General features: G+C 62.5%; 43 protein-coding genes, 1 tRNA gene and 1 CRISPR repeat array (2 of these 45 only partly in view). Of the genes, 26 read left to right on the forward strand and 18 right to left on the reverse strand.

What is annotated here, in order from left to right; translation table 11 throughout:
* On the forward strand, positions 1-321 hold the 3' portion of the coding sequence (locus C1720_RS06540; RefSeq protein ID WP_102283643.1) for a hypothetical protein. The gene continues 132 nt to the left of window position 1, outside the view; only the last 321 of its 453 coding nucleotides appear in the window; its start codon lies off the left edge, out of view; its stop codon occupies positions 319-321.
* 79 nt (positions 322-400) lie between these two features.
* On the opposite strand, the gene C1720_RS06545 is transcribed toward C1720_RS06540, so the two are convergent.
* Both C1720_RS06545 and C1720_RS06550 read right to left on the reverse strand, forming a co-directional pair.
* Positions 401-1,408: a hypothetical protein gene (locus tag C1720_RS06545; protein ID WP_199170966.1), complete on the reverse strand. Its 1,008-nt coding sequence runs from the start codon at positions 1,406-1,408 to the stop codon at positions 401-403.
* Between the two features lie 540 nt (positions 1,409-1,948).
* Positions 1,949-3,136, reverse strand: coding sequence for a Y-family DNA polymerase (locus tag C1720_RS06550; protein WP_233200022.1), 1,188 nt, complete (start codon positions 3,134-3,136; stop codon positions 1,949-1,951).
* A 271-nt stretch (positions 3,137-3,407) separates the two neighbouring features.
* On the opposite strand from C1720_RS06550, the gene hrcA reads away from it, so the two are divergent.
* Both hrcA and C1720_RS06560 read left to right on the forward strand, forming a co-directional pair.
* The gene (hrcA, locus tag C1720_RS06555; RefSeq protein ID WP_102284547.1) at positions 3,408-4,466 is read left to right on the forward strand and encodes a heat-inducible transcriptional repressor HrcA; all 1,059 of its coding nucleotides are present in this window, start codon (positions 3,408-3,410) and stop codon (positions 4,464-4,466) included.
* 42 nt (positions 4,467-4,508) lie between these two features.
* Positions 4,509-4,585 (forward strand) — tRNA-Ile (locus C1720_RS06560).
* A 172-nt stretch (positions 4,586-4,757) separates the two neighbouring features.
* Here the strand turns inward: C1720_RS06560 and cobA are convergent.
* Positions 4,758-5,597, reverse strand: a complete 840-nt coding sequence (gene cobA, locus C1720_RS06565) for a uroporphyrinogen-III C-methyltransferase (protein ID WP_102283646.1) — start codon at positions 5,595-5,597, stop codon at positions 4,758-4,760.
* Positions 5,598-5,714: 117 nt separating this feature from the next.
* Between cobA and C1720_RS06570 the strand changes: the two genes are divergently transcribed.
* The 4 genes from C1720_RS06570 (at position 5,715) to C1720_RS06585 (ending at position 12,521) form a co-directional block, all read left to right on the forward strand.
* Positions 5,715-6,086 carry a DUF2946 domain-containing protein gene (locus tag C1720_RS06570; RefSeq protein ID WP_233199828.1) on the forward strand — a complete coding sequence of 124 codons (372 nt, stop codon included), beginning with the start codon at positions 5,715-5,717 and terminating at the stop codon, positions 6,084-6,086.
* A 168-nt stretch (positions 6,087-6,254) separates the two neighbouring features.
* Entirely contained in the window at positions 6,255-8,477 is a 2,223-nt protein-coding gene (locus C1720_RS06575) for a TonB-dependent receptor (protein WP_233199830.1), read from the forward strand.
* Between the two features lie 183 nt (positions 8,478-8,660).
* Complete coding sequence (locus tag C1720_RS06580) at positions 8,661-10,868, forward strand: TonB-dependent receptor (protein WP_102283647.1); 2,208 nt, start codon at positions 8,661-8,663, stop codon at positions 10,866-10,868.
* A gap of 21 nt (positions 10,869-10,889) precedes the next feature.
* The gene (locus tag C1720_RS06585) at positions 10,890-12,521 is read left to right on the forward strand and encodes a PepSY domain-containing protein (RefSeq protein WP_102283648.1); all 1,632 of its coding nucleotides are present in this window, start codon (positions 10,890-10,892) and stop codon (positions 12,519-12,521) included.
* Positions 12,522-12,717: 196 nt separating this feature from the next.
* On the opposite strand, the gene C1720_RS06590 is transcribed toward C1720_RS06585, so the two are convergent.
* A complete protein-coding gene (locus C1720_RS06590; RefSeq protein ID WP_199170967.1) occupies positions 12,718-13,926 on the reverse strand; it encodes an MFS transporter in 1,209 nt (402 codons plus the stop codon).
* Between the two features lie 279 nt (positions 13,927-14,205).
* Between C1720_RS06590 and fabD the strand changes: the two genes are divergently transcribed.
* The 6 genes from fabD to htpG all read left to right on the forward strand — a co-directional run bounded on the left by fabD (position 14,206) and on the right by htpG (position 20,645).
* Positions 14,206-15,147: an ACP S-malonyltransferase gene (gene fabD / locus C1720_RS06595; protein WP_102283650.1), complete on the forward strand. Its 942-nt coding sequence runs from the start codon at positions 14,206-14,208 to the stop codon at positions 15,145-15,147.
* 68 nt (positions 15,148-15,215) lie between these two features.
* Positions 15,216-15,959: a 3-oxoacyl-ACP reductase FabG gene (fabG, locus tag C1720_RS06600; RefSeq protein WP_102283651.1), complete on the forward strand. Its 744-nt coding sequence runs from the start codon at positions 15,216-15,218 to the stop codon at positions 15,957-15,959.
* Positions 15,960-16,047: 88 nt separating this feature from the next.
* On the forward strand, positions 16,048-16,287 hold the full coding sequence (gene acpP, locus C1720_RS06605; protein ID WP_050715054.1) for an acyl carrier protein: 240 nt from the start codon (positions 16,048-16,050) through the stop codon (positions 16,285-16,287).
* 154 nt (positions 16,288-16,441) lie between these two features.
* Positions 16,442-17,692, forward strand: coding sequence for a beta-ketoacyl-ACP synthase II (gene fabF / locus C1720_RS06610; RefSeq protein WP_102283652.1), 1,251 nt, complete (start codon positions 16,442-16,444; stop codon positions 17,690-17,692).
* Positions 17,693-17,837: 145 nt separating this feature from the next.
* Entirely contained in the window at positions 17,838-18,221 is a 384-nt protein-coding gene (pspE, locus tag C1720_RS06615; RefSeq protein ID WP_050716424.1) for a thiosulfate sulfurtransferase PspE, read from the forward strand.
* Between the two features lie 414 nt (positions 18,222-18,635).
* Positions 18,636-20,645 carry a molecular chaperone HtpG gene (gene htpG, locus C1720_RS06620; protein WP_102283653.1) on the forward strand — a complete coding sequence of 670 codons (2,010 nt, stop codon included), beginning with the start codon at positions 18,636-18,638 and terminating at the stop codon, positions 20,643-20,645.
* Positions 20,646-21,170: 525 nt separating this feature from the next.
* On the opposite strand, the gene C1720_RS06625 is transcribed toward htpG, so the two are convergent.
* Complete coding sequence (locus tag C1720_RS06625) at positions 21,171-23,516, reverse strand: penicillin-binding protein 1A (protein WP_102283654.1); 2,346 nt, start codon at positions 23,514-23,516, stop codon at positions 21,171-21,173.
* A gap of 362 nt (positions 23,517-23,878) precedes the next feature.
* Here C1720_RS06625 and C1720_RS06630 point away from each other — a divergent pair, with 362 nt between their 5' ends.
* From C1720_RS06630 to aroB, 8 genes are all read left to right on the forward strand, one after another.
* Positions 23,879-24,958 carry a pilus assembly protein PilM gene (locus C1720_RS06630; protein WP_102284549.1) on the forward strand — a complete coding sequence of 360 codons (1,080 nt, stop codon included), beginning with the start codon at positions 23,879-23,881 and terminating at the stop codon, positions 24,956-24,958.
* Entirely contained in the window at positions 24,955-25,542 is a 588-nt protein-coding gene (locus C1720_RS06635; RefSeq protein WP_102283655.1) for a PilN domain-containing protein, read from the forward strand. The genes C1720_RS06630 and C1720_RS06635 overlap by 4 nt, the downstream gene beginning before the upstream one ends.
* Before the next feature lie 13 nt (positions 25,543-25,555).
* Positions 25,556-26,236: a type IV pilus inner membrane component PilO gene (locus C1720_RS06640; protein WP_233199832.1), complete on the forward strand. Its 681-nt coding sequence runs from the start codon at positions 25,556-25,558 to the stop codon at positions 26,234-26,236.
* Positions 26,233-26,781: a pilus assembly protein PilP gene (locus tag C1720_RS06645; RefSeq protein WP_102283657.1), complete on the forward strand. Its 549-nt coding sequence runs from the start codon at positions 26,233-26,235 to the stop codon at positions 26,779-26,781. Before C1720_RS06640 ends, C1720_RS06645 begins: the two co-directional genes overlap by 4 nt.
* Entirely contained in the window at positions 26,778-28,928 is a 2,151-nt protein-coding gene (locus tag C1720_RS06650; protein ID WP_102283658.1) for a type IV pilus secretin PilQ, read from the forward strand. The genes C1720_RS06645 and C1720_RS06650 overlap by 4 nt, the downstream gene beginning before the upstream one ends.
* Before the next feature lie 20 nt (positions 28,929-28,948).
* Positions 28,949-31,039: an Ig-like domain-containing protein gene (locus C1720_RS12910; RefSeq protein WP_146006899.1), complete on the forward strand. Its 2,091-nt coding sequence runs from the start codon at positions 28,949-28,951 to the stop codon at positions 31,037-31,039.
* Positions 31,036-31,578, forward strand: coding sequence for a shikimate kinase (locus C1720_RS06655; RefSeq protein ID WP_369406062.1), 543 nt, complete (start codon positions 31,036-31,038; stop codon positions 31,576-31,578). Before C1720_RS12910 ends, C1720_RS06655 begins: the two co-directional genes overlap by 4 nt.
* A gap of 195 nt (positions 31,579-31,773) precedes the next feature.
* Positions 31,774-32,889, forward strand: coding sequence for a 3-dehydroquinate synthase (aroB, locus tag C1720_RS06660; RefSeq protein ID WP_102283660.1), 1,116 nt, complete (start codon positions 31,774-31,776; stop codon positions 32,887-32,889).
* A 386-nt stretch (positions 32,890-33,275) separates the two neighbouring features.
* Here aroB and C1720_RS06665 read toward each other — a convergent pair whose 3' ends face one another.
* The 5 genes from C1720_RS06665 to C1720_RS06685 form a co-directional block, all read right to left on the reverse strand.
* Positions 33,276-33,503, reverse strand: coding sequence for a hypothetical protein (locus C1720_RS06665; RefSeq protein WP_102283661.1), 228 nt, complete (start codon positions 33,501-33,503; stop codon positions 33,276-33,278).
* A gap of 429 nt (positions 33,504-33,932) precedes the next feature.
* The gene (locus C1720_RS06670; protein ID WP_102283662.1) at positions 33,933-35,126 is read right to left on the reverse strand and encodes a phosphoglycerate kinase; all 1,194 of its coding nucleotides are present in this window, start codon (positions 35,124-35,126) and stop codon (positions 33,933-33,935) included.
* A gap of 124 nt (positions 35,127-35,250) precedes the next feature.
* Positions 35,251-35,808, reverse strand: a complete 558-nt coding sequence (locus C1720_RS06675) for a nitroreductase family protein (RefSeq protein ID WP_102283663.1) — start codon at positions 35,806-35,808, stop codon at positions 35,251-35,253.
* Between the two features lie 277 nt (positions 35,809-36,085).
* Entirely contained in the window at positions 36,086-37,195 is a 1,110-nt protein-coding gene (mnmA, locus tag C1720_RS06680) for a tRNA 2-thiouridine(34) synthase MnmA (RefSeq protein WP_102283664.1), read from the reverse strand.
* A 32-nt stretch (positions 37,196-37,227) separates the two neighbouring features.
* Complete coding sequence (locus C1720_RS06685) at positions 37,228-37,740, reverse strand: NUDIX hydrolase (protein WP_102283665.1); 513 nt, start codon at positions 37,738-37,740, stop codon at positions 37,228-37,230.
* 34 nt (positions 37,741-37,774) lie between these two features.
* Here C1720_RS06685 and C1720_RS06690 point away from each other — a divergent pair, with 34 nt between their 5' ends.
* Positions 37,775-38,299, forward strand: a complete 525-nt coding sequence (locus C1720_RS06690; protein ID WP_102283666.1) for a phenylacetic acid degradation protein — start codon at positions 37,775-37,777, stop codon at positions 38,297-38,299.
* A 485-nt stretch (positions 38,300-38,784) separates the two neighbouring features.
* The gene (locus tag C1720_RS06700; RefSeq protein WP_102283668.1) at positions 38,785-39,012 is read left to right on the forward strand and encodes a hypothetical protein; all 228 of its coding nucleotides are present in this window, start codon (positions 38,785-38,787) and stop codon (positions 39,010-39,012) included.
* 482 nt (positions 39,013-39,494) lie between these two features.
* Here the strand turns inward: C1720_RS06700 and C1720_RS06705 are convergent, their stop codons facing one another.
* The 3 genes from C1720_RS06705 to C1720_RS06715 all read right to left on the reverse strand — a co-directional run bounded on the left by C1720_RS06705 (position 39,495) and on the right by C1720_RS06715 (position 44,218).
* Positions 39,495-42,008 (reverse strand): UvrD-helicase domain-containing protein, encoded by a 2,514-nt coding sequence (locus tag C1720_RS06705; protein WP_102283669.1) that lies wholly within the window; start codon positions 42,006-42,008, stop codon positions 39,495-39,497.
* Positions 42,009-42,480: 472 nt separating this feature from the next.
* On the reverse strand, positions 42,481-43,365 hold the full coding sequence (locus C1720_RS14500) for an SPOR domain-containing protein (protein WP_102283670.1): 885 nt from the start codon (positions 43,363-43,365) through the stop codon (positions 42,481-42,483).
* Between the two features lie 4 nt (positions 43,366-43,369).
* The gene (locus C1720_RS06715; protein ID WP_102284550.1) at positions 43,370-44,218 is read right to left on the reverse strand and encodes a biotin--[acetyl-CoA-carboxylase] ligase; all 849 of its coding nucleotides are present in this window, start codon (positions 44,216-44,218) and stop codon (positions 43,370-43,372) included.
* 149 nt (positions 44,219-44,367) lie between these two features.
* Between C1720_RS06715 and C1720_RS06720 the strand changes: the two genes are divergently transcribed.
* Positions 44,368-47,298 carry a DNA topoisomerase III gene (locus tag C1720_RS06720; RefSeq protein ID WP_102283671.1) on the forward strand — a complete coding sequence of 977 codons (2,931 nt, stop codon included), beginning with the start codon at positions 44,368-44,370 and terminating at the stop codon, positions 47,296-47,298.
* A gap of 287 nt (positions 47,299-47,585) precedes the next feature.
* Entirely contained in the window at positions 47,586-48,329 is a 744-nt protein-coding gene (locus tag C1720_RS06725; protein WP_102283672.1) for a uracil-DNA glycosylase, read from the forward strand.
* A 249-nt stretch (positions 48,330-48,578) separates the two neighbouring features.
* Here C1720_RS06725 and C1720_RS13670 read toward each other — a convergent pair whose 3' ends face one another.
* Both C1720_RS13670 and folP read right to left on the reverse strand, forming a co-directional pair.
* The gene (locus C1720_RS13670; RefSeq protein WP_158241655.1) at positions 48,579-48,722 is read right to left on the reverse strand and encodes a hypothetical protein; all 144 of its coding nucleotides are present in this window, start codon (positions 48,720-48,722) and stop codon (positions 48,579-48,581) included.
* 125 nt (positions 48,723-48,847) lie between these two features.
* Positions 48,848-49,711, reverse strand: coding sequence for a dihydropteroate synthase (gene folP, locus C1720_RS06735; protein WP_102283674.1), 864 nt, complete (start codon positions 49,709-49,711; stop codon positions 48,848-48,850).
* A gap of 561 nt (positions 49,712-50,272) precedes the next feature.
* Here folP and C1720_RS06740 point away from each other — a divergent pair.
* Positions 50,273-51,115 (forward strand): ChaN family lipoprotein, encoded by an 843-nt coding sequence (locus tag C1720_RS06740; RefSeq protein ID WP_102283675.1) that lies wholly within the window; start codon positions 50,273-50,275, stop codon positions 51,113-51,115.
* Positions 51,116-51,149: 34 nt separating this feature from the next.
* Positions 51,150-53,168: a CRISPR direct-repeat array (repeat unit 36 nt; unit sequence GTTCCGGATAGAGCGCATTTCCCAGTGATCTAAAAT).
* Positions 53,169-53,240: 72 nt separating this feature from the next.
* Here the strand turns inward: C1720_RS06740 and cas2 are convergent.
* The 3 genes in view from cas2 to cas9 are tightly spaced (at most 19 nt apart) and all read right to left on the reverse strand, a layout consistent with a single transcriptional unit that may run on beyond the window.
* Positions 53,241-53,567 (reverse strand): CRISPR-associated endonuclease Cas2, encoded by a 327-nt coding sequence (cas2, locus tag C1720_RS06745; protein ID WP_199170968.1) that lies wholly within the window; start codon positions 53,565-53,567, stop codon positions 53,241-53,243.
* A 10-nt stretch (positions 53,568-53,577) separates the two neighbouring features.
* Positions 53,578-54,507 carry a type II CRISPR-associated endonuclease Cas1 gene (gene cas1 / locus C1720_RS06750; protein WP_102283677.1) on the reverse strand — a complete coding sequence of 310 codons (930 nt, stop codon included), beginning with the start codon at positions 54,505-54,507 and terminating at the stop codon, positions 53,578-53,580.
* 19 nt (positions 54,508-54,526) lie between these two features.
* A protein-coding gene (cas9, locus tag C1720_RS06755; RefSeq protein WP_102283678.1) for a type II CRISPR RNA-guided endonuclease Cas9 crosses the window boundary here: on the reverse strand, positions 54,527-57,671 show its 3' portion. It continues 26 nt past the right edge of the window; 3,145 of the gene's 3,171 nt are visible here — the last part of the coding sequence; its start codon lies off the right edge, out of view; it ends in the stop codon at positions 54,527-54,529.

Consider the following 57,671-nt stretch of genomic DNA (forward strand, 5'->3'; position numbering starts at 1 on the left):
ATGTTCTTGCGCGGCGGGCGGATCGGGTTGGTCAGGCTTCAGCAGTTGTTGCAGGCGGCGGATGTCGATTTGCCCGTCGCTGATGATTTCAGGCGCGGCTTGCCGCAGCAGCGCCGTGAGGGTGCGGGCGCGCTCTTTCAGCGCATCGGCGCTGAAGCCCGGCGCGGCGCATGCGTCAGGCTGTTGGCTGTTGGCTGTTGGCTGTTGGCTGTTGGCTGTTGGCTGTTGGCTGTTGGCTGTTGGCTGTTGGCTGTTGGCTGTTGGCTGTTGGCTGTTGGCTGTTGGCTGTTGGCTGTTGGCTGTTGGCTGTTCATATTATAACTCATAACTCGTTGATTTAAAAGGAAAAATTCTATTTCGGCGCATGGCGGAACCGATTTTGCAACAAATTTTGACGCGCTCAGGCCAGCAGCGTCAGGCTCTGGTCGGCGCTGACGAGCACGCGGCCCGCTTGTGCGTCCATGCACAGGGGCGTGCCGTGCAGGCGCAGGCGCTGCGCGGGCTGGAGCAGGTTGGTCAGCCATAGCGAGCCGGGGGCGTCGCCGGCTTCGGTCAGGGCCAGCACGCTGGCGCGGGCGGCGGCGGCCAGCGCCAGGCAGCGCTCGTCCGCAAAGCGCAGTTCCTGCCAGGGCACGCCGCCGTCCAGCCCGCCTTCTTTTACATAGAACGCCTGCCGCTGGAATGACGCCGCCGCCACCACGCACGCGCCGCCCGCCAGGGCGATGAAGGCGGGTATGAGCATGTCGGTGCCGGGCAGCGCGGCAATTTCCAGGCTGCGCAGGCGGCTGCATGCGCTGCCGCTGAGCAGCGCCAGCGCGCGGCCCTGTCCGCCTCCCTTGCCACGTTCCGCACGTTCCGCACGCGCCACGCCTGCCACGCAGATGCCGCCCGCGCTGCCGTAGGCGACGCAGGGCCACATGCCTTCGGGCAGCGGGGCTTCGTCCAGCAGCTGGCCGCTGGCCAGGTCCACTTCGGCCAGGCAGCCGGGCTGGCCTGTATGCCCTGCATGGCTGCCGCCCTGCGCCGCCGCTTGCGGCTTGAGCAGCAGCACGGCGCGGCCCGTGGCGGGGTCCACGTCCATGCTGCGGATGGCCATGCCGCCCATGCCCAGCGAGTGCGCCAGCGCCAGGCCGTTTTCGGCGTCCCAAACGTCGAGCCGCGCGCCGGCTTCGCCCGCCGCGCACAGCCAGCGGCCATGCCAGCGCAGGGCGGCCGGGTGCGTGTCGGCCTGCGCCGAGGAGGGAACGGCCTGCGCGGTGACGTTTTCCAGATCCACCACGTGCAGCCCGCCGCCGCCGGGCGAGGCCAGTGCGGCATGGGCGCAGTGCGCGTCTACCGCCACGGCGGTGGCGGCGAAAGGCAGGGGAATGTGCACAACGGGGTTCATCGGCGGGCGATTTTCGGGCATGGAATCTGGCGTGCAGCGGGCGCAAGGCAGCCGCAAGAGGGGCGCGGCGCAGGGCGGGCGGGCCGCGCGCTGCTGCCGAAAAAAGAGCGGCCTGCGCCCGCTGCGCCTGGGTTTGCGGGTGGTTGCCGGCGCACGAGCGGCCTGTTCCAGCGGCCTTTGGCGGAAGGCAGGCAGGCGGCCAGCGGCCAAGCCGTCTGCCGCCAAGGCGCTGCGGGGCCGGGGCGATGCCGTGGCCTTTGATGGCCGTTCTTCAGAATCTGTCCAACGCCTGCAATGCCTGTCTATGGGCATGGGCGCCCAAGCGCGGCCTCGGGCGGCCTGCCGGGCGCGTGGCGCTGGTCACGCTGGCTTGGGCGGCAGGCAGGAGATGGATGTGGAGAGCGCCTCAATTCAGCTCCTCTATCCATAGCATGATGTCCTAGTGGAAAGGGCGCAAAACGGTTTTTTACGCCCTTGAATTAGCTCCTTTTTTTGATGCCCTTTGGCCAAGTGCAGAGGCGTTGCGGGCTTGAGCGCCTGTTCGCAGGCGACAGAGCTTGTTCAGAAAAGCCAGCCGGTTTCGGCTGGCGCGGCGGCCGGGGCGCTGGCGGGCGCGCCCGCCTTGCGCAGCGTGCCCACGCGCACGCCCAGCAGGCGCAGGCGCGCCGTGAGGTCCACGCGCTTGAGGCATTGGCCGGCCACCTGGCGGATGCGGCGGGCGTCTTGCGTGTAGCTTTCCACGGTGGTGTCGCGCGTGGCGGTTTTGAAGTTGGCGTAGCGCAGTTTGATGCCGATGGTGCGGCCTTCGTAGCCTTTGCGGGCCAGGTCGCTGGCGACTTGCTCGCACAGGCGGGTGAAGATGGCGCCCAGCTCGGCGCGGTCGGCCACGGCGTGCAAATCGCGCTCGAAGGTGGTTTCGCGGCTCATGCTGACGGGTTCGCTGTGGGTGGTGACGGGGCGGTCGTCACGCCCCCAGGCGGCGTCGTGCAGCCAGGCGCCGTGGGTGGGGCCGAAATGGCGCATCAGCCACAGGCGCTCGCGCGCGGCCAGCTCGCCAATGGTGCGGATGCCCAGCGCTTGCAGGCGCGCATCGAGCTTGGGGCCGATGCCGTTGATCTTGCGGCACGGCAGCGGCCAGATGAGCGGCTGCAAGTCGGCTTCGCGCACGATGCTGATGCCGTTGGGCTTGTTGAATTCGCTGGCCATTTTGGCCAGCAGTTTGTTGGGGGCCACGCCAATGGAGCAAGTCAGGCCCGTGGCCTCGAAGATGCTTTTTTGCAGCAGCCGCGCGAGCACGCGCCCGCCTTCGCGCTGGCCGCCGGGCACGTGGGTGAAGTCGATGAACACTTCGTCGATGCCCCGGTCTTGCATGACGGGGGCGATTTCAAGGATGACGGCCTTGAAGGCGCGCGAGCAGCGGCGGTATTCGTCAAAGTCCGCCGGCAGCAAAAGGGCTTGCGGGCACAGGCGCGCGGCTTTCATCAGGCCCATGGCCGATCCCACGCCGAACTGCCGCGCCGCGTAGCTGGCGGTGGTGATGACGCCCCGGCCCGCGTAGCTGGCCAGGCGGGGAAAGAAGTCCACGGGCACGGCGGCCATGTCAGCGCCCGTCCAGCGCCTTTCGGGGTAGCGCGCATTCAGCTCTTGCAGCATGCGCGCTTCGTTGCGCCGCCCGCCGCCGATGACCACGGGCAGGCCCTTGAGCTGCGGGTAGCGCAGCCATTCGACGCTGGCATAAAAGGCGTCCATGTCCAGATGGGCGATGCGGCGCGGCAGGGCCTCGCCCGCCGGGGCGGCGTCAAAAGCGGCGTCAAAAGCGGCATCAGGGAGCGCGGAGGGCATGACTTTCAGAGACTGTTCATGTTCTGGCCGTGAGGGCTGAAAGTGCGCAAACGGAATGAGCTGCAAGGCGCAGATGGGCCTCGTGGTCCATCAAGAATTTGCAGCGCCGCAGAGCGCCCGATTCCGCGCTTTTCGCGCCCACGGGCAGATTGTGAACAGCTTCCTAAAATCGCCGCCCATGCTTGACGACCGCTCCCGTGTGCTGCTGAAGGCGCTGATTGAGCGCTACATCGCCGAGGGGCAGCCCGTTGGCTCGCGCACGCTTTCGCGCGCGGCGGGGCTGGATTTGTCGCCCGCCACCATTCGCAACGTGATGAGCGATCTGGAAGCGCTGGGCCTGATTGCCAGCCCGCACACCTCCGCCGGGCGCGTGCCCACGGCGCGCGGCTACCGGCTGTTTGTGGACACCATGCTCACCGCGCGCCCCGCCAAGGCCGCGCCCGATGACGCGCCCGCCGAGCGGCTTGCCGAATGGCCGGCTGAATGCCCCACGGAGCTGCCCGCCGGCCAGCCCCGGCAGGTGATTGCCAGCGCCGCGCAGCTGCTCTCCAGCCTGTCGCAATTCGTGGGCGTGGTGCAGGCGCCCAGGCGTTCATCCGTTTTCCGCCACATCGAATTCGTGCGCCTTTCCGAGCGGCGCGTGCTGCTCATCATCGTCACGCCCGATGGCGACGTGCAAAACCGCGTGCTCTTTACCGAAGCCGGGCACACGCAGGCCCAACTGGCCGAAGCGGCCAACTACCTGAACGCGCATTACGGCGGCATGGCTATCGAGCAAGTGCGCGAGCGCCTTCAGCAGGAAGTGGAAACGCTGCGCGGCGAAGTCGCCCAGCTCATGCATGCCGCCGTGCAGGCTGGCAGCGAAGCCATGCACCAGGCGCAAGGCGATGTGGTGATTGCCGGCGAGCGCAACCTGCTGGCCGTCAGCGACTTTTCCAGCGACATGAACCAGCTGCGCCGCGCGTTCGATCTGTTCGAGCAGAAAACCCAGCTCATGCGCCTGCTGGACACCTCCAGCCGCGCCGCCGGCGTGCGCATCTTCATCGGCGGCGAAAGCCAGACCGTGCCGGTGGAAGACCTCTCCGTGGTCAGCGCCCCTTACGAGGCCGACGGGCAGGTGGTGGGCACCCTGGCCGTCATCGGCCCCACGCGCATGCCTTACGACAAGGTCATTGACATCGTGGACATCACGGCCCGCCTGGTCAGCAATGCCTTGAACACGCAGGGCTGTCGCTAGAATTCGCGCCCTTCATCCGTTCTCGGAACAGATTCTCAAAAGGGGGCGTTAGCTCAGTTGGTCAGAGCAGGGGACTCATAATCCCTTGGTCGTTGGTTCAAGTCCAACACGCCCTACCAGTCAAATCAAGGGGTTGCGCGCTTTCGCAACCCCTTTTCTTTTGCGGCGCGGCATGAATCCGAAGCGCCCCTTTTGCCTGCGCCCCAAATGGGCAGAGCCGGGCAGGCGGACACAGCCCAGCTCCTTGATTCATAGCATTGGGTCCTAGTGGAATCTGCGCAGAACGGCTTTTTATGCCCTTTGAATTTGCTCCTCTTTCTGATGCTGTTCAGCGGGCCATTGCGCCGCCAGACGCACCACTTCGCCAATCACCAGCAAGGCAGGCGGCTTGACGGCGTGGCGGCGCGCCGTTTCGGGCAGATCGGCGAGGGTGCTGAACCACACCTGCTGCTGCGGACAGGTCACGCGGTGAACGAGCGCCGCTGGCGTGGCGGCGGCAAGGCCGGCGGCCTGCAATTCGCGGGCAATGGCCTCCAGCCCCGTCACGCCCATGTAGATGGCCACGGTCTGCTGGGGCTGGGCCAGCGCGGGCCAGTTCAGCCGCACGCTGTGATCCTTGAGATGGCCGGTAACGAACACGCAGCTTTGCGCGAAGTCGCGGTGCGTGAGCGGAAAGCCCAGCGCGGCCGCTGCGCCCAGCGCGGTGGTGATGCCCGGCACCACTTCCACGCTGATGCCTAGCGGCAGCAGCGCCTGCATTTCTTCTCCGCCCCGGCCAAACACGAAGGGATCGCCCCCTTTCAGGCGCGCCACGCGCAGACCCGACAGGGCCTTGTCAGCCAGACACTGGCAAATGGCCTGCTGCGTCCAGGAGTGATGGCCGGGCCGCTTGCCCACGTTGATACGCTCTGCGCGCGGCGGCACGAAGTCAAGAATGGCGGGCGACACCAGGTTGTCGTGCAGCACCACGTCGGCCTGTTGCAGCCGCCGCAGCGCGCGCAAGGTGAGCAGCTCGGGGTCGCCCGGCCCCGCACCAATGAGCGCCACGCCACCCGGCGGCAGGGGGGCGCTGGCATGCAGGCGCAAAAGCAGATCGCCAGAAATGGCTGACCCGCCATCGTGGGAAATCATCATTTTGTAACTTGACACAAGTCAATTTTGAAGACCGATCATCAGGCGGCGCGCGATGATATGCAAACTCTCCCCCTAGAATTTAAGCGCCCTTATTCCTTTTCCAGTATGCAGACCTTGCGCACACTCACCCGCATGAACCGGCTGGCCCGGTTGGCGCTGGCGTGGTTTGCGCTGACGCTGGCGGTGGCGGGGCTTTCGCCCATCGTCCACCCCAAGCCCATGCAGCTGGTGTGCGCCGCCGATGGGGCGTATTTCGTTACTGAAAACGGCGAGAAATTTGGCGAAAGCCTGCATCACCACACACTGGATTGCGCCATGTGCCTGGCAGTCATGCTGCCCACGCCATTTGCGCACGTTTTCGAGCCCAGCCCCGTGCCCCAGGGGCAGCTCATTGCGCTGAAGCCAGCGCCACGGACCGCCGCTCTGGCGGGGCCGCCACTGCCTGCGCGGGGGCCTCCTGCAGGCGAGGCGTCCGTGGCGGGTTAGCGCAGGCTTTCTATACGCCTGCCGCGCTTTCCGACCCCTGGCGCACAGGCGTATCTCTCTTTCGTTTCTGTGGATGCGCTCGCCCGCCCGGCCGCCTTGCAGCCAAGCACACATGGCCCGCCTTTCGAGGCCATTTTTTTGCCCTGCAACGCGTCTTTTCCTTTTTTCATGTTCAACCTCTCTGTTTTTCGCCTCCACCCTGTGGCGATGGGTGCGGCTCTGGCGCTGCTGTGCGCGCCTGCCCTGGCCCAGTCCTCTGAAGATGCCCGCGCCCCGCGCGACGGCAAGAAATCCGAAGCCCAGGCCGCCCTGCCAGAAGTCGTCGTGGACGACTCCACGCAGGAGCAACCCGCCAAGGTCCTGCTTGATACGCCTTCCTACACCGGCAGCCGCCTGGGGCTGACGGCGCGGCAGACGCCTGCCGTCGTCACCGTGGTGGACCGCGCCAGCATTGAGGCGCGCGGCGCGCGCACCACGCAGGAAATGCTGCAAGGCGTTCCGGGCGTCACCGCCAGCGATTCGCCTGGCGCCATCCGCTCCAGCTACCGGGGCTTCACGGGCGCTTCCGTCAATCACCTCTTCAACGGCATCAACGTGCAATACAGCATTGCCGCCCGTCCGGTGGACAGCTGGATTTACGACCGCGCCGAAGCCATCGGTGGCGCTTCCAGCTTTCTGTATGGCGCGGGCGGCGTGGGCGGCACGGTGAACTACGTCACCAAAACCGCCGAGCGCACCCCCATCACCGAAGGCCGCCTGCGCCTGGGCAGCCACCGCCTGGGCGAAGCCAGCGTGGGCCTGAACCGCCGCATCGCAGGCGAGGGCGCGCGCCACGGCGACCACCACCTGCGGCTGGACGTGAACCACCGCCGCGCACACAGCCATGTGGAAGGCATGCAGTCGCGCGCCACGCAAATTGCCACTTCGCTGCTGAGCGACCTCACGCCCGCCCTCTCGCACCTGCTGGCGTATGAATACCAGACCGAGCACGTGGACCGCCCCTACTGGGGCACTCCGCTGCTCCAGCCCGTGGGCGCAGTGGGCCGCATTGACCGCTCCACGCGCTTCAAGAACTACAACAGCATCGACGGCGTTTATGCCCAGCGCGTGCAGTGGCTGCGCTCCGTGACCGAATGGCAGGCCAGCAGCGCCTTCAGCCTGAAAAACACCTTCTATGCCTATGACGCGCGGCGCGACTACCGCAACGTGGAGGTCTATTCGTTCAACGACACCAACACCGCCGTGCGCCGCGTGGACGCCCTTTTGCAGCGCCATGAGCAGCGCGTGGTGGGCGACCGCATTGACGGCGTATGGAAAAGCGCCATCGCGGGCCGCGCCAGCGACTGGGCTTTTGGCCTGGACATCAGCCACAACCGCCAGACGCGCTACCCGAAATACGACGATGACTACGTGAGCATCGTCGATCCCTGGAACTTCCAGACCGAGCGCTTCTTCACCATTCCGGGCCTCTCCCCCACGCTCGTGCCGCTGCGCACCAACCGCGTCAAAACCCTGGCGCTGTATGCCGAAAACCGCACTGCGCTCGTTGACGGCCTGCATCTCGTCACGGCCCTGCGGCATGAGCGCCTGCGGCTGCACCTGACCAACCACGGCCGCGTCACCGCCAGCAACCCTGCCACCCTCAGCCGCAACTACCACCCCACCACCGGGCGGCTGGGCCTGGTGTGGGACGCCTCGCCCGGCATGACCTTCTACGCGCAATACGCCACGGCCGCCGATCCGCCAGCAGGCATTCTCACCACTGCCTCCGCCGACGCCCTGCTCAACTACACCGACCTCACCAAGGGCCGCCAGTTCGAGGCCGGCGCCAAGTTCAGCTTCTGGAACGGGCAAGGCGCGGCCACCCTCGCCGCCTACCACATCACGCGCAAAAACCTTGCCACGCAAGACCCCAACAACCGGCGGCTGACCCTACTCGTGGGCCAGCAGTCCTCGCGCGGCGTGGAAGCGGCCATCAGCCTGCGCCCCACGCCCAGGTGGCTGCTGGAAGGCAACATTGGCCATTCACGCGCCAAGTACGACAGCTTCTACATCAACGGCGTCTCCATGGCAGGCAAACGCCCCACCAACTCGCCCGACACCATCGCCAACCTCTGGGTCACCTACGGCATCACCCCCGCGCTCAAAGCCAGCGCGGGCCTGCGCCACGTCAGCAAGATTTATGCCGATGCGGCCAACACCCTGCACTGGCCCGCCTACACCCTGCTTGACCTGGGCCTGAGCTGGCAGATGCGCCCCGGCGCCACGCTGGACTTTCGCGTGCGCAACGCCACCGACAAGGTCTATGCCACCGAAATGGGTTCAGGCAAAAACATGGCCTACCTCGGCGCGCCCCGTGCGTTTGATCTGACGCTGCACCTGTCCTTCTGACCCGGCCAAAGCGCCCAGGCGCGGGCGTTCATTCCGCTCGCGTCTTGCTCCGCCCTTTGGTTTTGCTCCTTTAATTGGAGCATGAGGTCCTGGTGGAAAGGGCGCGAGAGCCGTTTTTAACCCCGCCAAATCCGCTCCTTTTTCAATGAACATGAGCGGCCTACGCGCCGCGAAGGAATTGCCATGCGAGTTCACCCCGCCTCCTGCGTCCTGAGCGCCGCCCTGTTGGCGCTGCCTGCCGCCGCACAGAACCTTCCGCAAAAACACCCGCAGCGCCCTTTCTCAAATGCTTCTTCCTATGCCGAGGCCAGCCTGCCCGCCGTCACCGTTGCGGCCAGTGGTGTGGAGGATGGCGCAGACGATGGCGATGCCCTGGCCCGCCGCACCGTGCCGCTGGAATCGGCGGCGGCCACCGCCTCGCGGCTGGAGGCTCCCATCAAGGACATTCCCGCCAGCGTTGAAGTGCTGGGCCGGGCCGCCATGCAGTCGCGCGGCGACCGCACCGTACTCGAAGCAGCCGAAAAGGCGGCGGGCCTGAGCGCCAGCCATTCCCCCGGTTCGCCCGGCTCCTTTTCGGCGCGCGGCTTCGCTGGCGGCGTGAGCTGGCTCTACAACGGCCTGCCTATTCCGGGCGGCACGGGCATGTCCAGCCGCCTGCTTGACACCGGCAACCTCGCCCGCATCGAAGTGCTGCGCGGCCCCTCTTCCGTGCTGCATGGGGCTTGGGGCACGGGCGCGGTGGTGAACCTCATCACGCGCGAAGCCAGCTTCGAGCGCCAGCGTCCGGAGCTGGATTACAGCCTGGGCAGTCACCGCGCCCACCGCCTGCACTTAGGCGCGGGCGGCGCGCTCAAGGCGGACACGCTGGCCTGGCGGCTGGACTACGCGGGCGCTCATGCCCACAGCCCCGTGCAGGCTGAGCGCACGGTCAAAAACCAGCTCAACGCCTCGCTGCTGGCCCGCTTCAGCGCCCGCCTGCGCCTGACGCTGGCACTGGATCACGCCAGCGACAACGCCCGCAACGTCTATTACGGCACGCCCCTGATCAATGGCCGCCTGGCCGGAGCGCTGCGCCACATCAACTACAACCAGCTTGAAGATGGCATCTTCAAGGCGCGCAACACTTGGCTGCGCGTCCACCTGCAATGGGACGCCGCCCCCGGCTGGCAAGTGGACGGGCGCCTCTACGCGCTCAAGGGCTTCAGCGACTGGCGCAATATCGAAAACTTCGCCTGGCTGGGCGGCGCCGCTCCGGCCAGCCAGCGCGTGCAGCGCTCTTCATGGGTGAATCTGGACCACCACCGCGACCTCATCGGCGGTCGGCTTGACGTGCTGCGCCGCAACCAGATCGCGGGCCGCCCCAACCGCCTGCTGGCGGGCGTGGACCTCAGCCGCCTGCAATTTGCCTCCTGGCGCAACGATTTCGGCGGGCGCGATGAAGTCAGCGCCTGGCAGCCTCCCGTCACCCGCTTCGGCAGCGTGGGCCGCGCCAAGACGCCCGCACGAGAAACCACCGTGCGCCAGGCCAGTCTTTATCTGGAAGACCTGCTGGAAATCACCCCGCAACTCAAGCTCATGACCGGTCTGCGGCACGAACGCATTCAGGGCCGCTGGCTCTGGCTGGACCGCAGCGGCCACCCGCAGGCGCGCAAAACGCACCGCTACACCGCCTGGCGCGCAGGCGTGGTGTATGAGGCTGTGCCGGACCTGCACCTTTACGCATCGCTGTCCACTGCTGCCGAGCCGGGCGGCACCCTGCTGCTGGCCAACCCCCAGCAAAGCCAGCTGCGTCTGACCACGGCCCGGCAAGCGGAAATAGGCGTCAAGCAATCGCTCTGGGAGGGCAGGGGCGAGTGGACGGTGGCGCTCTACGACATCCGCAAGCGCAACGTTTTCGTGCCTGACCCGCAGCGCCCCGCCGACCGCATCGCCATTGGCCAGCAGTCTTCGCGCGGACTGGAACTTACTGCCGCCTGGCGGCCCGCGGCACAGTGGCAGCTACAGGCCAACGCTGCCTGGGTGCGGGCGCGCTATGACGACTACCAAAGCGGCAACCCGCCCGTCTCCTACAACGGCCATCGCCCGCCCATGACGCCCGCCCTCGCCCTCAACCTTGGCCTAGGCTGGCGGCCCGCTCCCACCTGGCGGTTCGACGCCTGGCTGCGCCGCCTCTCGCGCGTGTACGTGAACGACGCCAACACCGCCACCTTGCCCGCCTACGCCACGCTTGATCTGTCAGCCGCCTGGCAAGCTAGCCCGCAGACCGAAATCACCTTTCGCGTGCGCAACGCCACCAACGCCCTGTATGCCCACGCCGTGTACTACAGCGGAACACAGGCCATGCTGGCGCCGCCGCGCAGCTATGAAATCGGCGTGAAATGGCGTTTCTGAATAACGTCTGCCAAGGCCCTCATGAACTTTCACCCCAAACGCTGGCCGTTCCTTGTTCACCGCTGGCTGGGCATTGCCCTGAGCTGGCTGTTTGTGTGCTGGTTTGTCTCCGGCATGGTCATGATGTATGTGGGCCACCCCAAGCTCACCGAAGCCGAGCGGCTGGCGCACCTGCCGCCGCTGCAAGGGCAGGCCGGGCTGCTGGCGCCACAGCAGGCGCTGGAGGCGGCGGGCGTGCATCAGCCGCTGGCTGCGTTGCGGCTGGCCGTCAGCAGCGGCGCGCAGGCGGTGTATTTCGCCACGCCTGACACGGACGGCCGCATGGCGGGCCGCAGACCGCAGTCTGTGCTGCCCATCCTGATTGACGCGCACACCGGCCAGCGGCTGGATTCGCAGCCGTTCGACGCCCGCCACGCCCTGGCCAGCGCCGCTGCGTGGGCGGCTGAAGGGGCCGCCGCCGAATCAACGCCAAAGCCGCAAGTGCCGCCCGCCGCCGTCTCCTATCTGGGCCTGGTGGAAGAAGATGCGCACACCCATTCCGCCGCGCTGGACGCGCACCGCCCGCTGCACCACGTGCAGCTGCATGACGCGGCGGGCACGCAGCTGTATGTCTCCAGCCGCACGGGCGAGGTCGTGCGCGACGCCACGCGCAGCGAGCGCGGCTGGAACTACCTGGGCTCCTGGCTGCATTGGCTCTACATGTTCCGGGGCGGTGCGTGGGATGCGTGGTGGGCGCTCATCATCGACACCCTGGCCGCGCTCGGCTGCGTGGCCGTCCTGACCGGCGCGGCGGTGGGCATCTGGCGCTGGCGCTTCGGGCAGCCCTACCGCACCGGCAGGCGCACGCCTTACCCGCAGCCCATGATGCGCTGGCACCACATCAGCGGCATGCTGTTCGCGCTGGCGGCCTGCGCCTGGGTTTTCAGCGGGCTGATGTCCATGAACCCGCTGGGCGTGTTCAGCAGCCAGGCCGAGCCGCTGCAAGTCAAGGCTCTGCAAGGCGGCCCCCTGCTGCCCGCCGGTGAATGGGCCGCGCCGCAGGCGCTGCTGGCGGCAGTTTCGTCTGCCGATTCCGGCGCGGCCCCCATCCGCGAACTGCGCTGGCAGCCCGCCCTGGGCCGCACGCTCGCGCTGGCCTTTGACAGCCAGCGGCCCGGCGCGCCCCGCGTGCTGGACGCGCGCGATGCCGCCCCGCTGGATCTGCCCGCCAGAGAAGTGCAGCAAGCCGCCGCCCGCCTGCTGCCCGCCCCCGTGGCCCAGGCGCAAATGCTCACGGCCTACGACTTCTACTACTACCCCCGCGCCGACCACACCATGACCGGCGGCCACGCCAACCGCCCGCTGCCCGTGCTGCGCCTGGTTTTTGACGACGAACACGCCAGCTGGGTTTACGTCGATCCCCGCACGGCGCAAGTGCTGGAGCGCACCGACCGCGCCCGCCGCGCCAGCCGCTGGCTTTTTACCCTGCTGCACAGCTGGGACTGGCTGCCCCTGCTGGAGCGCCGCCCGTTGTGGGACGCCTTCATGCTGGCCCTGAGCCTGGGCGGCGCGGTCCTGAGCCTGACGGGCGTGGTCATCGGCGCGCGCCGCCTGGCGCTGAAAGCGCGGCAGGCGCGCGCCTTGAACGGCAAGGCGCGCAGGGCGGGCAGCTAATTGGAAACGGCGCTCCCAGGCGGTTTCTCGCCTGCCAGGCATCACCAAAAACAGGAGCAAATTCAAGAGGGTCAAAAATGCCTCTTGCGCAGTTTCCACTAGGACATCATGCTATGAATAGAAGAGCGAAATAGTGTCATACGGCCTGCTCCGCTTTGCTTCGCGCTCCTGTCTGGGCCAGGCCATGAACAGGTTCTCAGGCGCGCAGGCTTTCGCGCCGCGCCGTCCACAGGCAGGCCGCGAACATGCCCAGGCCGCCCAGCGCCAGCGCCGCGCCCACCCAGCTGGTGGAACGCCAGCCCCAGCCTGCCTCAATGGCCGCGCCGCCCAGCCACGCGCCCAGCGCGTTGGCCAGATTGAAAGCCGACTGATTCAGCGCCGAAGCCAGCGACTGCGCCTTGCCCGCCACATCCATCAGCCGCATCTGCGTGCCCACGCCCAGCGCGCCGATGGTGCCCACCAGAAACAGGCCTGCAGCCGCCGTCACCGGCCACAGCGCCGCCCAGTAAAACAGCGCCATCACGGCCAGCGCCCAGACCAGAACGCCTGCGATCGAAGGCATCAGCCACCGGTCCGCCAGCCGCGCGCCTGCCAGATTGCCCGCCACCATGCCCATGCCAAACAGCGAAAGCGTCAGCGGCACCCAGGACTGCGGCATGTGGCTGACATGCAGCAGCGTCGGCTTGATGTAGCTGAACACCGCGAACAGCCCGCCAAAGCCAATGGCCGCCACGCCCAGCGTGAGCCACACCTGCGGCAGCCGCAGCGCCGAGAGTTCATCCAGCACGCTGCCTTGCGCCGGAGCGGACTGCGCGGGCACGTGGCGCTGGATCAGCCACGCAGCCGCCAGCGCATTGCAGCCCACCAGCGCGAAAGCGGCGCGCCAGCCGAAAAACTCGCCCGCCCAGGTGGCCAGCGGCACGCCAACCACGGTTGCCGCCGTCAGCCCCGTCATCACCAGCGCCACGGACGTGGCCCGCCGCCCCGGCGGCGCCAGCGCGGCCGCCACCAGAGCCGCCGCGCCAAAGTACGTGCCGTGCGGCAGCCCGGCCACAAAGCGCAGCGCTATCAGGGACGGATACCCCGGCGCGAGCGCACTGGCGAAATTGCCCAGCGCGTACGCCAGCATCATCGCCACCAGCAGCCAGCGCCGCTGCCATTTGGCCGTCAGCACCGCCAGCACCGGCGCGCCCACCATCACGCCCGCCGCATACGCGCTGATGGCGCGCCCCGCCTGCGCAATGTTCACTTGCAGGCCCTTGGCCACCTCGGGCAGCAAACCCATGATGACGAACTCGCCCGTGCCGATGCCAAAGCCGCCCACGGCCATGGCCAGCATGGCTGCAACGGGAAAGCGCTCCGGACGCGCCAGTGGGGCCGCAGCCTCGCAAGAAGGTGAAGACATAGGAGAGAAAAAAAGACCGCGGATTGTGCCGCCCGGAGCCGGTTCGGGTTGCTGCAAAAAACATAGTGGCCCGCGCCCGTTTCACCAGGACTTGCGGGCGATTTGCCCCTTGCAGCCCAACCCGGCTCCCGGGTTTTGGCCCTTGACGGGCAACTTGCAAGCAGGCCCCGAAAAATCCAGCGCGTTTCGAAGGCGGCGGGCGGATACCGCTGAAAATCGCGCTTGCAGGCCGCGCACAGGCCGTTCACACACTTCAATATTGCAAAGGAAATACACGTCATGACTGCTTTCGCCTTCGTTTTTCCCGGGCAGGGATCCCAATCGGCCGGCATGCTGGATGCCTGGGGTGAACACCCCGCCGTGCGCGAGACGCTGAGCGAAGCCAGCGACGCGCTGGGCGAAGACCTGGGCCGCCTGATTCACGAAGGCCCGAAAGAAGCGCTGCAACTGACTGCCAACACCCAGCCCGTGATGCTGGCGGCGGGCGTGGCCTGCTGGCGCGCCTGGCGCGCCGAGGGCGGCGGCCTGCCGGTGGCCGTGGCCGGGCATTCGCTGGGCGAGTATTCGGCGCTGGTGGCCGCTGGCGCGCTCACGCTGGCGCAAGCCGCGCCGCTGGTGCGTCTGCGCGCCACGGCCATGCAGCAAGCCGTGCCCGTGGGCGCCGGGGCGATGGCGGCCATTCTGGGGCTGGATGCGGCCCAGGTGCGCCAGGGCTGCGCCGAAGCCACGCGGGCCATGAACAACCCGGCAGAAGTGGTGGAAGCCGTGAACTTCAACGACCTGACGCAAACCGTGATTGCCGGCACGAAAGCGGCGGTGGACAAGGCCTGCGGCGTTCTCAAGGAAATGGGCGCGCGGCGTGCGCTGCCGCTGCCGGTTTCGGCCCCGTTTCACTCCAGCCTGATGAAGCCCGCTGCTGAAAAGCTCAAAGCCGCGCTGGAGGGCGTGACACTGGCCGCGCCGCAAATTCCCGTGGTGAACAACGTGGACGTGGCGGTGGAAAGCGATCCGGCCCGCATCCGCGACGCGCTCTACCGCCAGGCTTTCAGCCCTGTGCGCTGGGTGGAATGCGTGCAAAAGCTCAAGGCGCTGGGCGCTGCGGCCATCGTCGAATGCGGCCCCGGCAAGGCGCTGGCAGGCATGACCAAGCGGATTGACGACAGCCTGGCGAGCGCCGCCCTGTATGACCCGGCGACGCTGGCGCAGGTCAAGGCGCTGTAATTTGCGGCCCGGCGAGGCGTTTGCTGGCCGCCATTTCAAGTTTCATCAATGGAAGGAGTGAAGTTTTCATGACCGGTTCAACCCAACAAATCGCCCTGGTTACAGGCGCCACGCGCGGCATTGGCGCGGCCATTGCCCAGGCGCTGGCGGCTGGCGGCATGGCCGTGATTGGCACGGCCACGTCAGATGAAGGCGCGCAGAAAATTTCGGCGGCGCTGGCCGCCTGGCCGGGCTGCAAGGGTGTGACGCTGGACGTGCGCGATGGCGCGGCGTGCGAAGCGCTGGCGGAGTCCATCGTCAAGGAGCGCGGCGCGCTGCATGTGCTGGTGAACAACGCCGGCATCACGCGCGACACGCTGGCCATGCGCATGAAAGACGAAGACTGGAACGCGGTGCTGGAAACCAATCTCACGGCCGTCTTTCGCATGAGCCGCGCCGTGATGCGGCCCATGATGAAGCAGCGTTATGGGCGCATCGTCAATATCACCAGCGTGGTGGGCGCCACGGGCAACCCCGGCCAGGCCAACTACGCGGCGGCCAAGGCGGGCGTGGCGGGCATGACGCGCGCGCTGGCGCGCGAGCTGGCCAGCCGGGGCGTGACGGTCAATTGCGTGGCCCCGGGCTTTATTGCCACCGACATGACGGCCGTGCTGCCCGAAGAGCAGCAAAAGGCGCTGGCCGCGCAAATTCCGCTGGGCCGCATGGGCACGGCTGAAGAAGTGGCCCATGCCGTGGCCTGGCTGGCCAGCCCCGGCGCGGCGTATGTGACCGGGCAGCAGCTGCACGTCAATGGCGGCATGTTCATGGACTGAAGGCCGCCGATGCTGCGGCAGGCCGCGCCAGCGCTCTCTGCAAGCGCGGCTAGAATCCCCTGTTTTTCACAACCCTTAGAGGGAATCCATGAGCGATATCGAAGCACGTGTCAAGAAAATCATCGCCGAGCAGCTTGGCGTGGAAGAGTCCCAGGTCACCAACGAAAAAGCATTCGTGGCCGATCTGGGCGCTGATTCTCTGGACACTGTGGAGCTGGTGATGGCCCTGGAAGATGAGTTCGGCATCGAGATTCCGGACGAAGACGCCGAAAAAATCACCACGGTTCAGGCGGCCATCGACTACGCCAACACCAAGAAGGCAGCCTGACCGGCCCACGCGCATGCCGTCAGCAGGCGCGCTGCCCGGCGCTCCATGATCGCCCGGTCCAGGCCGCCGCTTGCAAGGCCACTCCCGCCGACAGGCCCGCTCCCGTCTGCGGGAGTTTTGCTGTTGGCCCTTTGATTTTGTGGAGCAAGACAAGATGAGCCAACACCGTCGCCGCGTTGTCGTCACCGGCCTGGGCTGCGTCAGCCCCGTCGGCAACGACGTCAGCCAGAGCTGGGCCAGCCTGCTGGCAGGCCAGAGCGGCATCACCGCCATCACCCGTTTTGATACATCGGCTTTTGCCTGCCGCATTGCGGGCGAAGTCAAGGGGCTGGATGTGTCCGCCGTGGTTTCCACCAAGGAAGCCAAAACGATGGACACCTTCATCAAGTACGGCCTGGTCGCCGCCGCCGAAGCCGTGGCCGATGCGGGCCTGCCTACGGGCGAGGCGCTGGATGAGGCGCAGGCCGAGCGCATTGCCTGCGTCATCGGCTCTGGTATCGGCGGCTTGCCCATGATTGAGGAAACCTGCGCCGATTACGCCCAGCGCGGCCCGCGCCGCATTTCGCCCTTTTTCGTGCCCGCCTCCATCGTCAATTTGCTGGCGGGGCATGTTTCCATCAAATTCGGCTTCAAAGGCCCCAATCTCACGCTGGCCACGGCCTGCTCAACGGGGCTGCACTGCATCGGCCAGGGCGCGCGCCTCATCCAGTATGGCGATGCCGATGTGGTGGTGGCCGGCGGCGCTGAATCCACGGTTTCGCCGCTGGGCGTGGGCGGCTTTGCCGCCATGCGCGCCCTCTCCACCCGCAACGACGACCCTGCCGCCGCTTCCCGTCCGTGGGACAAGGAGCGCGATGGTTTCGTGCTGGGCGAAGGCGCGGGCATTCTGGTGCTGGAAGAGTACGAACGCGCCAAGGCGCGCGGCGCGAAGATTTACGCCGAGCTGGCCGGCTTCGGCATGAGCGGCGACGCCAGCCACATCACCGCCCCCAATGTGGACGGCCCCCGCCGCGCCATGCAGGCGGCCCTGCGCGATGCGGGGCTGAACGCTGACGAGCTGGACTACATCAACGCCCACGGCACCTCCACGCCGCTGGGCGACATCAATGAAACCAACGCCATCAAGGCCGCTTTTGGCGAGCAGGCGCGCAGGCTCGTGATCAGTTCCACCAAGTCCATGACCGGGCACCTGCTGGGCGGCGCGGGCGGCATAGAAAGCATCTTCACCGTGCTGGCCCTGCACCACCAGAAAGTGCCGCCCACCATCAATCTGCACACGCCCGATCCCGAGTGCGACCTGGACTACTGCGCCAATACCGCGCGCGATGTCAGGCTGCAAGCCGCCCTGAAAAACAACTTCGGCTTTGGCGGCACCAATGGCTCTTTGGTGTTCACGCGCGTGTGAAGCGGCTGCATGCCACTGATCCGTGTTTTGGCAAGGCCTGCTTGGAATCCCCCTGGAAAACACTGGCGTATTAGGCGGCCCTGTCAGCCGGCAAGGCCAGGCGCTTCTAGACTCGCGCCCTTTTTCAGCCTTGTTTTCCATTCACATGCAAAAACTGCTTCTGGCCGCGCTGGCCGCCTTCGCTTCGCTGACCGCCTGCGCGCAAACCCCTTCTTCCACCGCTGCACACATGACTGCTTCTGCCGCCCAGGCTTCACCCGCCGCCACCAAAGCCCCCGGCATCTGGATTGACGTACGCACGCCCGAAGAGTACGGCCAAGGCCACCTGAAAGACGCGGCCAACATTCCCTTGCAGGAGTTTGCCGAGCGCATTCAGTCCGCCGTGCCCGACAAAAATGCCGCCGTGCATTTGTATTGCCGCAGCGGCCGCCGCTCCGGCCAGGCCGAGCAAATCATGCGCGAGCTGGGCTACAAGAACGTAACCAACCAGGGCGGCTACGAAGACCTGAAGGCCCAGGGCCTGAGCTGATTGGCGCGGTTGCCCGGACAACCCCGGCCACGGCAAGGCGCACCGCTTGCGGTGCGCTTTTTTTGCGCCTGCTGCTTTTTGCTTTGACGGTCGCGCGCCAGGAACTTGTTCAAAATCTGGCTGAGAGGGCGGAAAGAGCAGGATGTGGGTACGGGCACTGGATAGATGGCTGTCTTTCGCTTCTTTATCCATAGCATGATGTCCTAGTGGAATGTGCGCAAAGCCGTATTTCGATGCCTTGAATTTGCTCTTGTTTTTTGATGCCACCAGGCTGAAATACCAGCCAGAGAACCTGTTCTGAGGGCAGCTTTGCAAGCATCAGCCGCGCGGGTCTTGCGTGCGGCCGTTCAGCCTTGAAGCCGCCAGTGGCGGCCTTATGTGCGGCGGCATTGTTTTTTTGATGAGAAAGAACGCATGAGCACCGCAGATTCCTCCCATTCCCCGAATCCCCAGAAGCACGCTTTTCAGGCCGAAGTGGCGCAGCTGCTGCACCTGGTCACCCACTCGCTTTATTCCAACCGCGAAATCTTCTTGCGTGAGCTGATTTCCAACGCTTCGGACGCGTGCGACAAGCTGCGTTTTGAGGCGCTGTCGGACGCCAGCCTGTATGGCGGCCAGCCCGATTTGCGCGTGCGCATCAGCTTTGACAAGGCCGCGCGCACGCTCACGGTGGCAGACACCGGCATCGGCATGAGCGAGCAAGAGGCCGTGGCCAATCTGGGCACCATCGCCAAAAGCGGCACGCGCGAATTCATGAGCCGCCTCTCGGGCGACCAAAAGCAGGACGCGCAGCTGATCGGCCAGTTTGGCGTGGGCTTTTACGCGGGCTTCATCGTGGCCGATCGCATCACGGTCGAATCGCGCCGCGCGGGCCTGCCGCCCGAGCAAGGCGTGCGCTGGAGCAGCGAAGGCGCGGGCGACTTTGAAGTGGCCCCCATCACCCGCGAAGAGCGCGGCACGAGCGTGACGCTGCACTTGCGCGAAGACGCGCTGGAATTTGCCGACGGCTGGCGCTTGCGCGAGCTGATTGCCAAGTACGCCGACCACATCGACCTGCCCATTCAGATGGAAGGCGAAAAGTGGGAAGACAGCCCGCAGGAAGGCCAGCCCGGCCGCATGGTGAAAACCGGCGAGTGGGAAACCGTGAACCAGGCCACGGCCTTGTGGGCGCGCCCGCGCAAAGACATCACCGACGCGCAATACGAAGACTTCTACAAACACCTGGCGCACGACTGGCAGCCGCCGCTGGCCTGGAGCCATAACCGCGTGGAAGGCAACGCCGAATACACGCAGCTGCTCTACATCCCGCAGCACGCCACGCAAGACTTGTGGGACCGCACGCAGAAAACCGGCATCAAGCTCTACGTGCGGCGCGTGTTCATCATGGACGACGCCGAGCAGCTGCTGCCGCGCTATCTGCGCTTTGTCAAAGGCGTGGTGGATTCGGCCGATTTGCCGCTGAACGTCAGCCGCGAGCTGCTCCAGCAAAGCCGCGACGTCAAAGCCATCCGCGAAGGCAACACGCGCCGCGTGCTGTCCATGCTGGAAGAGCTGGCCAAGGAAAGTACGGAGCCAAGCCCGGCGGACGCCAAGGTGCAAGAGGGCAGGGCGGAAGAAGCCAAAGAAGCAGGCCAGCCGGGAAACCCGCAGCCCGAAGGCGGCAAATACGCCGTTTTCTGGCGCGCTTTTGGCGCCGTGCTCAAGGAAGGGCTGGGCGAAGACGCCGCCCAGCGCGACCGCCTGCTGGGCCTGGCGCGCTACGCCTCCACCACGCACGCCAGCACCAGCCTGGCCGATTACAAGGCGCGCATGAAAGAGGGCCAGAAGGCCATTTACTACCTCACCGCCGAAACGCCCGCCGCCGCGCAAAGCAGCCCGCAGCTGGAGCTGTTCCGCCAAAAAGGCATCGAAGTGCTGCTCATGAGCGACCGCGTGGACGAATGGGCCATGAACTTTGTACAGGCGTTTGACGGCACGCCCATGCAGTCTGTGGCGCGCGGCGCGGTGGATTTGGGCGATTTGCAAAACGAGGCCGAAAAGAAAGCCGCCGACCAAGCCCATGCCGCCGCCGCCCCGCTGATTGCCCGCCTGAAAGAAGCCCTCAAGGACGAAACCGCCGACGTGCGCGCCACGGCCCGCCTGGTGGACTCGCCCGCCTGCCTGGTGGCCGAAGATGGCGGCATGAGCCTGCAAATGGCGCGCCTGCTGCGCCAGGCCGGTCAGAGCGTGCCCGATGTCAAGCCCGTGCTGGAAATCAACCCCGCCCATCCGCTGGTCCAGCGCCTGGCGGGTCTGGAAAGCGGCGATGCGCGCTTTGGCGATCTGGCGCACATCCTCTTTGACCAGGCCCTGCTGGCCGAAGGGCAAATGCCCGCCGACCCTGCCACCTACGTGCGGCGGGTGAATGCCTGGCTGCAGCCGTGAGGCTCCGTTCGCAGTCTGCTGCGTGGGGGCAAAAGCGCGGACCCGGGCAGTTCGCTCCTTGCAGCCGTTCTGATCTGCTGCTCCTCGCGGTCAGACTGTGAGCTGCTTTCCGCAAAGGCAAAGGGCGCTTGGAGCGCCCTTTTCTGTTTCATGGCGGCGGGGAAATCGGCGGTTTGAGGGGCGGGGCTGATGTCTCTGCGGGGGCGGCAGGCTTATTAAAAGAGGAGCAAATTCAACAGGTCTAAAACGGCGTTCGCGCAGTTTTCACTAGGACCTCATGCTATGAATAGAGGAGCTGATTCAGGGCAGCGGCGAGTGCGCCGGGAGCACGCCAGAAATGTGCTGGAAATGTGCCGGCGAGGAAGCGCGGCCAGCCTGAAACAGGCGTGAGGCGGGCCGATGCAGCGCATGCGCCGTGGCCGCGCATGGCGATTGCCGGTCGGGATGCCGCCGTACGGCCAGCCAGCAGGAGGACGCGGGAGCCGCTCTCTCCTTCGTTCTCTTGCGCCTGCCTTCGCGCCAAGCTCAGTTCTGGAACAGATCGAGGATGCGGTTGCGCTCAGTCCGGGGCGCGCCTGTGGCGGGCTGGCTGGCGCCGTCGTCATCGTCCAGGAAGGAGTCGCTTTCCTGCCCTGCGCCGTCCAGGTGGGTGATGCCGGAGCCGTTGGCGTATTCGGTGTAAGTCCAGTCGCCGCTGGCGCGGGTCACGCCTTCGGGCGGCTTGACTTGCGCCACGGGCACGCCGCTGAGGGCGGTGCGCATGAAGTCAATCCAGATGGGCAGGCTCAGGCCGCCGCCGGTTTCGCGGCTGCCCAGGTTGCGCGGCTGGTCGTAGCCCATCCACACGGCGGCCACGAGGGTGGGCTGGTAGCCGACGAACCAGGCGTCCACGGCGTCATTGGTGGTGCCGGTTTTGCCGTAGAGATCGCTGCGTTTGAGCGTGCTTTGAGCGCGGGCAGCGGTGCCGGCGCGGGCCACGTCTTGCAGCATGGTGCCGGTAATGAAGGCGTTGCGGGCGCTGATGACGCGGTTTTCTTCCGTCAGCTCGGGCGCAGGCGTTTCGACGAGAGTGCGGCCATTGCTGTCGGTGATGCGGGTGATGAGGTAGGGCTGCACGAGATGCCCGCCATTGGCAAAGACGGCAAAAGCGGCGGCCATTTGCAGCGGGGTGACGGAGCCGGAGCCGAGCGCCATGGGCAGATAGGGCGGATGCTTGTCGGCGTCAAAGCCAAAGCGCGTGACCCACTCTTGCCCCACTTGCGGGGTGACGGCTTGCAGGATGCGGATGGAGACCATGTTCTTGGAGCGCATCAACGCGCGGCGCATGGTCATCGGGCCTTCAAAGGAGCCGTCGTAGTTTTTGGGCTCCCAGGGCTTGCCGCCGGTGACGCTGGCGTCGAAATACAACGGGGTGTCATTGATGACAGTGGCCGGCGACATGCCCGCTTCCAGCCCGGCGGAGTAGATGAAGGGCTTGAAGCTGGAGCCGGGCTGGCGCCAGGCTTGCGTGGCGTGGTTGAACTTGTTTTTGGCGAAGTCGAAGCCGCCCACCATGGCCTCGATGGCGCCGGTGCGCGGATCAAGCGCCACCAGCGCGCTTTCCACTTCAGGCTGCTGCGTGATGTGCCATTCCTTGCCCACCTGCATGATGCGGATGATGGCGCCAGGACGGATGCGCACGGCGGGCCGCGCCTTGGGCGAAAGGCCCGATTGCGCCGGGCGCAGGCCGTTGCCAGTGATTTCGATGAGGCTGCCGCTGCGGGGCAGAACGATGACTTTTTTGGGCGAGGCTTCCAGCACGACGGCGGCCAGCAGGTCGCCGTTGTCGGGGTGGCTGTCAAGCGCGTCGTCCACGGCGTCCATGATGCCCTGGGCGTCTTGCGGCAAGTCGATGAATTTTTCAGGCCCCCGGTACACCTGCCGGCGCTCGTAGTTCATGATGCCGTTGCGTACGGCGGTGTAGGCGGCGCTTTGCTCGCGGCTCTGGATGGTGGTGTACACGTTCAGCCCGCGCGTGTAGGTTTCATCGCCGTACTGGGCGTAGATGAGCTGGCGGGCCATTTCGGCGGCGTACTCGGCAGGTATCGTGGTGGGCTTGACGGGGGGGCGGATGTTCAGCGGCTCTTTTTTGGCTTCATCCGCTTCGGCCTGCGTGATGAAATGGTGGGCGGCCATGCGGTCCAGGATGTAATGCTGGCGGATGCGCGCACGCGGCAGATTGCTGATGGGGTTGTTGGCCGAAGGCGCTTGCGGCAGCCCGGCCAGCATGGCCGCTTCAGCCAGCGAGATGTCTTGCAGGGGCTTGCCGAAGTAGGTTTCGGCCGCTGCCGCAAAGCCGTAGGAGCGGTTGCCCAGATAGATCTGGTTCATATAGATCTCAAGAATCTGGTCCTTGGTGAGCTGCTGCTCGAGCTTGTAGGTGAGCAGCATCTCGTAGAGCTTGCGGGTGTAGGACTTTTCAGGGCTGAGGTAGGCGTTGCGCGCCACCTGCATGGTGATGGTGGAGGCGCCCTGGCTTTTGACGCGGCGCAAGTTGGCGAGAGCGGCGCGCAAAACGCCGATGTAGTCCACACCGCCATGCTGGTAAAAGCGCGCGTCTTCAATGGCTACCACGGCATCGCGCATCACTTTGGGAATGTCATTGACGGGCACCATGCTGCGGCGCTCTTCGCCGAACTCGCCGATCAGATCGCCATCGGCGCTGTACACGCGCAAGGGCTGCTTGGGGTAATAGTTCAGCAGCTCGGAGATGTCTGGCAGATTGGAGTAGGCCAAGGCAAAGGCGATGCCGAGCACAAAAGCCGCGCTGGCCGCCATGGCTGCCAGCGTGATCAGAATGCCGGCACAGAATTTCAGAACGCGGCGCGTCATCGACGGCGTGGCGTCGCCAGCACGGGAAGGTGTGGTTTTGTTCACAAATTGCGGGTTTTTTTAACGTTTGACGCCGCCCCTGTCTGGGAAAAGCAAGGTTTCATGCGACCATCAGCGCACGGCCTTGCGCAGCAAGCCTGCCAGTCTATCAACCTGCGCAACGCCCTTTTGGCGCGATCTGTAGCCGTGCGTGAGCTGCCGAGAACAGAGCGTGAGCGAAGGTTGCATTTGTTAGTTCTTGGCAACACTTTGTAGGGGCGAACAGGCTGCTTTTCTTTCCTTGGCGATGGGTTTGCTGCTAGGATTTGAGCGAATTCGTAAGGAATTTCACCTTCAGAAATACAAAGCAACGAGGTGTCCTCTTGAGTTTTTTTGATTCCCTGATCAGCACAAAGTCTGCGCCGGTGGCGGGCTTGGACATCAGTGCGTCCAGCGTCAAGCTGGTTGAGCTGACGCAAGGCCGCCCGGGTTCTTTCTCTTTGGAGCACTGCGCCATTGAGCCGCTTGAGCGCGGCTGGATCACCGACGGCAACATCGAGAAATTCGATGAAGTGGTCGAGGCCGTCCGGCGCGTGGTGCGCAAAAGCGGCACCAAAGCCAAGCGCGTTTCCATGGCCCTCCCGGCTTCGGTGGTCATCACCAAGAAAATTGTTCTTCCGGCAGGGCTGGGCGAGCGGGAGCTGGAGGTCTATGTTGAGTCAGAAGCCAATCAGTACATCCCTTTCTCTCTGGATGAAGTGAGCCTGGACTTCTGCGTCATAGGGCCTAGCCAGGCTTCGGCTGGCGATGTGGACGTCATGATCGCAGCCGCCCGCAAGGAAAAAGTGGAAGACTGCCGAGGCCTGGCGGAGGCGGCGGGGCTTGAACCTATCGTGATTGACGTGGAAACCAACGCGTCACGAATAGCGGTCAATCGCCTGATCGAGAGGTTGCCCGGCCGCGGTAGGGACTCACTGGTTGCCTTATTTGAAATTGGCGCCACCTTGGCGTCGATGCAGGTGTTGCGCAACGATGAGCTGATTTATGAGCGTGATCAGGTTTTTGGCGGTGCACAGCTGACTCAAATGTTGGTCCGTCAATACGGTTTCACCTTTGAGGAGGCAGAAGCCAAGAAGCGCAGTGGCGAATTGCCTGAAGATTATGCAAGCGCCGTGTTGCAGCCTTTTGTCGAAACGCTGGCAATCGAAGTTGAACGAGCACTGAAATTCTTTTTCACCAGCACGCCTCATAATCGTGTGGATGCAATTTTTCTTGCGGGAGGGACGGCGTCGCTGCCCGGTTTGGCTGAAACTATTGCGCAACACGCCTCTGTTCAATGTCAGGTAGTCAATCCATTTGATGGAATGAATATCGGCCGGAGCGTCAACAAAGGAAAAATGGCAAGAGAAGCTGCGTCGTATCTGACGGCATGCGGACTCGCACTGAGGGGGCTTGTGTCATGATTTTGATTAACCTGCTTCCGCACCGTGAAATTGCACGCAAGAAGGCGCGCCAGGCTTTCAATGTGGCTCTGCTTGTTTCAGTAGCCGTTGGCGCAGCGATCGGTGGTATTATTTATATGTGGTACCAAGGCCAGATTGAAATGCAGGAGGGCCGAAATCAGTTTCTGATTAGCGAAAACCAGAAACTGGACGCTGAGATCAAGGAAATCGCTAATCTGCAAAATGAAATTGATGCGCTGAAGGCAAGGCAGCGGGCAGTCGAGACCTTGCAGGCGGATCGCAATCTCCCTGTTCATTTGTTCAATGAATTGGTCCAGCAACTGCCAGAAGGCATGTACCTGAAATCCATCAAACAGGAGGGGCGTAGCGTGCTGATAGGGGGGGCTGCCCAGTCGAGTGAGCGCGTTTCCGAACTGCTGAGGAACCTCACGCGCAATACAGAATGGGTCAGGCAGCCTGAATTGATCGAAGTGGTGGCCGGTGATTTGTCATTGAGCAAGACGGACAAGCGCAGGGTCTATAACTTTACGGTCCGTGCGCAGCTGGGTAGCGCTGAAAGCAAGGCAGAAACCAATGGCAAATGATTGAGGTGAGCAAGTGGCTGCGAAAGATAAAAAAAATCTCAATGAATCAATTGGACGAATCGGTGACCAGTTCCAGAATCTTGACATGCGGGATCCGGGGCTATGGCCAGCAATTCCCCGATATGCGTTGTGTCTGCTGGTGGTGGTGCTGACGGCGGCGGTGGTATGGTTCTTCTTTGTGCAGGATGCTATGGCGGAGCTTGATGCGGCGCGTCAAAAAGAAGAAACACTGCGGCAAGAATACAAAACGAAAGTTGCAAAGGCAGTGAACCTGGATGCGCTGAAGCAGCAGCTGGAAGAAGTTCAACAGTACGTTGCCTTATTGGAACGGCAGCTTCCAAGCGAGGCTGAAATGGATGCCTTGCTCTCTGATATCAGTCAGGCGGGGTATGCCAGGGGATTGCAGGTCAATTTGTTTCGCCCAAATCAAGTCGTAGTTCAGGATTATTATGCAGAGTTGCCTATTTCTATCAAGGGGTCGGGAAAATTCCATGATGTAGCCAACTTTGCTGCGGATGTGGCGAATTTGTCCCGAATCGTCACCCTCAATAATATAACCATGAGTCCTGCGAAAGACAATGATTCCGGAACGGGAGAATTGACGCTTGAAGCCACCGCAAAGACTTTCCGTTATCTGGATGATAAGGAAATAGAGGCCCAGCGTCAGGCAAAGCAGAAGAAGGACGAGAAATGATTGTCAGAAAAGCTGAAATTATTGGTCTGTTGTCCTTGTGCGTGTTGGGCGTTGTCGGATGTGCAGCCTCCTACCAGGAAGAGCTGAGGCAATGGATGGACCAGGAGCGGCGGTCTGTTGTTCCAAAGATCACGCCAATTAACGAACCTAAACAGTTTGTGGCGGCTAAGTACAAGGAAAGTGAAGCTGCTGACCCATTCAATATGAGTCGGTTAACGGTAGCCTTGCAAAAAGACAAAGCGCAGAATGCAGGAGCGCTTTTGATTGCAGCAGAGGAAAAGAGAGCTAAAGAGCCTTTGGAAAATTATCCGCTCGATACCATTGTCATGGTAGGCAGTTTGACAAAAGGCGGTCGTATTGTTGGATTGGTAAAGGTGGACAATCTTCTTTATCAGGTTGTTCCAGGGAATCATCTTGGTCAGGATTATGGGAAGATCATGGCTGTTGATGAAGGGCAGATTACTTTGCGTGAAATTGTCCAGGATTCTCTGGGCGAATGGATAGAGAAGATTACAGTAATGCAATTGCAGGAGAGCGATAAATGATCAGGGTCATGCGGTGTATTAAGAGTTCGGCGCGCGATGCAATTGTTGCAAGCGTAATGATGGGAGTGTTTTCGGCGGCATGTGCCGATCCCCAAATTGAAGCGGTTTCCAGTTCTATCCAGGGAGGGGTCGATGTGGTTCGCATCGATTTCTCTGAACCATTGAAAACTGTGCCTGATGGTTTTGCCGTGCAATCTCCGGCGCGAATTGCATTGGATTTTCCCGGCGTCCGTAACGGCATGGGTCGTACAAATGTTGGCATCAATCAAGGCAATGTGAAGGGAGTCAATGTTGTTCAGGCAAATGACCGAACCCGCGTTGTTCTGAATCTCAAGCGGGCAACACCTTATAAGCCGGTGATTGATGGGAATTCCTTGCTGGTGTCGCTAGCACCCGCTTCTGAGGCGGCGTCTTCGGAGAAAGGAGGAGGTACGGTTTTTTCTGAAAGCAGAAATACAAGTGTAGCTCCACTGAAAAACATTGACTTTAGGCGCGGCGTGGAGAATGCGGGAAGGGTTGTTATTGATTTGGATAGCAATCAGGTTGGAGTCGATATTCGCCAGCAGGGTGAAAAGCTGGTTGTGGAGTTCTTGAGAACCAGCCTTCCTGAAGGCTTGCGTCGGAAGCTGGACGTATCTGATTTTGGAACTCCGGTTCAGATGATTAGCGCGGTTCAGAGTGGGGACCGCGTGCGCATGGTAATTGAGCCTAAGGGACAGTGGGAGCATTCTGCCTATCAGAGTGATAACCAGCTGGTTATCGAAGTTCGTCAGCAGAAGAACGATGACGGGAAGCTGGCTCAAGGCGGTGGCTATCGCGGAGAGAAGCTTTCTCTGAATTTCCAAAACATTGAAGTTCGTTCGCTGCTTCAAGTCATTGCAGATTTCACGAATTTCAATGTTGTAACATCAGACTCCGTCGTAGGTAACGTGACTCTGCGACTAAAGGATGTGCCATGGGATCAAGCGCTTGACATTATTCTGCAGGCCAAGGGCCTGGGAATGAAGAAAAACGGCAACGTGCTTCAGATTGCGCCGAAAGATGAGCTGGCCGCAAAAGAAAAAGCAGAGCTTGAAGCGCAGGCAGCCATACAGGATTTGGAGCCACTTCGTACACAATCTTTTCAATTGAACTATGCAAAGGCGGCGGATATAGCTGAGCAGCTGACGCGCAACAGCAACAGCAACAGCCAAGGTGGAAATACATCGAGAATCTTGAGCCCCCGGGGAAGCGTTATCGCAGAACCCCGAACCAACCAGATTTTCGTCTCTGATATACCATCGCGCTTGGCCCAAGTACAGGAGATGATCGCCAAGCTTGATGTGGCGGTGCGGCAGGTGCTGATTGAGGCCCGGATTGTCGAAGCCAGCGATACATTTGGCCGTTCGCTTGGAGTCAAACTGGGTGGATCAGATTTGCGAGGGGTGCGCGGCGGCGATCCCGGTTATAGAGTGCGCGGCAACAATCGTGTCGCCTTGGGCGGCTCCTACAACGCGGTTTCCGCGACGACGGGAGAGGGGGAGTCAAGTATGTTGAATACTTCGACGACGCAATTTCTGAATTTGCCAGCCAACACTATTGATGGCAACACTCCAGCTACGTTTGCCTTGTCTCTTTTCAGTGCGGCTGCTAACCGCTTTTTGAACCTCGAACTGTCGGCCATGGAAGCTGATGGGCAAGGCAAAGTCGTTTCAAGCCCGAGGGTGGTGACCGCCAATCAGGTAAAGGCGATTATTGAGCAAGGTACTGAATTCGCGTATCAGGAGTCTGCGCAGAATGGTGCGACATCCGTTCAATTCAAGAAAGCCGTCTTGAGTTTGGAGGTTACTCCTCAAATTACTCCGGAAGGCAGCATCATTCTGGATTTGGCTGTTAATAAGGATAGCCCGGGGACTGTTGTGGCAGGCGCAATGTCAATTGATACAAAACGCGTTAAAACACAGGTGCTGGTTGAGAATGGCGGCACCGTTGTGATTGGCGGTATATTTGAATTGACGGAAAAAGATAGTGTTGCCAAGGTTCCTTTGCTAGGTGATATTCCGGTGGTTGGTAATCTGTTCAAGAATCGTACTCGTTCCTCGCGGAAGGAAGAGATACTGGTGTTTATAACGCCAAAGATTATTTCTGATCAAACTGCCCTTCGATAATTTTTTTGGAGCAACATGAGATGAAACATTTGCATTTTCTGAGGCACGCGGTCGCATGCGCTGGCGTAGCCATGCTGGTTGCGGCCTGTGGCGGTGGCGGGGGTGACCCTGGAACCAATCCGCGGGACAATAATTCTGGCGGCACGAATGCCCGTTCGGCTAGCAGCGTGGATGTGTATTCCAGCGCAGCGTCGATCCCGACGGGAGGGGCTGGCGCGGCCATTACGATTACAGCCATCGTCAAAGATTCCGGTAATGTTGCTATCCCCAATTTTCCTGTGGCGTTCAAGACGGAATATGGATCGTTGAGTCCCGTGACAACGACAAACGATAAAGGAGTTGCTACGGCAGAACTGACTCCGCCCAAAACAGATAACGCTTTGAATCGTTCATTTGGCGTGACGGTGACGGCCAAAGGCGCTAGCAAGAAAATTGATCTCAAAGTCGAAGGTACGACAGTGGCTTTGAGTGGTGATACCTCATTGGGTGTCAATCAGGAAGGTGAATACACGGTCAATGTTCGCGACGCGGCCGGAGAAACTGTATCCAATGCTGGCGTGACGATCACCGCCCAGCAAGGCGGATCGCAGGCCCAGGTAGCTTCCGTTCAGACAGGAAGCAACGGCATTGCAACGTTCAAATACAAGCCAACGGCTGCAGGAAGTGTTCGCCTGGTGGCGGATGGCCTGAATGCCGAAAACACATCGCGCTATCTGGACATATCAGTTGGCAGTGCTGTCATTCAGCTGACCACGGAGTCACCTTATTGGCGCCTGAACCAGGCCAACCGGGTTGTCGTTCGCGTGGCGGATGGCAATCAGTCGCCTGTCGCGGCGGGAACTAAGGTGCTTTTCAGTACGACGCGAGGGTGCATTGTGGATGCGGGTGATACGGCTTGCACAACATCTAGCAGAACTGCGCCTGTTTCATCCAAAATAATCGAGACCAATGCTGCTGGATATGCGGAAGGATTTGTGCTTTCAACTGATGCAGGTGCGACGAGTATTAAAGCGGAAGTTACTTCCGGTAGCCTTCAAGGTATAGGAACCCTTACGGCGCAGTTCATAGCTCTTGTTCCCAGCCGCCTGATTGTTCAAGCTAATCCGAATGCACTTCAGACAAGTGCGGCTGCTTCTGGTAATTCGGCAGTTATCGATGCATTGCTGCTGGATGATCGGGGTAATCCTGTTATCAATATGCCTGTGTATTTCACAGTGCTGAACGATCTGAGTGGCGGTCGATTGGCCGCGACATCAGTTAAAACTAATGAACAAGGTCGGGCAAAGAATACTTTTTATGCTGGTCCACGAGGAACAGGGTCGGATCAGGTCATAATTCGTGCGGCGTTAGGAGGTGATTACTCTGGTATTTCCGATGAGGTGAAACTGACGGTTGGCGGTGATGGTCTTTCAATTGCTCTGGGAGATAGCACGCTTATTGCATCGATAAATGGAGATACCATGTATCGTACGATGCATACAGCTTATGTAACCAATTCGGCAGGAGTCTCGCAGGCATCTGTTCCAATTACATTGCGAATTGAACCCTTTGCTTATTCGCAAGGGATCCGTTGCTGGAATGGAAAAGTGTGGGCGACGACACGTCCCAAGGTTTGTCAAGCTGTTGATAGCAATGGTAGATGTATTGGGGAAATTGATGTCATTTACACTAATGAAGATACTAACTTCAATGGCATTCGTGATGCTAATGAATTGAATAATGTAAGTGATGTTTTGGGATTGAAGCCTGGTTTTGTGGCTACCCTGATACCTGCCAAATCAGATGGGACGGTTGTAGCGGCTGGCGGCAGCACTATTACCTTAACGACTGATTCTAACGGCCTTGCTTATTTCTATACGCAATATGCCAAACGTTACGCTGGTTGGGCCGCAATGCGAATTGTTGCCACGGCCCAGGCAGGAGGCTCTGATTCTAGGAATGCGACACCAGGTAGATTTTTGACAGCTTTGCTCTCTGATGTAAATGAGGAAACGAAACTTCCGCCTGGTGCAATCAGCCCCTATGGTGTTGGCCAAGCCTCTTGCGCTGTTGCAACTCCAACTCCAACTCCAACTCCAACTCCAACTCCAACTCCAACTCCAACTCCATGATGGAGCGAGTGATACTCGTTGGCTTGCCAGGTTCTGGCAAGTCAACGATTGGGAGGCAACTTGCGCGAAGGCGTGAGTTGCCTTTTTTTGATTCTGATCAGGTTATTGAGTCCCGCCTGGGTGAGACGATCAGAGCATTTTTTGCACGTGAAGGAGAAAAGACGTTCAGAGATTTTGAAGAACGAGTGATTGATGAATTGACCATGCAGGGGAGCTGCGTGTTGGCCACGGGAGGCGGCGCAGTGCTTCAAAGCGAAAACCGCCAGCGAATGCGCGAACGAGGAGTGGTGGTGTATTTGCGCGCTTCACCGGAACAGTTGATGAGGCGATTGCGAAACGACACAAAGCGGCCCCTGCTTCAAGTGGCAGATCCCATGGCGCGCTTGCAGGATTTATATGAAGAGCGCGAGCCGCTGTACAAGGAAGTGGCTGATTTCACGTTTGACGCTTGCGGCTCTTCGCCAGCTTTGCTGGTGAGCCGGGTGATGATGCAACTGGATTTGACGTGTAAATCATTGCCAGGCAGTGAGACTGGCTGAAGCGATTTATTTGCATGCCACGCAATAATTATCGTGAAATTGGAAGCCAGACTGCTGACCTCGAATACGCGACCGTAATTAGTTTTTTTTGGATAATATAAATTCTATTTAATCCATTATTTTGGTCTTGTATTGTTGCGGCAGTTTATTGGCAAGCCGGAATTTCTGTGCCTGCCTTTATGAAGAAGACTTGGCATGAATACGCAGCATGTTTCTATTGCGCTGGGTGAGCGCAGTTATTCCATTCTGATTGGCGCAGGGCTGCTTGATTGCGCTGATGCATTTGGCGCAGCGCCAGAAGTTGCAGGCAATGGGCGCGCGCTGATCGTGAGTAATGAAACAGTAGCGCCACTGTATGCCCGCAGGCTGGCGCAAACGCTGTCTGGCCGCCATGCCAGTGTGCAAATCCTGGCGCTGCCCGATGGCGAGGCTTACAAGAATTGGCAAACGCTGAACCTGATTTTTGACGCCTTGCTTCAACAGGGGGCAGACCGCAAAACTACGCTTTACGCTTTGGGCGGCGGCGTGGTAGGCGACATCACAGGCTTTGCCGCAGCCTGCTATATGCGTGGCGTGCCTTTCGTGCAGGTGCCAACTACGCTGCTGGCGCAGGTGGACTCGTCTGTGGGTGGGAAAACGGCCATCAACCACCCGCTGGGCAAAAACATGATTGGCGCGTTCTATCAGCCGCAAAGGGTTGTGTGCGATCTGGACGCAATCAAAACCCTGCCTGCGCGCGAGCTTTCCGCTGGTCTGGCTGAAGTCATCAAATATGGCCCGATTGCTGACATGGCTTTCCTTGATTGGGTCGAGGCGCATCTGCCCGCATTGCGCGCCTGCGAGCCGCAGGCGCTGGCCCATGCCGTCAGGCGCAGCTGTGAAATTAAGGCGCAAGTGGTGGGCGCTGACGAGCGGGAGGCGGGTTTGCGCGCCATTCTCAATTTCGGACATACCTTCGGCCATGCCATTGAGGCAGGTATGGGCTACGGCGCGTGGCTGCATGGCGAGGCTGTGGGCGCAGGCATGGTCATGGCGGCCATGCTTTCGCATGAGCTGGGCTTGGCGGATGCAGCCTTTGTTCAGCGCCTGACAGCGATCATCGCGGCGGCGGGCCTGCCCGTGCACGGCCCTGTGCTGAATACCGCCGATAACGCAGGCCGCTATCTGGAGCTGATGCGGCTGGACAAGAAGACGTTGGCGGGCGAAATCCGCTTTGTGCTGGTCGATGGCCTCGGCCAAGCCATCGTGCGCGGTGCGCCAGACGCGCTGGTGAAGCGGGTCATTGACCGCTGCTGTGCTGCGCCAGCTTGAATGGCTCTGTTCAAAGCCCGCCCGAAAGAGACGGCGGGAGCGCATCAGGCGCGCAAGGCGTGGGCAGTGAAGGTTGCATGCGAACACACCGCCACATACGGCATCCTGCTGTTTTATTCATGGCGAAATGCCCTGAATCGTTCCATCACATCATCCAACTGATGGCGGAAACGAGATGAATAACGCCGAGGCAGTTGGTTGCGAGATGCTTTGTCGTAGCGAGTGACAGTGATCCGCCGCTGCTTCAGGCGTGCAAAGAGCCTGTTCAAGGTTTGCCTGTGGGAGCGGAAAGCGCGGACCCGGGCAGCCTGTAGCGTTGCAAATCCTTGGCGGGCTACGAGGCCCATCTGCGGTTTGCGCCTTTCGGCCCATCCTGATCCGCACGTTCACTCCCTCACGGGCAGACTCTGAACAGGTTCAAAGAAGTTCTCGATGGCGTGGTGTGCCTTGTAAAGATCCACGTCATCTTCACGCTGCTCTTTGCCGCACGATGGAACCACTTCCGTGCCTGTAGTCCGCAAGGTTCCAATGACTCTGCTGCGCACGTCACGAGCCTTGTCGGCAATAACCGTTTTGCCCTGCTCGCCCGGTTGGAATGCGTCGGCGCTCTCCAAGTTGCGCGTCTGCCTTGGCGTAAGGTGAAAGCCAGCGGGGAGCGGGGTTTTCTGAAGCGCAAGCGTGAATCTGGCGCTCAGTCAGGCAGTGCCCGATGCTCTGGGCACCTTGTTTTCGCCCCGGCGCTGTTGCTGGTGTGCACGCACGATGGTGAATCAATCAGCGCCTGCTCATTGGCGGCGTCCTGGACCAATGCCGGAAACTGCGCCAAGGCTGAAACCCTCTGGCTTGCGCCGTCTCGGGCGCAGATTGCATCAAAAACAGGAGCAAATTCAAGGGGCGGAAATATCGTTTTCTGCAGTTTCCAGCAGGACCCCATGCTATGAATAAAGAAGCTAAATAAGTCACTTGCCGGTGGTGCGGAAGCACGCTGCCTTGCCTGCCGTCCTGCTGACCAGACTGCGATCAGGTTTTCGTGAGCGGATTTTTCAGGCCGTGGCGCGCTTTTGCAGGATTTCGATGGCGGGCAGGGTTTTGCCTTCCAGCATTTCCAGAAAGGCGCCGCCGCCTGTGGAGATGTAGCCCACGTCTGGCGCTATGCCGTATTTGGCGATGGCCGCCAGCGTGTCGCCGCCGCCGGCAATGCTGAAAGCGCTGCTGCGGGCGATGGCTTGGGCAATGCAGCGGGTGCCGTTTTCAAACGCGGGCAGCTCGAACACGCCCACGGGGCCGTTCCACACGATGGTGCCGGCGGCCTTGAGCTGCGTGGCCAGTTTTTGTGCGGTTTCGGGGCCAATGTCCAGAATCAAATCGTCTTCAGCCACATCCTGCGCGCGCTTGGTTTCGGCCTGGGCGTCGGCGCTGAAGCTTTTGGCGGTGACGACATCGACGGGAATGGGCACTTCGGCGCCGCGCGCCTTCATCTCGGCCATGACGGCGCGGGCTTCGTCTGCCAGGTCTGGCTCGGCCAGGCTTTTGCCAATGGGCAGGCCCGCTGCCAGCATGAACGTGTTGGCAATGCCGCCGCCGACGATGAGCTGATCCACCTTTTGCGCCAGCGCCTTGAGGATGGTGAGCTTGGTGCTCACCTTGCTGCCGCCCACGATGGCCGCCAGCGGGCGGCGCGGCTGGGCCAGCGCGCGGGCAATGGCATCCATCTCGGCGGCCAGCAGCGGCCCGGCGCAGGCCACGGGGGCAAATTGCGCGATGCCGTAGGTGGTGGCCTCGGCGCGGTGGGCGGTGCCGAAGGCGTCATTCACGTAGATGTCGCACAGCGCGGCCATCTTGCGGGCCAGCGCTTCGTCGTTTTTTTTCTCGCCTTTGTTCACGCGGCAGTTTTCCAGCAGCACGAGCTGGCCGGGCTGCACTTGCACGCCATCGGTCCAGTTGCTGATCAGCGGCACGTCGCGGCCCAGCAGCTCGCCCAGCCGCCGGGCGATGGGGGCCAGCGAATCGGCGGCGGTGAGTTCGCCCTCCTTGGGGCGGCCCAGGTGCGAAGTGACCATGACGGCCGCGCCCGCCTCCAGCGCCATGCGGATGGCGGGCACGCTGGCGCGGATGCGGGTGTCTTCGGTGATTTCGCGCGCCTCGTTCAGCGGCGCGTTCAGGTCGCAGCGGATGAACACGCGCTTGCCCTTGACGCGGCCTTGGGCACAGAGGTCGGAAAAACGCAGCACTGGCATGGGATGGATTCCTTTAAAAGAGGCGGTTCGCTTTGAAAATGATCGCTGCCAGCGCCCAGTTCACGGGCGCTGGCAGTCTTTTTGATGTCTGATACGCCGATGGCAGAGGCGCGCGGGCGGGCTTTCACCAGTGCTGCACGAAGCGGGTCAGATCGGTGTTTTTCGGCCCGGCCAGCGGATCAGCGGCCGTGCCAATGGCCAGCAGGGCAATGATCTTGTCGGTGGCGGCGCAGCCAAAGGCTTGGCGCAGCGGAGAGCTGCCCACCCAGGGGCCGGTGATCCAGGCGTTGTCAAAACCTTGCGCCTTGGCCGCCAGCTGGATGGCATAGGCCGCGCAGGCCGCGCTCAGGTGCTGCTCCCACTCCGGCTTGGGGCGGCTGCTTTCCAGGCGCGGGGCGGCCACCACGCCAATCATCAGCGGGGCCATGTGGCTGATCTGGCGGGCCTTGGCTTCGCCTTCCTCGCCCAGCCCCAGCGTTTGCGCGGCTTGCAGCAGCGCGCGCTCCAGCCGCGCCTGCGCCGCTTCGCCAGCCATGACCACAAAGCGCCAGGGTGTGAGCAGCCCGTGGTCAGGCACTTGCGTGGCCGCTTGCAGCATGTTTTCAATGTGCGCGGCGCTGGGCGCGGGCAGCCCCAGTTTCTTGACGGAGCGGCGGGTGGTCAGCAGTTCAATGGGGGTCATGTGAAAGCCTCCTGGAAAAACGCTTTGGGGTTTGGGGAATGGGCCGCTTATTGTGTCAGCGGCGTCAGCAAAAGCGGCTGGCTGCAAAGGGGGAAGAAGCAGGGGCCGCAGCGAGCCGCCATGGGGCGGCGCAAGGCGGCTGGCGCGCCGCTATTTCGCTCTTGTATCAATAGCAATATGTCCTAGTGGAAATTGCGCAAAGCGGCATTTCACACCCTTTGAATTTGCTCTTTTTTTTGATGAAATCTGGCAGGCGAGAGGCGGCCCGCAAGGCCCTTCACAAGATGATGCCGCCGCCCAGGCACACCGGGCCGTCATACAGCACGGCGCTTTGGCCGGGCGTGACGGCCCATTGGGGCTGGGCAAAGCGCAGGCAAAAGGTGTCTGGCGCGCTGCCCGCTTGCAGCGTGCAGGCGGCGTCTTGCTGGCGGTAGCGGGTTTTGGCAGAGAAAGCGGCCCAAGGGGGCGGCTCGCCAGCGATCCATGAAGCGTCGCCGAACGTCAGGCTTTCGGAAAGCAGCCAGGGGTGGTCGTGGCCCTGCACGGCGTAGAGGGTGTTGGCGGCCATGTCCTTGCGGGCGACAAACCAGGGGGCGTGGTCGCCGCCGCCGCGCGGCGCGCCTTTTTCCTTGATGCCGCCGATGCCCAGGCCCTGCCGCTGGCCCAGGGTGTAGAAGCTCAGGCCCATGTGCTGGCCGATGGTGCGGCCCTGGCTCGTCTTGATGGGGCCAGGGCGCGTTTGCAGGTAGCGGCCCAGAAATTCGCGAAAGGGCCGCTCGCCGATGAAGCAGATGCCGGTGGAGTCTTTCTTTTTGGCGTTGGGCAGCCCGGCTTCGGCGGCGATGCGGCGCACGTCGCTTTTGCGCAAATCGCCCACGGGAAAGAGTGCGCGGGAAAGCTGCGCTTGCGTGAGGCGGTGCAGAAAGTAGCTTTGGTCTTTGGCCGGATCGGCGCCCTTGAGCAGCTCGTGGCGGCCCGTGGCGGGGTTCAGGCGCTGGCGGGCGTAGTGGCCGGTGGCGATTTTTTCGGCGCCCAGGCGCATGGCGTGGTCCAGAAAGGCCTTGAACTTGATTTCGGCGTTGCACAGCACGTCAGGGTTGGGCGTGCGGCCGGCCTGGTATTCGCGCAGGAATTCGGCAAAGACGCGGTCTTTGTATTCGGCGGCGAAATTGACGTGCTCGATGTCGATGCCGATCACGTCGGCCACGGCGGCGGCGTCCAGAAAGTCCTGGCGGCTGGTGCAGTGCTCGCTGTCATCGTCGTCTTCCCAGTTTTTCATGAAGATGCCAATGACTTCGTGCCCGGCCTGCTTGAGCAGCCAGGCGGTGACGGCGGAATCCACGCCGCCGGAAAGGCCGACGACAACACGGTGATGGGTGCGGGACATGACAGAAATCGAATAGCGGCTGAAACGGCGCTTCAAGGCAGGCGCAGCGCAGTGTCGTCGGTGTGGATGGCATCCAGCGGCAGGCGCTGGCCGCGCAAGTGGTCCCGCACGCAGCGCCACACCAGCGGGCTGCGGTGACGCTGCTGCGTGGCGGCGATTTCATCGGGCGTCATCCACAAGGCGCGCACGATGCCTTCGTCCAGCGCGGGCAGCGGATCAAGCGCCTGCGCCGTGCCGCAAAAAGCCAGGCGCACCCAGGTGGTGGGCACGCCTTGCGCATCCGGCGAGGCGGCCAGGTAAATGCCCAGCAGCGCCTGCGGCGCAAAAAGGTGGCCGGTTTCTTCCAGCGCCTCGCGCACGGCGCCTTGCTGGGGCGTTTCGCCCGGCTCCAGATGGCCGGCGGGCGTGTTCAGGCGCAGACCCGCGCGGGTATGCTCCTCCACCAGCAGGTAGCGGCCTTCGCGTTCGATCACGGCGGCCACGGTGACGCTGGGCTTCCAGCGCGGCGCGCGGGTATCGTGAGGCTGGGTGTCGTGGGTATTCATCAGGCCGCCGATTATCTTTTTTCAGGGTGTTTTCATGGGATTGCTGATGCAGCTGCTGGGCCTTTTGACGGCCCTGATTTTTGTGGCCGAGGGACTCAAACGCCTGGGCATCGACGTAGGCTGGCTCAACCCGCTCACCTTCTTTCGCCGCCGCGTCTGGCAAAAGAAAGTCAGCCTCTCGCCCCTTTACGCGCTGGAGCACCCCGTGGACGTGGCCGGCGTGCTGGCGCTGGCCGTGGCCGAATGCGCCGGGCCGCAGACCGAAGAGCGCCGCGCCGCCACGCAAGCGCTGCTGGCGCAGCGCCTGGGCATGCAGGAAAAAGACGCGCAAGACTTGTGGCTGGCCAGCGCCCACCTGCTGCGCGCACACCCGCTGGCCACGCCGGAAGTGCCCGCCGTGCTGCAAAAAAGCAGCGGCAAATTCACCGCCTACCACCGCCAGACGCTGCTGGCGCTCATGCAAGACGTGGCCGCGCGCACGGCAGGCGGCCAGGCCAATGTGAACCAGCAGGCGCTGATCGAAGCCGTGGAGCGCTTTTTCCAGCAGCAGCATTCATGATGAAATCGCCCGCAAGCCCCCGTCCAATCAGCGCAACCCGCTCTCTTTTTTGAAGCTGCCGCTTCTCCCACCTCCCTTCCTGAAAAGGCTCCCGACTCCATGAAACACGTCCACCGCCTCTGCCTTGGCCTGTCACTCATCGCCGCCCTGGCCGCTGCCGGATGCGCCCACCGCGCGGCCAGCCACGCCACGCCCGCCACGGCGCAAGGCAGCGCCAGCTCCGCCGCCAGCGCCGCGCCGCGCATCACCGTTTACCCCGCCAGCGTGGGGCAGTGGCGCGATCTGGGCGCTGAAAACGCCCCGTGGCTGGCAGGCGAAATGCCCGTGCCCGTGGCCCGCGCTCAGAAAGTNATGCAGGGCAGTGTAAGTTGTAGACAAGCATAAGGCGGCTTACGATGTGTGGGTGCGTCTCGTGGGCTCGGAGATTTTTTTTTTACACGCAGAAACCGCCATACGATTAGGGAGTCCTTCTGGTGGGCCAGGAGATGTGTATAAGACAGGCCCCGGAGGCAGACGCCGCGCAAGCGCCCGCCAAGAAGGAAGAGCCTGCGCCCGAGCCGCAGCAAGCGCAGCAGGTGATCGAGCGCAAAGAGCGCATTGAAGCGCCCCGCGCCGCAGAGCCTGCCCAGGCCGAGCAAGTCTTGCCGCCCAAAGCCAGCAAGCCGCCGCGCCGCGCCAAACGCAAAAACGCCGCCCGCCGCTGCAATTGCTGACCAACCGCCGCAATCGGCCAGGCGACAAGGGGGCCGGGAGAAACTGAAAGCGGCAACCGATCGACCGGCTTTTCTTGCTCCACAAACAATAGCAGGATGTCCTAGTGAAAAGGGCGCGAAAGCCGTTTTTGATCTTCTGGATTCGCTCCTCTTTTTTAAATCGCCTGCCCAAAATCTGCGCGTAGGCGCGAAAAGCCCGGCCTCGGGCGGCCTGCCTCAGCTTGGCACGGCAAGCCAGAGCGCGCCGGTCCACACGGCCAGCGCAAGCAGCGTCCACCCCAAACCTGACCGGCCGCCAGGCAGGCGCAGGCGCTCAATGTCCCGCAGGGCCGAAATCAGCATGCCCACAGAGTCCGCCGCGTGCAAGGGTAGCGCGTGAGCCTTTCGGCAATCTTCAGGACTGCGGCAGGCCCTTGCCGGGCGCAAGCGCGAAAGGCGCTGCTGCCGCGCTGTTGCTCCGGGTCAGGCGCTGAACAGGCCCTTCAGGGCAGGGGCGTGAGCTGGGCCACCGCCAGGGCCAGCAGCTTCACGCCGTGGCGCTTGAATTCAATGCGGGCCTTGGCGTCGTCTGCCGTGCCCTGAATTTCAAGCACGGCGCCTTCGCCGAATTTGTTGTGAAACACTTGCATGCCCGCACGGATGGGCGCGCCTTCGCGCGTGTTGGCGGTGGCAGAGGGCAGGGCGGCGGCGCGGGCGGCGTCAGGCATGGGCCGCCAGGCGCGTTCGCCCAAACTGGCGTCCAAGCCTGCATTCGGGCCGGCATTCAGGCCGAAGCGGCGGCCTGCGCTGCCGAAGGCTTCGTCTTCGGCCAGGCTGCGGCCCGGGTTTTTGGGCGTGAGCCACTTGAGCGCTTCATCGGGCATTTCGTCCAGAAAGCGGCTGCGCACGTTGTAGCGGGTTTGCCCGTGGAGCATGCGCACTTGCGCGTGGCTGAGATACAGGCGCTGGCGCGCGCGGGTGATGGCCACGTACATCAGGCGGCGCTCTTCTTCCAGCCCGTCGGGGCTGGCTTGCGCGTTGTCGTGCGGGAAGATGCCTTCTTCCAGGCCGGTGATGAACACGGCCTCGAACTCCAGCCCCTTGCTGGCGTGCACGGTCATCAGCTGCACGGCGTCTTGTCCGGCCTGCGCCTGGTTGTCGCCCGCTTCCAGCGCGGCGTGGGTGAGAAAGGCGGCCAGCGGCGGCTCGCCCGCCGCCGGTTCGCTGGCGGGCGCGGCTTGCGCATTCATTTCCGCTGGCATTCCCGTTTCCATGCTTGCGTCCATCTGCGGCGCGGCAGGGGGCAGCGCCACGGCGTCGCGGCCAAAGCCTTCCTGCTGGGCGAAGGCCTGGGCGGCGCTGGCCAGCTCTTGCAGGTTTTCCAGGCGCTCCTGGCCGTCTTTTTCGGCGCGGTAGTGATCGGCCAGGCCGCTGCCTTCCACCACCAGTTCCACCACTTGATCGAGCGTTTGGCCCTGGGCCTGCTGGCGCAGCGTGGCAATCAGGCCGGTGAAGGCGGCCAGGTTCGCCCGGGCGCGGCCCGTCAGCGCGGGCACAGCCTGATGCAGCGGGGCATGCGCGGCGCGCGCGGCGTCTTGCAGCTGCTCCAGCGTGCGTGCGCCAATGCCGCGCGGCGGGAAATTGACCACGCGCAAAAAGCTCGTGTCGTCTGCCGGGTTGAGCAGCAGGCGCAGCCAGGCCAGCGCGTGCTTGATTTCGGCGCGCTCGAAAAAGCGCAGGCCGCCATACACGCGGTAGGGCACGCCCGCGTTGAACAGCTGCGACTCGATGGCGCGGCTTTGCGCGTTGCTGCGGTAGAGCACGGCGATTTGCTGGCGCGGCAGGCCGCCTTCGCGCACGAGATGGCGGATTTCGTCCACCACCCATTCGGCCTCGGCAAAGTCGCTGGGCGCTTGCAGCACGCGCACCGGCTCGCCCGCGCCCAGCGCGGTGCGCAGGTTTTTGCCCAGGCGGCGCTGGTTGTGGCTGATGAGCAAATTGGCCGCGTGCAGGATGTGCCCGTGGCTGCGGTAGTTCTGCTCCAGCTTGATTTGATGGCGCACGCCGAACTCGCGCACGAAATCGGCCATGTTGCCCACGCGCGCGCCGCGAAAGGCGTAGATGCTCTGGTCGTCATCGCCCACGGCCATGATGGCCCCGCCCGCGCGCTCTGGCGAAGGCTCGCCCGGGTGCTCGCTGCCTGCACGCGCGCTGCCCGCTTGCGGCACGCCCGCCAGCATCTTGATCCACGCGTATTGCAGCCGGTTGGTGTCCTGAAACTCGTCAATCAGGATGTGCGCAAAGCGCTGGCGGTAATGCCCGCGCAAATCGGCATGGTCGCGCAGCAGCTCGTAGCTGCGCAGCATCAGCTCGCCAAAGTCGGCCACGCCCTCGCGCTGGCACTGCTGCTCATACAGCTCGTACAGCTCCACCTTGCGGCGGCTGTCGCCGTCTTTCACCGGCACATCGGGCGGGCGCAAGCCCTCTTCCTTGCAGCCGTTGATGAACCATTGCAGCTGCCTGGCAGGCCAGCGCTCCTCATCCACGTTGAACTGCTTGCACAGGCGCTTGATGGCGGCCAGCTGATCCTGCACATCCAGCACCTGAAACGACTGCGGCAGCCCCGCCGCCTTCCAGTGCGTGCGCAAAAGCCGGTTGGCCAGCCCGTGAAACGTGCCCATCCACATGCCCCGCGCATTCAGCGGCAGCATGGCCGCCAGGCGCGCCTGCATCTCGCGCGCGGCCTTGTTGGTAAACGTCACGGCCAGCACGCCGCCGGGCGACACCTGCCCCGTCTGCAACAGCCAGGCAATGCGCGTGGTCAGCACCCGCGTCTTGCCCGAACCGGCCCCGGCCAGAATGAGCGCGTGCTCCGCCGGCAGGGTGACAGCGGCGCGCTGCTCGGCATTCAGACCTTCCAGCAATGCGTGGGCCGCCTGCCCGCGCGCGGCGGCAAAAGCGGCGGGCGTGAGAGCGGCAAGGGCGGCGGGGGCTTCGGAATCCGGGGCGGCAGGCATGGGCGCGAATTGTAGAAATCGCCTTCTGGCAGGCGGGGGAAGAGACATGGCAAGCGGGCATGACTACCGGTTCGGCCCCTGCCAGGCCCGAACGCCGGCTGAGACATGAAGCCAGGCTTGCCGGATGCCGCTCCCAAGGGCTGTTCACCGAGCCAGCCCATGAGACAGGGAAGGCGGCCCGGGCGCTGGATTCGGGTGCGTCTGCGTCTCAAGCCCCGCCCAAGGCGGGCAGGAGCTTCTTTTAAATCAAAAAAAGGAGCTAATTCAAGGGCCGAAAAAACTGCCTTGCGCTGAATGCACTAGGACATAACGCTATTGATAAAGGAGCTAAATAACGCCCTGCAAGTGCCGCACGCTCCATGCTCAAACGGGTTCATGGGCGGCCTGCGCCTGGTTCATCGCGGCGCGCGGTCTCTGTCGGGCGGTTCTCGAGCGGGCGCCCAAGCCGTCTGGCTGCCGGAGCCTGGCAGGCTCAGTCGCAAGGACGCAGCGGCTTGCCTGCCAGGGCTTGGCGCAGCGATGGCCGGGCCAGTTTTTCGCGCAGGGCGGCATCGGCTGCCGGCAGGCGCAGCAGGTAGGCCGGGGTGTCGCGCCGCTCGCGCACCACGCGCAGGCCGCTGATGCCCCGGCGGGCGAAATCGGCAACGGCGCGGTTAGCGCTGTCTTCGCTGGAAAAGCGGCCCAGCGACAGGCCCGGCTCCAGCGCCGCGCCGGGGCGGTCGGTGTCGATGCCCCGGGCGTTCAGTTCGCGGCGGCGCGCGGCGGCGGCTTCGGCGCTGGCGAGCTTGCCGGTATAGACCATCCAGCGGCTGGGCAATTGCACGGCGTGCAGCTGCCAAGAACCGGCGGGCAAGGCAGCGGCGGCGCGGCGCAAGGCGTCGGCCTGGGCTTCGGTGAAAGCGCCCGCTTGCAGGCAAACGGACGGCGGGGCCTTGGCGGCGGGAGCGGGCGGCGTTTCTGGCGCTGGCGCGCCGGGCGGCTCCGCAGCGGGCGCGGCATCAGCGGGGGCGACATCAGCGGGCGCATGCCCGGGCTGCGCTTCATCCGCTTCATCCGGCGCGGCGGGCGCATGCGAGGCTTGCGCGTCAGGGCCGCGGCTGGTTTCGGGCGCGGGGGCCGTTTGGCCGCCGCCTTCTGGCGCGGCTTCGGCTGGGGCGGCAGGCGCAGCGGGCGCGGCGCTGGCATTCGTGGGGGAAGCGCCATCCACACGCAGGGCTTCCGGTTTCCATTGCCCGGCCACGCGCTCCGGCTCGCCCTGGCGCTGGGGGCCAAAGCCAATGGGGCGCAGCCAGCCTTGCGCCCAGGCCAGCCAGACCAGGTTGGCAGCCAGCAGCAGGGCGACGATCCAGCGCAGCATGGCTTCAGGCCCCCGTGGTCAGCCGCACGCTGATTTCGCCGCTGGTGATGCGCTGCACGCCCGCTGCCGTGCGCACGCGCAGGGCGCCCGTGGCGTCCACGCCTTCGGCCTGGCCTTGCGTGCCGTCAGACAGGCGCACGGTCCGGCCCGCCAGCGCGTCGCGCGCCGCAAAGCGCGCCTCAAAGGGCGCAAAGCCCACGTGGGCGAAGGCTTGCACGGCGCGCACCAGCGGCAGCGCCACGCGCTCCAGCGCAGCCGGGGCGGTGATGCCGGGCAGAAGCGATTGCAGCCAGGCAGGCGGCACGCCGCTGACGGCGGGCGCGTCCGGCGCATCCGGCGCATCCGGCTCGTGAGTCAGGGCCTGCAAGACTTGCTGCGCAGGCGTGATGTTCAGGCCGATGCCGATGACCACATAGCGCCCGGCCCCGCCCGCGTCGGCTCCGCCCGGCAGCGCGGTGGTTTCGATGAGGATGCCGCCCAGCTTGCGGCCTTGCTGCCACAAGTCATTGGGCCACTTCAGCGCAATGCCTTCGTGCAGGCTTTCGGCCACGGCCAGCCCGGCAGCCAGCGACAGGCCCTGCCAGTCGGCCGGATTGAGCGCCAGCCCCAGCGAGAAGGTGAGCGAGGCCTGGCCGCTGCTGCGCCAGCCGCGCCCCAAGCGGCCGTGGCCCGCCGTTTGCTCTTCGGCCACCAGCAGCGTGGGCGCGGCCAGGCCGGCGCGCGCGCGGCGCATGAGTTCGCTGCTGGTGGAGTCGATTTGCGGCAGCACTTCAACCGTGAAGCCGGGCAGGATGGGGTCGATGGCCTGCCACAAGGCTTCGGCAGGCCAGCGCAAGGGGCTGATGGCAGTCATGCGCGCAGAGGAAAACGGGATGGAGAAAAAAGAGAGCGGGGCAGGAAGGGCGCCCGTCACAGCCCGCGCGGGCGGCGGGGCGTTTTTTGCTATCTTGAACTCATGTGCGCGCGAGGGCGTGCGCACGCGAAGCAACGGATTGTAAAAGCATGAAAACCCTGGTCATTGCCGAAAAGCCCTCTGTGGCGCAAGACATCGTGCGGGCGCTTGCGCCCGTGGCGGGCCGCTTCGACAAGCACGAAGACCATTTTGAAAACGAGCAGTACGTGGTCACGAGCGCCGTGGGCCACTTGCTGGAAATCCAGGCGCCGGAAGAATTTGATGTCAAGCGCGGCAAATGGAGCTTCGCGCACCTGCCGGTGATTCCGCCGCACTTTGACCTCAAGCCCGTGGAAAAGACCAAATCGCGCCTGGCCGCCGTGGTGAAACAGGCGCGCCGCAAGGACGTGGGCCGCCTGGTGAACGCCTGCGACGCGGGGCGCGAGGGCGAACTCATCTTCCGCCTGATTGCGCAATATGCGTTTGACGGCAAGCACGCGCCCAAGCCCGTGGAGCGGCTGTGGCTGCAAAGCATGACGCCGCAGGCCATACGCGAGGGCTTTGGCCGCCTGCGCAGCGACGCGCAGATGCAGGGCCTGGCCGATGCCGCCCGCAGCCGCAGCGAGGCCGACTGGCTGGTGGGCATCAACGGCACGCGCGCCATGACGGCCTTCAACTCGCAAGGCGGCGGCTTTTTCCTCACCACCGTGGGCCGCGTGCAAACGCCCACGCTGGCCATCGTGGTCGATCGCGAGGAGCAAATCCGCAAGCACGTGCCGCGCGACTACTGGGAAGTGCACGCCACTTTTCTGGCGCAGGCGGGCAGCTACCCGGGCCGCTGGTTTGACCCCGACTGGAAAAAAGACCCGCAAGACGCCGAAAAGCGCCCCGAGCGCCTCTGGAGCGCCGACGAAGCCGCCCGCATTGCCGCCGCCGTGCGCGGGCAGGCGTGCAGCGTGCGCGAAGAAAGCAAGCCCAGCACGCAAGCCAGCCCGCTGCTGTTTGACCTGACTTCGCTTCAGCGCGAGGCCAACGGGCGCTTCGGCTTTTCAGCCAAAACCACGCTGGCGCTGGCGCAGTCGCTTTATGAAAAGCACAAGGCGCTCACCTACCCCCGCACCGACTCGCGCTGGCTGCCCGAAGACTATCTGCCCGTGGCCCGCCAGACTTTCGAGATGCTCGCCGCCAGCGCCATGCCCCACCTGGCCGGGCACGCGCAAACGGCGCTGGCGCAAGGCTGGGTGCGCGCCAGCAAGCGCATTTTTGACAACGCGAAGGTGAGCGACCACTTCGCCATCATCCCCACGCTGCAAGCGCCCGGCGCGCTCTCGGAAGCGGAGCAAAAGCTCTACGACCTGGTGGCGCGCCGCTTCATGGCGGTGTTCTTCCCCAGCGCCGAATACCTCATCACCACGCGCATCACCACCGCCACGCACGCGGGCGCGCATCACCACTTCCGCAGCGACGGCAAAGTGCTCGTCAAGCCCGGCTGGCTGGCCATCTACGGCAAAGAGGCCGAAGCCGAAAGCCAGGCAGCAGGCCAAAAAGGCGAAGCCGCCGCCAAATCGCTCGTGCCCGTGGCCGCTGGCGAGATGGTGCGCAATGAAGCCGTGGACATCCGCGCGCTGCAAACCCGCCCGCCCGCGCGCTACAGCGAAGCCACGCTGCTGGGCGCCATGGAAGGCGCGGGCAAGCTCATCGACGACGAAGAGCTGCGCGCCGCCATGCAGGAAAAAGGCCTGGGCACGCCCGCCACGCGCGCGGCCATCATCGAGGGCCTGCTCACCGAAAAATACATGCTGCGCGAAGGCCGCGAACTCGTGCCCACCGCCAAGGCCACCCAGCTCATGACCCTGCTGCGCGGCCTGCAAGTGGAAGAACTCAGCCGCCCGCAGCTCACCGGCGAATGGGAAGCCAAGCTCGCCCGCATGGAGCGCGGCCAGCTCGCCCGCGCCGACTTCATGCGCGAAATCGCGGACATGACCGCCCGCATCGTCGCCAAAGCCAAGGAATTCAACCGCGACAGCGTGCCCGGCGACTACGCCACGCTCACCGCCGCCTGCCCCAACTGCGGCGGCCAGATCAAGGAAAACTACCGCCGCTACGCCTGCACGGGCCAGGCCGCAGGCGGCCAAGCGGGCCAGGGCTGCGGCTTTTCCATCACCAAAACGCCCGCAGGCCGCACCCTGAGCGTGCCCGAGGCCGAGGCGCTGCTGGCCCAAAGGCGCATCGGCCCGCTCGAAGGCTTTCGCAGCAAGGCCGGCTGGCCCTTCACCGCCGAACTCACGCTGGCCGAAGACGCCGAAGCGCCCGGCCGCTACAAGCTGGAATTCGACTTTGGCGACAGCGCCCCTTCCGAAGAAACCCCCCAGGCCGCGCAAGAGCTGGCCGCCCAGCCCAGCCTGGGCCCCTGCCCGCGCTGCGGCAGCGCCGTCAAGCTGCTGGGCAAAAACTACGTGTGCGAAAAATCCGTGGCCACCAGCGCCGCCCCCGCCAGTTGCGACTTCAAAAGCGGCCAAACCATCCTTCAGCAGCCCATCAGCGCCGAGCAAATGGGCAAGCTGCTGCAAACGGGCAAAACCGACCTGCTCGACAAATTCATCAGCAACCGCACCCGCCGCCCCTTTGCCGCCCGCCTGGCCTGGAGCGCCGGCGATGGCAAGGTGATTTTTGAATTCGAGCCGCGCGAAGGCGCGCGCGCCCGCCCGGCCTACAGCCGCGCCGCGCCCGCCGCCAGCGCGGCAAAACCCGCTGCAAAAACAGCTGCCAAAACCACCACGAAAGCCGCCGCCGAAAAGAAAAAAACCCCGCGCGCCGGCAGCCTCCAGCCCAGCGCGGCGCTGGCCGCCGTCATCGGCCCCGGCCCCTTCGGGCGCGGCGAAGTCATGCAAAAACTCTGGGACTACATCAAGGCCCACAACCTGCAAGACCCCCAAGACAAGCGCACCCTCATCGCCGACGAAAAGCTGCGCCCCCTGTTTGAAGCCGACCGCATCGGCATGTTCAAGCTCGCGGGCATCGCGGGCAAGCACTTGTCCTGAGCGCCTGCCCGCAATCTGGCCGTGGGCAGGCCCCCAGCCGCTGCACTGCTCCGAAAACCCTTAGTTTTTTGCTATTTATCTAATAGCATCAGGTCTTACTGGAATGTGCGATGGCGGCGGTTTTTGAGGGCGTGAATTCGCTCTCAAAAATAAAGCGGTCAGCGTGCCGCCCCGGACTGGCGCGCCTCTGTGGCATGGCTTGGGCCTTGCCTGCGCGCGCAGGCGCAGTCTGAAGGGGGCTGAAGCCTAGACTCGCTGCCTTCTTCGCCACTTCAAGGAGTTTTGCCATGCAGCCTGACCAGCTTTGCAGCGCAGACCCCGCCTGCTGGCCCGTGGCCGAGGGCTGGCGGGCCGCGACACAGGCGTTTTTCGCCAGCGCCGCCGGGCACAAGCTCTTGCGCTTTTTGCAGGCGCGCCTGGACGCGGGCGCAAGCATCTTTCCGCCCCAGCCGCTGCGCGCGCTGGAACTCACGCCGCCCGAGCGCGTGCGCGTCGTCATCCTCGGGCAAGACCCCTACCACGGGCGCGGGCAGGCCGAAGGGCTGGCCTTTTCAGTGCCCCCGGGCGTGCCCCTGCCGCCTTCGCTGCGCAACATCTTCAAGGAACTGGAGCGCGACCTGGGCGTGCCCGCGCCCGCCTTTCCGCGCCCCGGCGGCAGCCTGGCCGGCTGGGCGCGGCAAGGCGTGCTGCTGCTCAACACCTGCCTGACGGTGGAAGAAGGCCGCGCGGGCAGCCACGCCGGGCAAGGCTGGGAGCAGCTGACCGACGCGCTGATCGCTCAGGTGGCCCGGGGCAGCCGCCCCATCGTGTTCATGCTTTGGGGCGCGCACGCGCAGTCCAAGCAGGCGCTGATTGCGGCCAACAGCGGCCCGAATAGCGACCCCCATCACGGCCATCTGGTGCTGCTGGCCAATCACCCCTCGCCCCTGTCGGCCACGCGCGGGCCGCGCCCTTTCATCGGCTGCGGGCACTTTGGCGCGGCCCGCGCGTTCCGCGACCGGCAGGGCCTGGCGCTGCCGCCAGATTCATAACGCAGTCATAACGCAGGCCCATCCAGGCGGGCATTGGAGCCCGTTCAGAGCGCGCGCGGCTTGACCCTCTTTCAAGCGCCAGGCATTGCGCTCCAGCGCTTCGAGAACCTGCCCGGCGCGCGCCTGCGCGGAAGCAGAAAAGCCGTGCGAAACAGGCAGGCTCCCAGATGGATACACGGAAATAAACGGTGTTTCTTGCTCCTGTAAGCATAGCTATGGGTCCTAGTGGAACCTGCGCGGAAGGCTGTTTTATGCCTGCTGAATTTGCTCCTGTTTTTGGTTCGGCTTGATGGGTGCTGCGCCGATCTGGCCGGGATCGGTGCGCTTTGGATTTCCGCTCTCTGAAAAAGGCCAAAGCGCCATCACCGCCAACGGCGGGCTTGGCGCGCCCATCGCATGTGCGGTGAGGTTTGGCCTCGCGCCGCAGGCTGGGCAAAGCCGCTTTGGCCCCCCGTTTTGGCGCCCGCGCTCCAAGCCCAAGAGCGGAGCCGCTGATGACGGCGCAAGCGCGCGCGGCTTTATCGGGCTGGCTGCAAGGCCGCCCAGACTTTGAGCGCCTGGGCGGTTTCGGCCACGTCATGCACGCGCACGATGGCGGCGCCGCGCTCAACCGCCAGCAAGGCTGCGGCTACGCTGGCGCTGATGCGCTCTTGGGGCGGGGGCGGCTGCTGCCCCGGCGCGGCCAGCGCCGCCCCCAGAGAAGATTTGCGCGACCAGCCGATCAGCAGCGGCAGCCGCGCGCTCAACAGCTCGCCTTGCCGGGCCAGCAAGGCGAAGTTTTGCGCCACCGTCTTGCCAAAGCCAATGCCAGGATCCAGCGTGATGCGCTCGGCCTGCACGCCATGCGCCTGAAGCGCCTGCGCCCGCTGCTGCAAAAAGGCCAGCACCTGCGGCACAGGATCGCCCGGCATGGGAGCCAGCTGCATGGTCTGCGGGTTGCCGTGCATGTGCATCAGGCAAACGCCGCAGGCCGGATGGCGCGCCACAGCTTCCAGCGCGCCCGGCTGGCGCAGCGCCCAAATGTCGTTGATGATGTCCGCCCCCGCATCCAGCGCGGCGGCCATGACTTCGGGCTTGTAGGTATCGACCGAGACGGGCGCGCCCATCCGGACAGCCTCGCGCAGCACAGGCAGCACGCGCGCCAGCTCTTGCGGCAGTGAAACGGCGGGACTGCCGGGGCGAGTGGATTCGCCGCCAATGTCCAGAATGTCCGCCCCCTCGCGCAGCAGCCGCTCGCAGTGGCGCAGCGCCGCAGCCGCGCTGGCATGCTGGCCGCCGTCTGAAAACGAATCGGGCGTGACATTGACGATACCCATGATGCGCGGGCGCGCCAGATCAATGCGAAAGCGGGCGGTTTGCCAATGAAGGGGGCGGTGTGTCATACAAATGGAGAGCAGGCGGCTCTAATAATGAAAGGCATGCTGCATTTGGCCATTTTCAGCATGGCCTGATAATCTGGCGAAGCAGAAAGCGCATTTACGCCATGAACCGAATGCATTATATATGAGGCACCGGAGCTGCGCAGTTTATATCTCTCAGCAAGAAACCAATAAACAGGTCGGCCCTATGCGCAGGATTTGCAATGACAAATTCTGCTTTCTTGAAAAAATCTGCTTCAGGCCGCCGCTCATGCAATTTCAATTGATGCATGGCCTTGCGCAAGGCCGAATAATCTGTAAAAGGAATGATTATTGGGCGGGCGGTTTTGTGCTATTCAGAGCAAAGCAGAGGCGGTTTTGGGGCCTGATTGTTCCTGGCTTGAAAAAGGGGCGTGCGCGAGCAGCTTGCCGTGAATGCAATAGCGCCCGTTTCAGTGCGCGCCAGCGCTTGCGGTTGATTCAGACGTGAGAGCGGGCATGAGAGCCATTGCACCATCTGTCGTAGCATGACGGCGGCTCACAAGCCTGCTTTGGCCCTTTGGCCCATTCCGCCGGGAACATGACATGCGCACACTTCTTCTGCTCGCTCCACTGGCATTGAGCGCCTGCATTGCTGCAACGCCCACTGAAATTGACGCCCAGCAACTGGAACGCCTGCTGCCCGCCCAGGCGCTGCTGATTGGCGAGCAGCACGACGCTCCTGATCACCAGCGGCTCCAACGCCAAGTCATCGACTGGCTGGCGGCGCGCGGGCAACTGGCTGCCGTTGCCCTTGAAATGGCCGAACAGGGCCACGACACCCGCCGCCTGCCCCGCTCTGCCAGCGAAGCCGCCGTGCAACAAGCGCTGTCCTGGAACGACCGCGCCTGGCCTTGGGCCAATTACGGCCCCGCCATCATGGCAGCTGTGCGCGCGGGCGTGCCCGTGGAAGGCGCAAACCTCCCCCGCGCCCGCATGAAAGAAGCCATGGGAAACCTTGAGCTGGATACCCAGCTGCCCGCCTCCTTGCTGGCTCTGCAGCAAGACCGTTTGCGCCAAAGCCATTGCGATTTGCTGCCCGCAGAGCAGACGGCGCCCATGACACGCATCCAAATCGCCCGCGACATGACCATGGCCGCCACACTGGCCCGCCTGGCTGAACAAGCGCCCTCCAGCCAAACAGTCATCCTCATCACAGGCAACGGGCACACCCACCGCGCCCTGGGCGTCCCACGCTTCTTGCCCCAACACCTTCTCACACGGGTTCTTTCCGCACGCGCCCGTTCGGCTGCGGGCAAGCCGCACTCGCAAGAAGACCCCGCCGAAACATCCGCCCTGGCTCCCTCGGACATTATCTGGCTCACTTCGCCCATTCCGCCGCTTGATTACTGCGGGAAACTGCAAAAACAGATTACCGGAAGCAAATAAATCTTGGTATATATTGGCTGCTGCTTTTGCTGGAGTTCCGGATAGAGCGCATTTCCCAGTGATCTAAAATAGAACGTTCCTTCTTGCGTGGGTGTTCCCAGTTCCGGATAGAGCGCATTTCCCAGTGATCTAAAATGTTATACACCTGACACATCTCCGCAACTGTGGGTTCCGGATAGAGCGCATTTCCCAGTGATCTAAAATCGGGCAGCGCGCCTAAAAACGCATCCGCGCGTTCCGGATAGAGCGCATTTCCCAGTGATCTAAAATATGCCGTAGCTCATGCAAAAGCCTTGATTAGTTCCGGATAGAGCGCATTTCCCAGTGATCTAAAATCTAGAGCCAATGCTTCGCCGCTCATGCGGCGTTCCGGATAGAGCGCATTTCCCAGTGATCTAAAATCGCTTTGCGGAGCGTGTGCATTGCCAGCTAGTTCCGGATAGAGCGCATTTCCCAGTGATCTAAAATTTCAGCTAGAGTTCTATTGCCTAGTGCCGTGTTCCGGATAGAGCGCATTTCCCAGTGATCTAAAATCCGGGGGCACTTATAACGTGCCAGCGGATGGTTCCGGATAGAGCGCATTTCCCAGTGATCTAAAATGAACCTGCCGTTATAGAAAACGGGGCGTTCGGTTCCGGATAGAGCGCATTTCCCAGTGATCTAAAATTGCGCGCTGTAGCTGATGCTCTTCGCGCTCCGTTCCGGATAGAGCGCATTTCCCAGTGATCTAAAATGCCGCAAACAAGGCTGCCTCTTTGCACAGGTTCCGGATAGAGCGCATTTCCCAGTGATCTAAAATCATCGACGCCGCCGACTGGCCGCTGGCCTTGTTCCGGATAGAGCGCATTTCCCAGTGATCTAAAATACACATGCCGACGATCTGCTGCACGCGGCGGTTCCGGATAGAGCGCATTTCCCAGTGATCTAAAATGCAGCGGCTCCGCAGCGCTACCTAGTGGATGTTCCGGATAGAGCGCATTTCCCAGTGATCTAAAATCAGACGGCAAATGGGGCGCTGCCGTATCGTGTTCCGGATAGAGCGCATTTCCCAGTGATCTAAAATGTTAGTCATGCACAATACAGCTATGTTGATGTTCCGGATAGAGCGCATTTCCCAGTGATCTAAAATGCAGGCACAAACCATCAACGACAGGGTCAAGTTCCGGATAGAGCGCATTTCCCAGTGATCTAAAATTACAGCCAGCGGCGTTTCGGCATTCTCGCTGTTCCGGATAGAGCGCATTTCCCAGTGATCTAAAATCTGCCGCGCGATGCACAGGCGTACTTGTGCGTTCCGGATAGAGCGCATTTCCCAGTGATCTAAAATTAATTACATGCGGAATCCTCAGAGCCGCCTGTTCCGGATAGAGCGCATTTCCCAGTGATCTAAAATCTTCCACGTTGGATGCGCCAACATCGATAAGTTCCGGATAGAGCGCATTTCCCAGTGATCTAAAATCTCTAATGCCATCTTTATATTGCTTTTTGTGTTCCGGATAGAGCGCATTTCCCAGTGATCTAAAATGTTGCCCGTGCCACATTACTTTTCCCCTCAGTTCCGGATAGAGCGCATTTCCCAGTGATCTAAAATCCCTTGCCCGCCCTGCCCGCTACCTAGGTTGTTCCGGATAGAGCGCATTTCCCAGTGATCTAAAATGCTGCAAACGATTCATGTTGTGCGCACGCAGTTCCGGATAGAGCGCATTTCCCAGTGATCTAAAATCGGAAACAAAACGGTCATGATTGTTGCGATGTTCCGGATAGAGCGCATTTCCCAGTGATCTAAAATCCATCCTTTGGCTTCTTGCCCATGATTCCGGTTCCGGATAGAGCGCATTTCCCAGTGATCTAAAATTGTAGCCGTTGCAATAGGCTTCATCTTCATGTTCCGGATAGAGCGCATTTCCCAGTGATCTAAAATTCGCATCTGTAACCTACCGGCGTTTCGTAGGTTCCGGATAGAGCGCATTTCCCAGTGATCTAAAATCCCGCCACCGACCGATCGCCATTTGTGCATGTTCCGGATAGAGCGCATTTCCCAGTGATCTAAAATTCCAGAACACCTAACTCCTTGTCGCCAAACACCTTTTAGGTGCTGCGAGGTATAAAAAAGCGTTGTTCAACATCAGAAGAGATCGAACTGATCTGGTGTTTTCGGTGGGGCTTGTCGCATCTTGCTGTGGAAGGTGATGATGCGCTCATACTGTTTGTCCGTGAATTGAAGTAGGTTGACCTTGCCGCCCGCGGGAAGGATGGACTCAACGCGTTTTGCGTAGGTGTCAATTTGAGTCTGGCTTGTGCAAAAGCGCATGTAAACGCTGAGCTGGCTCATTTCAAAACCCATGTCCAACAAGGCCTTGCGAAAGTCTGTGGCGGCCTTCCGCTCGACTTTTTCCAGCACGGGTAGATCGAACATCACCAGTATCCACATCAGCCTGTACCCGGAAAGCATGGTGAATCCATCATGAAGGGCGCAGGTTGCCTGTCAGAGATAGCGGCAGACCGGGCAAGGGCAAGTCCAACTTTTCTCTTTGACCAACGTAAACCTGTGCTAAAGAGGTGGCCAACTTTTGCATGCACACCATCATGGGAGTGGTCCCTGCGCTGGTCTGCATGTCGTCATAAAGAATATGCGCCAGCATTCGCTTGGTTTCAGACGTGACTTGATGATGACCTGAACATTGCAATCGCCAGACTTTCAAGTCAATCATGGGGCGAAAGGGTTCCATCAAATCATCGACCAAGCGCATGGGGTTGCCATCGTTACTGTGATGCAGTCCCACGCTAGGATGAAGCCCTGCTGCGACAACAGCTCTTGCAGTGGCGGAACGAACAATGGCGTAGCCATAGTTGAGCAGAGCATTAATGCCTTCGCCCTGCTGATCACGCCGAAAATCTTTTCCGAAAAGAAGTGTCCAGTAACGGCGCGCGCCTTGGGCTTCCATATTTTCAGGGTCACCGCTGCGAACTTTTTTCGCCAATGCTGCAAGGGGCATATGAGGAACGCCTGTGGCTTCCAGGGCGGCAGCTTGTTGTTCTAGCTTGCATTTAACGATGGCTGCCCAGAGGCGTTTGCGCGTCGGCTGGCTGGCAGCAATTTGCGCCTCCATGCGGTGGGCTTGTACATGATGTCCATTCAGCGTCAGCAGCATCCCTACGGCGTTGTGGTTGGCGGCACAAAGCACAAATGGAACGCCACGCTCGGCCAAGGCCACTAGTAAATTCCCGGTATAGGTGATGCCGTATGCATTGGCGATGACGGCTGCGATGTCATCTAGGGGTACCTGACCCAAAAGCCGGCGTTCGCCTTCCGTATCGTGCACGACCATGAAACCCCGGCGTACGGATAGATGCCGTCTGTCGTCTGCGATTTCGACAATGTGTCCAATCATGGCGCTCTCTTTTTTACTTTTAAAAGCCGGGATCGTGCAATTCGCCTATTGGAGAGATGGTGATACGCCTAGCCTTAGCCTTCTGAAAAGAGCCCGCATATTTAGACACGTAAGCGAATGGGTCTGTTTTGTCGCTATTTCGTTTATCCACATTGGCTTCATGCACAGGAGCCATGAATACTTGACCATTTCCGGTTATTTTGACAACCCGCAGCGTTTTTTTGTTGCCGTCCAGCTCCAGCCGAACACAATCATCAATCATTAGCCGCATGACCAGTTTTTTGGGTTTCCCATATACATCCAGCGTCTGTGCCAGTGTTGGATGCCGTAAGCGGCGAGGCCCCTGTTTGCTGCCCAGTCGTCTGACAATGTCATAAGCTTGGAAAGTGGTAATCACATTTCCTTCCCATTTTCCCTGTTCATTCTGTGTGATTTCAATGCAGTCATTGCTGCCGCCCACATAGCCTTTATACGCTAGCGGCTGCCCTTGCGCGTCCACACCATGCCGCAGATTTTGGGTAGGCTCAGTGATTCGAATCAGATGAGTGATTTCCCGCCCCGTGCTGCCATCGGCTTTTGTTTTTTGCCTGATGGAGCCGTCTTTCCGGATGCCGTAAGCCGTTTCTTCCATCATGGGGCCTTCATAACCATGATCCGGCTTGTGACTGACCCATATGCATTGAATGGCGCGCTTCACATGGTCTCTGTAGGTTGCCCAGGGAACAGGCATGTTTTCCACCAGTTTTTCTAGTCCATTCCCGCGCACATCCGCGCTGGCTTGCGCAAATCGTTGCAACAGTCCTTGATCCGTCACGCCAATTACACAAGCATCCACGGCATGGTGGCGGTGGTCATCGCGATTTTTCTCGCCATTGAGGCCCAGTACGTCATTCAGACCAAATTTGGCGCGCAGCAGCGCTGTCATCTGTCCAGGAATCACTCTCGTGCCGAGTGGGCACACCAGCTCCATATATGTTTTGGCGACTCGTGAGAGATAGCGAGTGTCGTTCAGTGCTCGCGCCAGAAAATCCTTGTCTTCTTTCAACCAGCGTTCATAGCCATCGCGTGAGAAACGGTAGCGTTTGGCCTTGGGCATGCGCTCGGCGCGTTGCAGAATGCTGTCATATGACCAGCCTTGGCGTTCAAAGTCCTCCCGCGCCTGCCACGGCGTGCGGTTGCCCTTGATGCGGTTGGCCTGTCGCATGGCAACTGTGCGGTTATTCAAGGAGTTGTCCAGCGTTTGCGAAAACGGCAGGATGTGCTCGATTTCCACTTGGTTGGACAGCAGCATCTGCGCACTGATCTGCACGCCACTGTAGGGGCAGCGCCGATCGGCCACGTCAAAGCTCAATTCTTCCCAGAGAATCCATTTCTGCACGTCGGCATGGCTCACTCGTTCTTCGGCGCAGCCGCGCATGCTGGCAATTTCGCGGCGAATACGCTCATTGCGCTTCTGGTAATCGGCCTGCCGCTTTTGCTCCTCCTGTTTTTGTTCGCGGCTTTGTTTCAAATCGCGCGCCAGCTCCACCACCACTTCTGTTGGTCTTCCGTAGCGGCGAATCAGCGCATTGACCACCACCCGTAGCTGGTTCAGCCCGATATGCACTGTGGGATTGGCAATCTTTCCATAGCGTTCCTCCTCATTGCGTGGATGCTCCTTGGCAAACGCCACATGGCGTTGCAAGGCTTTGCCGTAATACGGCAGTTGTTTGAAGGCAGAGACAGGTTTGACTTCGCCCGTTGAGGCAATCACACGTTCGCCAATCCGCTCCACTTCATCGTGGCTGTGTTCAAAACCAAATCCGGAATCCAGATCGCTGTGGTGCGCAAAGCCTGCCGCCTGTACGGCTTGGTCATATGTGCGTGGCACATCTATTCCATTTACCACCTCCGCTTCACGCAAGGCAGGAACGATGCGCGCCAGCGCTTTGCGGCTGAGTGAGCCGTAGCCATCAGGCAGCCCCGCATTGGCGATCGCCTCGGCTTGCGTGGCATTCACGCCCGTGTTGGCCTGCAGCCAGTTCTGCAGCTTTTCCTCGCTTTGCTCCGAAACCAGTTGCCAGACGATTTCATTCTGCAAAGCTTCGTCAAACTTCCACCAGTTCTCGCCAAACAGGCCGTCTTTGGACAGCGCCGCGTTCGTTGCATTGCCCTTGAGTTCCTTGCGTTTCTCATCTTCCAGATTGAACTTCACTGTGCCGTTGAGCTTGAGCAGCTTGCGCAGCTGCTCAAACGTGCGTTTGCTGTTGTGTTCCAGCGCATCCACCACGGCATCGCGCTGGGCCAATGAAAGCGGTTCCTCACGCAAGTCCGGATGCAGCAGCCGCAAGTGATTGGCTTCTTGCAGAATGCGAAAACGCTGCACGCTGGGCAGTGCCAATGGGGCACGCTCCTCATCGGGCAGCAAAGTGCAGCGCCCTGGCCTGACAGGTCGCAAATCGCGCTGAAACAGCAAAACATCACGTAATTCGCCACGCGCCTGTTCACTAAACTGCTGCGGATTGAAGGCTGCCTGTGCCGCCCATAGCGCGTCAAATTCCTCTGCAATCATCTGCCGGTCAACGTAGAGGTCGTAGCTCTTTTCAATGCGCGTCTTGCCATTGGCCTGCGCCACTCGGCTTTCGCGGTAGCGGGCGCGCGTGCCCAGGCCTGCTTGCAGGCGCTGCCACAGCCATTCGCCCACCGTGCGCGCCTTTCTTTCATGCAACTGCTGGCGCAGGTGGCTAATGGCAGCCTTCAGCGCCCCGCTGTCGTTTTCCTTCTTGTCCGTCTTGCGGTTGCTCTTGAAACCGCGCCGCTGATTGATGTGAAAGAGTGCCCGAGCAAATTCACCCGGCGTTAGCGGCGCATCCAGTCCTTTGGCGCGAAGCTCGTAGGGATTTATGCGTTCCAGCTTTTTGCGTTCAGCCACATCGGCCGGAAAAAAACCATACTCCACCAGCTTGTTCATCATGCGCGCCTTGCGCTTGAGCAGTCGGTCACGGCGGCGGCGCATGGCGCGAGCAGCGCGGCGCGTCACGGCCAGAGAGGAGCCGTCTTTCGGATTGCGCCCGTCGCTGAAGATGCGCACCCCCGCGCGGATGATGGCGTTGGGCTCATGCTGCTCATTGAGCCGCAACACGGCCCAGCCCAGCGAAGTGGATCCCAAATCCAGCGCCAAGCGG

The organism is Ottowia massiliensis (assembly GCF_900240305.1).
Taxonomy (GTDB): domain Bacteria; phylum Pseudomonadota; class Gammaproteobacteria; order Burkholderiales; family Burkholderiaceae_C; genus Ottowia; species Ottowia massiliensis.

Bases quoted from the DNA above. Each gene is read 5' to 3' on its own strand.
- C1720_RS06545 (WP_199170966.1), bottom strand. From the start codon at position 1,408: ATGCCCGAAAATCGCCCGCCGATGAACCCCGTTGTGCACATTCCCCTG.
- C1720_RS06550 (WP_233200022.1), bottom strand. From the start codon at position 3,136: ATGGACGCCTTTTATGCCAGCGTCGAATGGCTGCGCTACCCGCAGCTC.
- hrcA (WP_102284547.1), top strand. From the start codon at position 3,408: ATGCTTGACGACCGCTCCCGTGTGCTGCTGAAGGCGCTGATTGAGCGC.
- cobA (WP_102283646.1), bottom strand. From the start codon at position 5,597: ATGATTTCCCACGATGGCGGGTCAGCCATTTCTGGCGATCTGCTTTTG.
- C1720_RS06575 (WP_233199830.1), top strand. From the start codon at position 6,255: ATGTTCAACCTCTCTGTTTTTCGCCTCCACCCTGTGGCGATGGGTGCG.
- C1720_RS06580 (WP_102283647.1), top strand. From the start codon at position 8,661: ATGCGAGTTCACCCCGCCTCCTGCGTCCTGAGCGCCGCCCTGTTGGCG.
- C1720_RS06585 (WP_102283648.1), top strand. From the start codon at position 10,890: ATGAACTTTCACCCCAAACGCTGGCCGTTCCTTGTTCACCGCTGGCTG.
- C1720_RS06590 (WP_199170967.1), bottom strand. From the start codon at position 13,926: ATGTCTTCACCTTCTTGCGAGGCTGCGGCCCCACTGGCGCGTCCGGAG.
- fabD (WP_102283650.1), top strand. From the start codon at position 14,206: ATGACTGCTTTCGCCTTCGTTTTTCCCGGGCAGGGATCCCAATCGGCC.
- fabG (WP_102283651.1), top strand. From the start codon at position 15,216: ATGACCGGTTCAACCCAACAAATCGCCCTGGTTACAGGCGCCACGCGC.
- acpP (WP_050715054.1), top strand. From the start codon at position 16,048: ATGAGCGATATCGAAGCACGTGTCAAGAAAATCATCGCCGAGCAGCTT.
- fabF (WP_102283652.1), top strand. From the start codon at position 16,442: ATGAGCCAACACCGTCGCCGCGTTGTCGTCACCGGCCTGGGCTGCGTC.
- pspE (WP_050716424.1), top strand. From the start codon at position 17,838: ATGCAAAAACTGCTTCTGGCCGCGCTGGCCGCCTTCGCTTCGCTGACC.
- htpG (WP_102283653.1), top strand. From the start codon at position 18,636: ATGAGCACCGCAGATTCCTCCCATTCCCCGAATCCCCAGAAGCACGCT.
- C1720_RS06625 (WP_102283654.1), bottom strand. From the start codon at position 23,516: ATGACGCGCCGCGTTCTGAAATTCTGTGCCGGCATTCTGATCACGCTG.
- C1720_RS06635 (WP_102283655.1), top strand. From the start codon at position 24,955: ATGATTTTGATTAACCTGCTTCCGCACCGTGAAATTGCACGCAAGAAG.
- C1720_RS06645 (WP_102283657.1), top strand. From the start codon at position 26,233: ATGATTGTCAGAAAAGCTGAAATTATTGGTCTGTTGTCCTTGTGCGTG.
- C1720_RS06650 (WP_102283658.1), top strand. From the start codon at position 26,778: ATGATCAGGGTCATGCGGTGTATTAAGAGTTCGGCGCGCGATGCAATT.
- C1720_RS12910 (WP_146006899.1), top strand. From the start codon at position 28,949: ATGAAACATTTGCATTTTCTGAGGCACGCGGTCGCATGCGCTGGCGTA.
- C1720_RS06655 (WP_369406062.1), top strand. From the start codon at position 31,036: ATGATGGAGCGAGTGATACTCGTTGGCTTGCCAGGTTCTGGCAAGTCA.
- aroB (WP_102283660.1), top strand. From the start codon at position 31,774: ATGAATACGCAGCATGTTTCTATTGCGCTGGGTGAGCGCAGTTATTCC.
- C1720_RS06670 (WP_102283662.1), bottom strand. From the start codon at position 35,126: ATGCCAGTGCTGCGTTTTTCCGACCTCTGTGCCCAAGGCCGCGTCAAG.
- C1720_RS06675 (WP_102283663.1), bottom strand. From the start codon at position 35,808: ATGACCCCCATTGAACTGCTGACCACCCGCCGCTCCGTCAAGAAACTG.
- mnmA (WP_102283664.1), bottom strand. From the start codon at position 37,195: ATGTCCCGCACCCATCACCGTGTTGTCGTCGGCCTTTCCGGCGGCGTG.
- C1720_RS06685 (WP_102283665.1), bottom strand. From the start codon at position 37,740: ATGAATACCCACGACACCCAGCCTCACGATACCCGCGCGCCGCGCTGG.
- C1720_RS06690 (WP_102283666.1), top strand. From the start codon at position 37,775: ATGGGATTGCTGATGCAGCTGCTGGGCCTTTTGACGGCCCTGATTTTT.
- C1720_RS06700 (WP_102283668.1), top strand. From the start codon at position 38,785: ATGTGTATAAGACAGGCCCCGGAGGCAGACGCCGCGCAAGCGCCCGCC.
- C1720_RS06705 (WP_102283669.1), bottom strand. From the start codon at position 42,008: ATGCCTGCCGCCCCGGATTCCGAAGCCCCCGCCGCCCTTGCCGCTCTC.
- C1720_RS14500 (WP_102283670.1), bottom strand. From the start codon at position 43,365: ATGCTGCGCTGGATCGTCGCCCTGCTGCTGGCTGCCAACCTGGTCTGG.
- C1720_RS06715 (WP_102284550.1), bottom strand. From the start codon at position 44,218: ATGACTGCCATCAGCCCCTTGCGCTGGCCTGCCGAAGCCTTGTGGCAG.
- C1720_RS06720 (WP_102283671.1), top strand. From the start codon at position 44,368: ATGAAAACCCTGGTCATTGCCGAAAAGCCCTCTGTGGCGCAAGACATC.
- C1720_RS06725 (WP_102283672.1), top strand. From the start codon at position 47,586: ATGCAGCCTGACCAGCTTTGCAGCGCAGACCCCGCCTGCTGGCCCGTG.
- C1720_RS13670 (WP_158241655.1), bottom strand. From the start codon at position 48,722: ATGGGCGCGCCAAGCCCGCCGTTGGCGGTGATGGCGCTTTGGCCTTTT.
- folP (WP_102283674.1), bottom strand. From the start codon at position 49,711: ATGACACACCGCCCCCTTCATTGGCAAACCGCCCGCTTTCGCATTGAT.
- C1720_RS06740 (WP_102283675.1), top strand. From the start codon at position 50,273: ATGCGCACACTTCTTCTGCTCGCTCCACTGGCATTGAGCGCCTGCATT.
- cas2 (WP_199170968.1), bottom strand. From the start codon at position 53,567: ATGCTTTCCGGGTACAGGCTGATGTGGATACTGGTGATGTTCGATCTA.
- cas1 (WP_102283677.1), bottom strand. From the start codon at position 54,507: ATGATTGGACACATTGTCGAAATCGCAGACGACAGACGGCATCTATCC.